At 58.9% G+C, this 45,502-nt stretch carries 40 protein-coding genes (1 of these 40 cut by a window edge); 21 read left to right on the top strand and 19 right to left on the bottom strand.

The window, feature by feature from the left end; translation table 11 throughout:
• Together AC13RM_RS15420 and AC13RM_RS15425 are read right to left on the bottom strand one after the other, a co-directional pair.
• On the bottom strand, positions 1–281 hold the start of the coding sequence (locus tag AC13RM_RS15420; protein WP_113231102.1) for an ABC transporter permease. 706 nt of this gene lie to the left of the window's left edge; only the first 281 of its 987 coding nucleotides appear in the window; it begins with the start codon at positions 279–281; its stop codon lies beyond the left edge, outside the window.
• 86 nt (positions 282–367) lie between these two features.
• Complete coding sequence (locus AC13RM_RS15425; protein ID WP_374818318.1) at positions 368–2,314, bottom strand: ABC transporter substrate-binding protein; 1,947 nt, start codon at positions 2,312–2,314, stop codon at positions 368–370.
• Between the two features lie 212 nt (positions 2,315–2,526).
• On the opposite strand from AC13RM_RS15425, the gene AC13RM_RS15430 reads away from it, so the two are divergent.
• Positions 2,527–3,240 (top strand): FadR/GntR family transcriptional regulator, encoded by a 714-nt coding sequence (locus tag AC13RM_RS15430; protein ID WP_374818393.1) that lies wholly within the window; start codon positions 2,527–2,529, stop codon positions 3,238–3,240.
• A gap of 88 nt (positions 3,241–3,328) precedes the next feature.
• Positions 3,329–4,249 carry a dihydrodipicolinate synthase family protein gene (locus AC13RM_RS15435; RefSeq protein ID WP_113231104.1) on the top strand — a complete coding sequence of 307 codons (921 nt, stop codon included), beginning with the start codon at positions 3,329–3,331 and terminating at the stop codon, positions 4,247–4,249.
• A 233-nt stretch (positions 4,250–4,482) separates the two neighbouring features.
• Here AC13RM_RS15435 and ampC read toward each other — a convergent pair whose 3' ends face one another.
• Both ampC and bla read right to left on the bottom strand, forming a co-directional pair.
• On the bottom strand, positions 4,483–5,640 hold the full coding sequence (ampC, locus tag AC13RM_RS15440; RefSeq protein WP_374818391.1) for a class C beta-lactamase: 1,158 nt from the start codon (positions 5,638–5,640) through the stop codon (positions 4,483–4,485).
• A gap of 130 nt (positions 5,641–5,770) precedes the next feature.
• Positions 5,771–6,664 carry a class A beta-lactamase gene (bla, locus tag AC13RM_RS15445; protein WP_374818316.1) on the bottom strand — a complete coding sequence of 298 codons (894 nt, stop codon included), beginning with the start codon at positions 6,662–6,664 and terminating at the stop codon, positions 5,771–5,773.
• 170 nt (positions 6,665–6,834) lie between these two features.
• Between bla and AC13RM_RS15450 the strand changes: the two genes are divergently transcribed.
• A complete protein-coding gene (locus AC13RM_RS15450) occupies positions 6,835–7,722 on the top strand; it encodes a LysR family transcriptional regulator (RefSeq protein ID WP_374818314.1) in 888 nt (295 codons plus the stop codon).
• A gap of 86 nt (positions 7,723–7,808) precedes the next feature.
• On the opposite strand, the gene AC13RM_RS15455 is transcribed toward AC13RM_RS15450, so the two are convergent.
• The gene (locus tag AC13RM_RS15455) at positions 7,809–9,311 is read right to left on the bottom strand and encodes a methyl-accepting chemotaxis protein (RefSeq protein WP_374818312.1); all 1,503 of its coding nucleotides are present in this window, start codon (positions 9,309–9,311) and stop codon (positions 7,809–7,811) included.
• Between the two features lie 331 nt (positions 9,312–9,642).
• Between AC13RM_RS15455 and cml the strand changes: the two genes are divergently transcribed.
• Positions 9,643–10,839: a CmlA/FloR family chloramphenicol efflux MFS transporter gene (gene cml, locus AC13RM_RS15460; protein ID WP_374818310.1), complete on the top strand. Its 1,197-nt coding sequence runs from the start codon at positions 9,643–9,645 to the stop codon at positions 10,837–10,839.
• Between the two features lie 103 nt (positions 10,840–10,942).
• On the opposite strand, the gene AC13RM_RS15465 is transcribed toward cml, so the two are convergent.
• Positions 10,943–11,965 (bottom strand): LLM class flavin-dependent oxidoreductase, encoded by a 1,023-nt coding sequence (locus AC13RM_RS15465; RefSeq protein WP_488555244.1) that lies wholly within the window; start codon positions 11,963–11,965, stop codon positions 10,943–10,945.
• Positions 11,966–12,325: 360 nt separating this feature from the next.
• On the opposite strand from AC13RM_RS15465, the gene AC13RM_RS15470 reads away from it, so the two are divergent.
• The 8 genes from AC13RM_RS15470 to AC13RM_RS15505 all read left to right on the top strand — a co-directional run bounded on the left by AC13RM_RS15470 (position 12,326) and on the right by AC13RM_RS15505 (position 21,558).
• Positions 12,326–12,826 (top strand): invasion associated locus B family protein, encoded by a 501-nt coding sequence (locus AC13RM_RS15470; protein ID WP_374818305.1) that lies wholly within the window; start codon positions 12,326–12,328, stop codon positions 12,824–12,826.
• Between the two features lie 181 nt (positions 12,827–13,007).
• Complete coding sequence (locus tag AC13RM_RS15475; RefSeq protein ID WP_095436627.1) at positions 13,008–13,937, top strand: ArsR/SmtB family transcription factor; 930 nt, start codon at positions 13,008–13,010, stop codon at positions 13,935–13,937.
• Between the two features lie 218 nt (positions 13,938–14,155).
• On the top strand, positions 14,156–15,664 hold the full coding sequence (arfA, locus tag AC13RM_RS15480; RefSeq protein WP_374818303.1) for an arabinosylfuranosidase ArfA: 1,509 nt from the start codon (positions 14,156–14,158) through the stop codon (positions 15,662–15,664).
• Between the two features lie 195 nt (positions 15,665–15,859).
• On the top strand, positions 15,860–17,761 hold the full coding sequence (locus AC13RM_RS15485; protein WP_374818301.1) for an ABC transporter substrate-binding protein: 1,902 nt from the start codon (positions 15,860–15,862) through the stop codon (positions 17,759–17,761).
• A gap of 117 nt (positions 17,762–17,878) precedes the next feature.
• Positions 17,879–18,883, top strand: coding sequence for an ABC transporter permease (locus AC13RM_RS15490; protein ID WP_113231115.1), 1,005 nt, complete (start codon positions 17,879–17,881; stop codon positions 18,881–18,883).
• A 3-nt stretch (positions 18,884–18,886) separates the two neighbouring features.
• Positions 18,887–19,744, top strand: coding sequence for an ABC transporter permease (locus AC13RM_RS15495; RefSeq protein ID WP_015342901.1), 858 nt, complete (start codon positions 18,887–18,889; stop codon positions 19,742–19,744).
• Between the two features lie 3 nt (positions 19,745–19,747).
• A complete protein-coding gene (locus AC13RM_RS15500; protein ID WP_285171984.1) occupies positions 19,748–20,737 on the top strand; it encodes an ABC transporter ATP-binding protein in 990 nt (329 codons plus the stop codon).
• Positions 20,734–21,558, top strand: a complete 825-nt coding sequence (locus tag AC13RM_RS15505) for an ABC transporter ATP-binding protein (RefSeq protein ID WP_374818298.1) — start codon at positions 20,734–20,736, stop codon at positions 21,556–21,558. Before AC13RM_RS15500 ends, AC13RM_RS15505 begins: the two co-directional genes overlap by 4 nt.
• A 10-nt stretch (positions 21,559–21,568) precedes the next feature.
• Here AC13RM_RS15505 and AC13RM_RS15510 read toward each other — a convergent pair whose 3' ends face one another.
• Entirely contained in the window at positions 21,569–22,000 is a 432-nt protein-coding gene (locus AC13RM_RS15510) for an Lrp/AsnC family transcriptional regulator (protein ID WP_374818296.1), read from the bottom strand.
• Positions 22,001–22,138: 138 nt separating this feature from the next.
• Here AC13RM_RS15510 and AC13RM_RS15515 point away from each other — a divergent pair, with 138 nt between their 5' ends.
• Positions 22,139–23,242 carry a saccharopine dehydrogenase family protein gene (locus tag AC13RM_RS15515; RefSeq protein ID WP_374818294.1) on the top strand — a complete coding sequence of 368 codons (1,104 nt, stop codon included), beginning with the start codon at positions 22,139–22,141 and terminating at the stop codon, positions 23,240–23,242.
• A gap of 81 nt (positions 23,243–23,323) precedes the next feature.
• Here the strand turns inward: AC13RM_RS15515 and ydiJ are convergent, their stop codons facing one another.
• Positions 23,324–26,362, bottom strand: coding sequence for a D-2-hydroxyglutarate dehydrogenase YdiJ (gene ydiJ / locus AC13RM_RS15520; protein WP_374818292.1), 3,039 nt, complete (start codon positions 26,360–26,362; stop codon positions 23,324–23,326).
• Between ydiJ and AC13RM_RS15525 the strand changes: the two genes are divergently transcribed.
• Entirely contained in the window at positions 26,361–26,501 is a 141-nt protein-coding gene (locus AC13RM_RS15525) for a hypothetical protein (protein WP_374818290.1), read from the top strand. The two genes, ydiJ and AC13RM_RS15525, sit on opposite strands and share 2 nt — an antisense overlap.
• Here the strand turns inward: AC13RM_RS15525 and AC13RM_RS15530 are convergent.
• Genes AC13RM_RS15530 through hglS form a run of 3 tightly spaced genes read right to left on the bottom strand, consistent with a single transcriptional unit; the run spans position 26,498 to position 30,725 of the window.
• A complete protein-coding gene (locus AC13RM_RS15530; RefSeq protein ID WP_374818288.1) occupies positions 26,498–27,733 on the bottom strand; it encodes a pyridoxal phosphate-dependent aminotransferase in 1,236 nt (411 codons plus the stop codon). The two genes, AC13RM_RS15525 and AC13RM_RS15530, sit on opposite strands and share 4 nt — an antisense overlap.
• Positions 27,734–27,738: 5 nt before the next feature.
• The gene (amaB, locus tag AC13RM_RS15535; protein ID WP_374818286.1) at positions 27,739–29,271 is read right to left on the bottom strand and encodes an L-piperidine-6-carboxylate dehydrogenase; all 1,533 of its coding nucleotides are present in this window, start codon (positions 29,269–29,271) and stop codon (positions 27,739–27,741) included.
• Positions 29,272–29,330: 59 nt separating this feature from the next.
• Positions 29,331–30,725 (bottom strand): 2-oxoadipate dioxygenase/decarboxylase HglS, encoded by a 1,395-nt coding sequence (gene hglS / locus AC13RM_RS15540; protein ID WP_374818284.1) that lies wholly within the window; start codon positions 30,723–30,725, stop codon positions 29,331–29,333.
• A 104-nt stretch (positions 30,726–30,829) separates the two neighbouring features.
• Here hglS and AC13RM_RS15545 point away from each other — a divergent pair, with 104 nt between their 5' ends.
• The 3 genes from AC13RM_RS15545 (at position 30,830) to AC13RM_RS15555 (ending at position 33,192) form a co-directional block, all read left to right on the top strand.
• Complete coding sequence (locus tag AC13RM_RS15545; protein WP_374818282.1) at positions 30,830–31,732, top strand: LysR family transcriptional regulator; 903 nt, start codon at positions 30,830–30,832, stop codon at positions 31,730–31,732.
• A gap of 199 nt (positions 31,733–31,931) precedes the next feature.
• Complete coding sequence (locus AC13RM_RS15550) at positions 31,932–32,555, top strand: P-loop NTPase family protein (RefSeq protein ID WP_374818389.1); 624 nt, start codon at positions 31,932–31,934, stop codon at positions 32,553–32,555.
• A 58-nt stretch (positions 32,556–32,613) separates the two neighbouring features.
• Positions 32,614–33,192 carry a nucleotidyltransferase family protein gene (locus tag AC13RM_RS15555; protein WP_374818280.1) on the top strand — a complete coding sequence of 193 codons (579 nt, stop codon included), beginning with the start codon at positions 32,614–32,616 and terminating at the stop codon, positions 33,190–33,192.
• Between the two features lie 39 nt (positions 33,193–33,231).
• Here the strand turns inward: AC13RM_RS15555 and AC13RM_RS15560 are convergent, their stop codons facing one another.
• Both AC13RM_RS15560 and AC13RM_RS15565 read right to left on the bottom strand, forming a co-directional pair.
• Complete coding sequence (locus AC13RM_RS15560) at positions 33,232–34,149, bottom strand: ornithine cyclodeaminase family protein (protein ID WP_374818278.1); 918 nt, start codon at positions 34,147–34,149, stop codon at positions 33,232–33,234.
• 128 nt (positions 34,150–34,277) lie between these two features.
• On the bottom strand, positions 34,278–35,528 hold the full coding sequence (locus AC13RM_RS15565; RefSeq protein ID WP_374818276.1) for an argininosuccinate synthase: 1,251 nt from the start codon (positions 35,526–35,528) through the stop codon (positions 34,278–34,280).
• A 127-nt stretch (positions 35,529–35,655) separates the two neighbouring features.
• Here AC13RM_RS15565 and AC13RM_RS15570 point away from each other — a divergent pair, with 127 nt between their 5' ends.
• The 4 genes from AC13RM_RS15570 to AC13RM_RS15585 all read left to right on the top strand — a co-directional run bounded on the left by AC13RM_RS15570 (position 35,656) and on the right by AC13RM_RS15585 (position 39,299).
• Positions 35,656–36,126, top strand: a complete 471-nt coding sequence (locus AC13RM_RS15570) for an Lrp/AsnC family transcriptional regulator (protein WP_374818274.1) — start codon at positions 35,656–35,658, stop codon at positions 36,124–36,126.
• A 150-nt stretch (positions 36,127–36,276) separates the two neighbouring features.
• Positions 36,277–36,999 (top strand): nucleotidyltransferase domain-containing protein, encoded by a 723-nt coding sequence (locus AC13RM_RS15575; protein WP_374818272.1) that lies wholly within the window; start codon positions 36,277–36,279, stop codon positions 36,997–36,999.
• A gap of 128 nt (positions 37,000–37,127) precedes the next feature.
• A complete protein-coding gene (locus AC13RM_RS15580) occupies positions 37,128–38,219 on the top strand; it encodes an LLM class flavin-dependent oxidoreductase (RefSeq protein ID WP_374818270.1) in 1,092 nt (363 codons plus the stop codon).
• A gap of 417 nt (positions 38,220–38,636) precedes the next feature.
• On the top strand, positions 38,637–39,299 hold the full coding sequence (locus tag AC13RM_RS15585) for a hypothetical protein (RefSeq protein WP_374818268.1): 663 nt from the start codon (positions 38,637–38,639) through the stop codon (positions 39,297–39,299).
• 173 nt (positions 39,300–39,472) lie between these two features.
• Here the strand turns inward: AC13RM_RS15585 and AC13RM_RS15590 are convergent, their stop codons facing one another.
• The 6 genes from AC13RM_RS15590 to AC13RM_RS15615 all read right to left on the bottom strand — a co-directional run.
• Entirely contained in the window at positions 39,473–40,312 is an 840-nt protein-coding gene (locus tag AC13RM_RS15590) for a mechanosensitive ion channel family protein (protein ID WP_374818265.1), read from the bottom strand.
• A gap of 120 nt (positions 40,313–40,432) precedes the next feature.
• Positions 40,433–41,902, bottom strand: coding sequence for a sensor domain-containing diguanylate cyclase (locus tag AC13RM_RS15595; protein WP_374818263.1), 1,470 nt, complete (start codon positions 41,900–41,902; stop codon positions 40,433–40,435).
• A 218-nt stretch (positions 41,903–42,120) separates the two neighbouring features.
• Positions 42,121–42,570, bottom strand: a complete 450-nt coding sequence (gene mntR, locus AC13RM_RS15600) for a manganese-binding transcriptional regulator MntR (RefSeq protein WP_374818261.1) — start codon at positions 42,568–42,570, stop codon at positions 42,121–42,123.
• A 152-nt stretch (positions 42,571–42,722) separates the two neighbouring features.
• Positions 42,723–43,793: an LLM class flavin-dependent oxidoreductase gene (locus AC13RM_RS15605; protein ID WP_374818259.1), complete on the bottom strand. Its 1,071-nt coding sequence runs from the start codon at positions 43,791–43,793 to the stop codon at positions 42,723–42,725.
• Positions 43,794–43,878: 85 nt separating this feature from the next.
• Positions 43,879–44,733 (bottom strand): ABC transporter permease subunit, encoded by an 855-nt coding sequence (locus AC13RM_RS15610; RefSeq protein ID WP_374818257.1) that lies wholly within the window; start codon positions 44,731–44,733, stop codon positions 43,879–43,881.
• On the bottom strand, positions 44,730–45,502 hold a 773-nt coding region (locus tag AC13RM_RS15615; RefSeq protein WP_488555245.1), incomplete at its 5' end, for a taurine ABC transporter ATP-binding protein. The genes AC13RM_RS15615 and AC13RM_RS15610, both read right to left, overlap by 4 nt.

Consider the following 45,502-nt stretch of genomic DNA (forward strand, 5'->3'; position numbering starts at 1 on the left):
ACAGGCTGCTGCCATTCGAAGGAGATGCCGAAATCGCCGCGCGAAAGGATGCCCCACATCCATTTCAAATATTGGATGAGCATCGGCTGATCGAGGCCGAAGCGTTCGCGCAGCTGTGCGGCCGTATTCTGGTCGACCACTTCATTCGAGGAGGCGAGCGTTGCGATATAGGTCGTCACGTAGTCGCCGGGAGGCAGCTGAATCAGCACAAAGGCAAGGAAGCTGATGGCGAAAAGGGATGGGATCATCCACAAAAGGCGTTTACCGATGAAGGCCAGCATGGCTGTTTCTCGCAGTAAGTGCTGCCACGGGGCAGCTCCGCATGAAGGATAGCGCCGCCCATGAAAGGCGGCGCTGATCGGTGTGATCAGCTAGTGAAGAAGAATTGCTGTGGCATGGCCGGTCCCGGATTGGGCCAGGACCAGCTGTCCGGCTGCTTTTCGGGAACATTGTGCAGATTATTGCGGATGATGCCGAAGCCGCCGACGGCAAGGCAAAGTCCAACGGTTTCAAACTCTTCGGCCGCGATGTCAAAAATCTCCTTCATGACGGCGCCGCGCTTATCGAGATCGGCTGTCGAGCGCGCTTCATCGAAGAGCTTCATGCGCTTCTTCTGGCTTTCCGGCGGCTCTTCGCCCTGTTTGCCGTTCGATGTGTACCAGACAGACCATGGAATGGCGTAGCGCGAGCCTTGCGGGTGGAAGGCGAAAAAGTCACGCGGATCAAGCATTGGGTCGAGACCGCCAGGTCCCGGCCAGACCTGGGCATCATGGGCGTTGTCGTCGCCACGGGTGTAGTAAAGCGCGCGCTCGATCGTGTTGACCTTCATGTCGACGCCGATCTGCGCCCAATGCGCCTTCACCAGTTCGAGAGCGTCGACCAGATCGGGATAGAGGGTCGGTATGACATCGATGGCGAAGAAGACTTTCTGACCGTCCGGTCTCAAACGGAAGCCGTTCGCATCCTTTTTGCCATAGCCGGCCTGGTCGAGCATGGCGCCGGCCTTGTCCGGATCGTAGTCGGTGAACTGGCGAGCATATTTCTCGTTGTACCAGGGATGCTCCGGCCGTGGTCCAGCCTGGTAGGGCTGGCTTTGGCCGAAATAGACGATGTCGATGATTTCCTGCCGGTTGATCCCGAGCGAGAGTGCCTGTCGGACCGATTTGTCGGCAAACATCTTGCGCATGGCCGGATCTTTATGAGTGATGTTGAAGTAGATCTGGCATTGCTGTGAGGTCGAAGGGACAAGGGTCAGAAGGCGGTAGTCGCCCTTCTTCATGTTCTGCGAGAGCGTCGGCTTGTTGGCGAGCACGCTAATGTGGCGCTCCTGAATATCGATCTTGCCGGAAATGACGTTCAGCATCAGTGATTCTACGTCCTGCGAGATGCCGAAATTGATCTCGTCGACATAGGGAAGCTGGTTGCCTGATGTATCGACCTGCCAGAAGTATGGGTTGCGGGTCATGACCACGCGGGTTGCGCCACCTGTATAGGGTTCCTTGACGACCCAGGGATCGAGCGTCGGCTTGTCCGGATTGCCCCAGCGCGAGGGAATTTCGATGTCGCCGCAGCGGGCGCGGAAGAGTTCGGGCCAATTGCTGACGCCGGCCTTCTTCGCATCTTCGGTGACGTTCGGATTGTATTTCGGCAGGAACTGGCTGCAATAGTGCTTCGGAAACAGCGTCGGATGCTGGCCAAGCGGAGTTGCCAGATTTTCCAGATAAAGCGCGTTCGGCGCGGCAAAGGTGAACTTCACCGTATAGTCGTCGATCTTCGTGACATCGACTGCCTTGCCGGCAACGGACAGCTGAGCCGGCGTCGCACTATAGAGATCGGTATTCTTGACGCAGTCCTCGATGGCGAAAACGATGTCATCTGCCGTGAACGGCTGGCCGTCGGACCAGCGGGCACCTTGAATAAGGTAGAAGGTGAATTGCGAGGCGTCGGCATTGACGTCCCAACGCTCGGCGAGGTTCGGCAGGACCTGAGTGAACTCAAGGTTCCAGCGCACCAGACTTTGATTGCCCACCATGCGCAGAATGCCGTTATGGTCAGACGAGCCTCGCAGACCACGTCGCAAGGTGCCGCCATAAGTGCCGACTTTTTCGTAAGGAGTGACCACCATCGGCTTTTTCGGCAGCCGGTCGGCCAGCGGCGGCAGCTTGCCATCCTTGACCAGCGCAGCCAGGGCGGGCGCCTCGCCACCTGCATCGGCGGCGTTGACCCGACCGGCCAGAGATAGGGCTGCCATTCCTGCCATGCCGCCGAGGACAGCACGTCTGCTCACGCCGCGGGACAATATTTCATCGCGCATCGAATCCCTCCCATTTTGACTTCGGCCGGGTTTTGCCTCGACCGATGCGACAGGCTCCCGCCCCGTCGCCATGCACCCCTCTGGCGCAGCGTCGAGACCATATTACGTTCTCAGATAATTACAAGAGTTGACAGATTTTTACAGATTTAGTAGCCCTGTCGCGCAGGAAATGCGCTATGGCTGTCGCTGGCCGGCATTCATGAAGGACGATGATGAAACTCTCTGTCGCCAACGATTCCGGTGTGGGCGCGACGCGCTTCGGCGATATCATCTACGAGAGGATTGTCGCCATGATCGCGGATGGAACCTTTCCGGTGAATGAGCGGCTGCCGGCGGAAGCCAAGCTCGCGGAAATGTTCGGCGCGTCGCGACCTGTTGTGCGCGACGCTCTGGAGCGGCTGCGCATGGATGGTTTGATCGTGTCGCGCAAGGGGTCGGGTTCCTATGTGAGGCAAAGGCCGGATTCCTCGGTCCTGAAAATGGTGCCTGTGGGATCGCTTGCCGATGTCCAACGCTTTTTCGAATTTCGCGCCGGGCTTGAGGCAGAGGCGGCCGAGCTTGCGGCGCGCAACTGGCAGACGGCCGATAAGGAACGGATCACACTGGTGCTTCAAAAGATCGAACAGTGTCTCGGCGAAGGCCGCCTTGGTGCTGAAGAGGATCAGGAACTGCACGACGCCATTGCGATCGCGACCGGCAATCAGTTCCATATCACCGTCCGCGAATTGTTCCGGCCGCACTTCGCCATCGGTCATTCCGTGACCCGCAGCCTCAGCCTCAAGCGGACGCCAGAGCAGATCCGCAGTGTTCAGGATGAGCATGCCGTCATCGTACAGGCGATTTTCGCGCGGCAGGAAACCGAGGCTCACGACGCCATGAAGCGACATATCTTGAATGCACGCGCCCGCATGTTCCAGGGCGTCTAGGGAATTGGATGAGGCGAAGGCGAGGTGATGTTTTCTTTACGTCTCCTCGTTTGCGTCTCGATGGATGATAAAGGGTAAGGGTAGGAAGATGAGCATTGAAACCATGCGGCAGGTGCTGACCGGCGTCTCCGGTGTTCCGGTCACGGCCTATGATGGAAGTGGCGAGGTGGAACTGCGCGTCACCGCTCAGGTCTATCAGCGGGTAGCGGCTGCCGGGATCCATAACATCGTTGCAGCGGGCAATACGGGCGAATTCTATGCGCTGACGCCGGGAGAAATCCGCCGCGTCCACGAAGCTGCGATCAAGGGTGTCGAAGGCAAGGCGCCGGTGACGGCGGCGATCGGCCGTTCATTGCGCGAGGCGATCCAGATGGCGAAGGATGCTGCCTCGATCGGCGCCTCCGCCGTCATGTCCCATCAACCGGTGGATCCGTTCGCCGCACCCGGCTCGCAGATCGACTATTTTCGCGATCTGGCGGAAGCTTCGCCGCTCCCGCTCGTTGCCTATGTCCGTGCCGAAGGGTTCAGCGTCGATGACATGGTTCGACTGGCCGGCCACGGCAATATAGCCGGCATCAAGTTTGCGACGACGGATCTGATGCTGCTTTCAAGGGCGATCGCAGCTTCCGATCCGAATGGCGCACTATTCGTCTGCGGCCTTGCTGAAAGCTGGGCCCCCACATTCGCCGCCGCCGGCGCAAGAGGCTTCACGTCGGGCCTCGTCAATGTTGCTCCGAAGCTGTCGCTTGCTGTGCATGCAGCTTTGGAGAAGGGTGATTTCGCCGCTGCCCGCGCCATCGTCAACAAGCTCGAGCCCTTCGAACGCATGCGCACCAAGTTCCGCAACGGAACAAACGTTACCGTCGTCAAGGAGGCCGTCACCTATTCCGGCCTGAAGGTCGGCCCCGTTCGCGTTCCAGGCGTGCCGCAGCTCGATGTAAAGGACCGCGAGGAGCTGTTTGCCTTGTTGCGCAATTGGCAGGAAGCGGGCGAACTTGCCACCGGCTGATGCCTCCAGCGGTGGCGATCTCTTCATGAACCGAACTCGACGTTCTAAATACGTCGCTACCAGACAGTCCGAACGCATTCGAAGCAGCCTGCTTCGTACATGTACGACATGGTATCTCGTCATATATGTCAGCGGTTTGGCGAATGGCGCTGTGTGAAATGATACTGGCCGACCGTCAGCTTTTGCTGGAGTCGGCCGTTCGTTGGAGCGGACCAAACCTTCGAGCCCGGTCTCTACTTTGCCTCGTTCGATCCAGGCAGGTTTTCGACGGCGGTCAGGATCTTGTAGACCGACGAAACGCGCGCAGGGATCGGAAAATTCCTGTTCGCCAGCAGGACGATGCCGACCTGCCGCGCGGGCATGAAGGCTGCATAGGCGCCGAAGCCGTTCGTCGAACCCGTCTTGTTCAGAAGGACATCCTTGCGCGGCTGCTGCGGTGGATCGAGGCGGGTGATCTTATGCGGCTCACGTGCCATGTCGGACGAATTGCCGGCAAGCAGCCGGGCAAGCGTCGTCGGATAGGCGTAGATCTCCCAACCGAGGGCTTGCGTCGTGTTGTCGACCCTATAATAGCCGACATGCGTCGCATCGATCGCCTGCTGAAGTCTGCCGTCGAGCTTTGCCTCGCCGATATTGGCTTCGAGAAAGGCAAGCATGTCGGAGCTCGTAGTCTTGATGCCGTAGGCCTGCGTGTCGAAAACGCCGCCATTGACGCGGATCGGCTTGCCCTGCTTCGAATAGCCGTAGGCATAGTTGCCCATCTCCGCCTGTGGAACGCGGACATAGGTGTGGTTGAGGTTGAGACCGGAAAGAATTTTGTCCTGCATCAGCGTGTCGAACGGCTCGCCCATCGCCTGCGCCGCTAGGTAACCGAACAGGCCGATGCTGGGATTGGAATATTGCCTATAGGTGCCGGGCGCGAAGGAAGGATGCCAGTTGCGATAATAAGCAACCATCTTGTCCTGATCCGTCACGCCGTTGGGAAACTGCAGAGGCAGACCGCCGGCCGAATATGTGGCGAGATCGAGGAGGCTGATCTTGTCGAAACTGGTACCCGCAAGTTCCGACATATATTTTGTCGCCTTGTCGGAGAAGGAGAGCTTTCCGCTGATCTGGGCGTAGGAGCCAAGGACGGCCGTAAAGGTCTTGCTGATGGAGCCGAGCTCGAAGATCGTGTCGTTCGTCACCTTCTGGCCGCTCTCCTTCGAGGCGACGCCATAGTTGAAGATGTAGCGCTTGCCCTTGACGGTAATCGCGATCGCCATGCCCGGCACGTCGTTATCCTTCATGAGCGGACGAATGATCTCGTTGACAGCTCGCTCGAGCTGCTCGCGATCATTGACTTCGGCGGCGTGGGCGCCGATCCCATAGAAAAGGCAGACGGCGACCATACCGAGCTTCTGCAGAGAATTAGTGCGTATATTCAAGATGATATCCTCATTGTGATGATCGACCGTGCAGGATCGCATGGTCGAAAAGGAGGTGATGACCGGTGGCGGCTGTTATCCGGTGCGTATGATCTCAGATCGCCGCAGCGATCCGGCCGATCTCGGCAATGATGGCATTGCGCTCGTCGGCTGCGATTTCCGGTATCTCGCAATAGGCTGTTACGATGATGGGCGCACGGTTTGCTGGCCACAGCACCGCGATATCATTGGCATTGCCGGCTTTGTCGCCGTTTGTCCCGGTCTTGTCGCCAACCAGCCAGTTTTTTGGAAGGCCGGCGCGCAGGCGGGTGTCACCCGTCTTGTTGGTGATCAGCCAGGCAGCGAGCTGCGATCGCGAGGCTGGCGTCAGCACATCGGTGAACAGAAGCTGCCGCAGGCTTTCCAGCATCGCCGAAGCTGTCGTCGTGTCGCGCTCATCGTTCGGAGTGTCATGGTAGTTCAGCGTAGGCTCGGTGCGGTCGAGGCGGGTGATCTCGTCGCCTATGCTGCGGCAGAAGGTCGTAATTGCTTCTGGGCCGCCGAAACTCGCGAGCAGCAGATTGGCCGCGGTATTGTCGCTGAGCGTCACTGCCGCCGCGCAAAGATCGCCAACGGTCATGCCATTTTCTCCGGCATTGGGTTCGGTCGCTGGAGAATAGTCGATGAGATCGCTCTTCCTGTAGTGAATGCGCCGATCGAGCTTTTCATCGCCCTTGTCGACGCGGGCAAGCACCAGAGCTGCGGCCAATGCCTTGAAGGTGCTGCACATCAGGATGCGCTCGCCGGCGCGATGCTCGATGCGCTTGCCGCTCGCCATGTCGAGAATGCTGACGCAGATGCGGCCCGGATGCTTGCTTTCGAGCGCAGCGAGCTGCGCCTCTCCCGTATTATCGTCTGCAGTGCGTCCGGCCGCGCTAAGCCCCACCAGAACAGGCAGCGCGAGCAAGCTGCCGGCAAGGCTTTGCCGGCGTGACAATAAGATCGTCATCACGTTTCCACTTCGATTTTGCGTTGGGCAATGGTGCGCCTATCGAGCCCGTGGACGTCATTGGGATCTGGCAAATCACCTTGCGAGGCAGACTATGGCTCTGCTGCGTGCCCTAGACAAACGATCAATTCTGGGCTTAGACATGAGAAAAACTTGGTCTTAGGACACAAATGGATATTTCCCAGCTGCCGCTGAACGCGCTGCGCGTTTTTGAGGCCTCGGCGCGGCATTGCAGTTTTACGCGGGCTGGCCTCGAGCTCCGGGTCACGCAGACGGCGATCAGCCATCAGGTCAAGGTGCTGGAAGACGTGCTCGGTGTAACTCTTTTCAAGCGCCTGCCGCGCGGTCTGGCGCTGACCGATGAAGGGCACGCGCTGCTGCCGGTGCTGACCGATGCCTTTCGCCGCATGAGCGCCACGCTCAGCCAGCTGGAGGAGGGGAATTTCGCCGAGATCCTGACGATCGGCGTCGTCGGGACTTTCGCGATCGGCTGGCTCCTGCCGCGTCTCGGCAGTTTCAAAGCGCAGCATCCGCATGTCGATCTGCGCCTGAAGACCAACAACAACCGAGCCGACATGGTGCTCGACGGACTGGATTTCTTCCTGCGCTTCGGCGACGGCGCCTGGCATGGAACGGAAGCGATCCATCTTATGGATGCGCCGCTCTCCCCGGTTTGCACGCCGGATATCGGCGCGCGATTGCGCACGCCTGCCGATCTCGTCGATGTCGAGCTGTTGCGATCCTATCGCGTCGATGAATGGTCGCTCTGGTTCAGGGCGGCGGGCCTGCCGCCACCACATCTTCGTGGCTGGATGTTCGATTCGTCGTTGACGCTGGTGGAGGCTGCAGCACGCGGCGTTGGCGTCGCGCTGGTGCCGGTCGCGATGTTTTCCCACGACATCGAGGCCGGCAGGATCATGCAGCCGTTCCAGATCACCGCGATGACCGGCAGCTATTGGCTGACGCGCTTGAAATCGCGAGCGGAGACGGCGTCGATGAAGGTGTTTCGCCAATGGCTGTTGGCGGAAATCGAAGAGATGCCGGGAGAGGCTGCATAGTTGGAGACAGCCCCGGATTCATATCCGGAGCCGTTTGGGATAAATGGTGGTTGGAATGCGAATGATTGCGGTGTCCGGCGACCGTCTCAGCCTGCGAGTTTCAGCCTGACGGCCCCGGTCCGCGTTCCCGAACGCACGGTCTTGAACCGTCCGACAAGACCAGCGAGCTCGTTGCTGATATCGGCGAGGTGCCGCGTCGAGGCATTCGTCTCTTCCATTAGCGCGACATTCTGCTGGGTCATCTGATCCATGTTGCGGACGGCGGAATTGATCTCGCTTATGCCGGCGGCCTGTTCCTGCGTCGAGCGAGCGATGGCGCCGACATTCCGGTCGATGGAAGCGACCTGATTGCCGATGAGCGCCAGCGCCTCGCCGGTTCTGTTGACCAGTTCGACGCCGCGACGCACATCGTTGGATGACCTGTCGATGAGATCCTTGATTTCCTTTGCGGCGGTCGCCGAACGCTGCGCCAATTCACGGACTTCCTGCGCGACGACGGCGAAGCCCTTGCCCTGTTCGCCCGCTCTTGCCGCCTCGACGCCGGCGTTCAAAGCCAGAAGGTTCGTCTGAAAGGCAATGTCGTCGATGACGGAGATGATATCGGTCATCCTGCGCGACGAGGTTTCGATATCGCCCATGGCGGACACGGCTTGCTGTACGACCTCGCGCGAGCGTTCCGCCTCCGAGGCGGATTCCTTGACGATCGCCTGCACTTCGCGCGTCCGTTCGGCGGTCTGTTCGGAAATGGTGGTGATCTGGTCGATCGCCGCGGCACTTTCCTCGAGCGCAGAGGCTTGCTGTTCCGTGCGCCTTGCCATGTTGTCAGCGGCAGACGAGATCGAACCGGCTTCGTCGCGAACGCGTGTCACCGAGTCTTCGATGCGCTGCATTGCAGTGCCGAGGGATGCGAGCGACTCGTTGTAGTTGCTCTTCAGGACCTCGAATTCGGCCGAAAGGGCTTCTGTAATATCAGCCGTCAGGTCGCCGTTCGCAAGTCCGTTCAGCGCTACGCCGAGGGCATTAAGCGCGCGTTCCTGCTCGCGCTGTGCAGAAGCCCGCTCGGATTCGGCGCGGTCGCGCTCATCGGCGAGCACCTGCAGGTAAACCGAAATGCCGTAATCCATGTCAACGAGGGCGGCCTTGACGATCGCCGACAACCGCCGTGACAGAGCTTGTTCATGCTTGCGCTGCATGAAACCATTGAGCTGCTGCGCAACGATCGAACGCACCATCCCTTCGAGGATCAAGGCGTAGCCGCCAATGTACCAGCGCGGCTCGAGGCCGAGACGGGCATGGGTCCTGCCGACCGCCGAGACCGCTTCGACATAATCGGGTCCGTATTTGCCTGACGCGATCGTCTTCCAATGGTCCTGCTGCTTGGATTTGGCGTGGTGCACATGCTGTTGCGACGAGAAGAATTTCGACATCGCCGGATGTTTGGTGATCTTCTCGTAAAATGTGTCGAGAGAGCCTTTGACGGCGGATTCGATAGTCGGCTGCAGCTCCAAAAGAGCCTGCCTGGCATCCTGTCCCAGTCCAACAAAGTCGAGCCTATCGTTCAACTCGTCCATTTTCGATGCGCGCACCATAACCTGCTCCAAGAAAGAAATTACAAGCAGTTAGGGCACAGTCATGGTTAAAAATTCATTAGATTTTCACCTCATTTTCGATGCGCGGCTGACCGCATTGCATGTGGTGGTTGCGACCGCGCCCGTCGCAACATCATTGCTCGGTCCAATGTCATCTGCTAAACGCTGTGGTCATCACGTATCTCGCCACGAGGCCATCGGCATGGGGAATTCCAAGTCAGCAGATAGATAAGCCGCAACAGCTTTTGTTGTTGCGGCGTGCTGTCGAACTCATTCCCATTGATGCCAGTGGCAGGCGCCGCCCGATCTCTCTTTCGAGCGGAATTTTCTCATGTCTGACATACGCCCGTCATGGGCCTATTCGCTGCCGGCGGCACTGCTGCTGATGGCGCCTTTTGATATCCTCGCCTCGCTGGCCATGGATATCTACCTTCCTGTCGTGCCGTCGATGCCCGGCATTCTCAACACCACGCCTGCGGTAGTCCAGCTGACATTGAGCCTCTATATGATCATGCTGGGTCTCGGACAGGTCGTGTTCGGCCCTCTTTCGGATCGCATCGGCCGTCGCCCGGTCCTGCTTTCCGGTGCCGTTCTGTTTGCCGTTGCCTCTCTCGGAGCGGCCTTGTCATGGGGTGCACCTGTCTTCGTGCTATGCCGCCTGCTGCAGGCCATCGGCGCATCGGCAGCCTTGGTCGCGACCTTCGCGACCGTGCGGGATGTCTACGGCAACCGTCCGGAGCAGGCCATTATCTACGCCACGTTTGGTTCGATACTCTCCTTCGTGCCGGCGCTCGGCCCGATAGCCGGAGCGATGATTGCCGACCAGTTCGGTTGGCGTGCCATCTTCATTTTGCTTTCGCTTCTGGCATCGGCTGCGACCTTTCACGCCATGGCGAAGTGGCATGAAACGAGACCTCAAGGCTCGATCGGGCCGTGCCGATCGATTGGGCCGATCTTCAGAAGCCGTTCGTTCTGGACCTATACGCTCGCCTTCAGTGCGGGAATGGGGACGTTCTTCGTGTTCTTCTCGACCGCTCCCCGCGTGCTGATCGGCCGGGCCGGCTATTCCGAGCTCGGCTTCAGCATCGCCTTTGCAACGGTTGCTGTCGTGATGATCGCTACGGCACGCTTTGCCGGATGGTTTGTCGAAAGATGGGGTGTTGCGGGCTGCGTTGCGCGGGGCATGGGATTGCTTCTCGTCGGTGCGGCAGCTCTTGTTCTCGGTCAGCTCTATGGGGTGCCGTCCTTCGTAAGCTTCGTGTTTCCGATGTGGATCATGGCGGTCGGTATCGTCTTTGCAGGATCTGTGACGGCGAATGGAGCCCTGGCCGAGTTCGGCGATATCGCCGGAGCTGCGGTGGCGTTTCATTTCTGCATTCAGAGCCTGATCGTGAGTGTCGTCGGGACGCTGGCGGTCACCGCGTTGGATGGCGATAGCGCATGGCCGCTTGTGGCTTTCTCTGCCATCATGGCGCTGCTGGTATTGTCGGCACTTCATGGCTTGCGGCGTCACAACGCCTTGACTTGATCCGTCAAGCATGTGCCCCGCAGCGGATAAAATCTGAAACGACTGCCGCGAAGGTCAGCTTGCGCGGGCAATCAGTCCCGTCTCTTCCTGTTTCAGGACCGTCCTAGCGCCAACCCAACGCCGGTACGACATGAGTCAGGATGCTCTCGATGACATGGGCGTTATAGTCGACCCCAAGCTGGTTCGGCACCGTCAGCAGCAGTGTGTCGGCCGCAGCGATAGCCTCGTCCTTTGCCAGCTCCTCGATCAGCACATCCGGCTCTGCGGCATAGCTGCGGCCGAAAATGGCGCGTGTCTTTTCATCGATGAAGCCGATCTTGTCAGCATCCTTGCCGCTCTGGCCGAAATAAGCGTGGTCGAGATCGTTCACCAGCGCGAAGATGCTGCGGCTGACCGAAACCCGCGGCTCGCGCTTGTGTCCGGCTTCTTTCCAGGCCTCGCGATAGAGCCTGATCTGATCGGCCTGCTGGACATGGAAGGGCTGGCCGGTCTCGTCGTCCTTGAGGGTCGAGCTTTGCAGGTTCATGCCGAGCTTTGCCGCCCATACGGCCGTGGCATTGGAGGACGCACCCCACCAGATTCGGTCACGCAAGCCTTCGGAATGCGGCTCTAGACGCAAGAGACCGGGAGGATTGGGGAACATCGGCCGCGGATTGGGTTGTGCAAATCCTTCGCCGCGCAAGAGATCGAGCAGCACTTCGGCGTGCCGGCGCCCCATGTCGGCGTCGCTTTCGCCCTCCATCGGCGTATAGCCGAAGTGGCGCCAGCCATCGATCACCTGTTCCGGCGAGCCGCGGCTGATGCCGAGCTGCAGCCGGCCGCCGGCGATGAGATCGGCAGCGCCCGCATCCTCGGCCATGTAGAACGGGTTTTCATAGCGCATATCGATGACGGCGGTGCCGGTTTCGATGCGGCTGGTCTTTGCGCCGACAGCTGCCAGCAGCGGGAAGGGCGATGCGAGCTGGCGTGCGAAATGATGCACGCGAAAATAGGCGCCATCCGCGCCCAATTGCTCGGCCGCGACCGCCAGATCGATCGATTGCAGCAGCGTGTCGGCAGCCGAGCGCGTTTGCGACTGGGGCGAGGGCGTCCAGTGGCCGAAGGAAAGGAAACCGATCTTCTTCATGATACCATCCTATTATAATCCGATTGGTACAGCCTATTGCGGATCACACATCTCCATGCAGACACACGGGGCGTCCAAGGCGCCACCTGTTTACGTCTTCATAGCATGGCTTACAAAAGCCGTAGGTTCAGGCGGCTATATGTGCATGGATGCAGCGGATGGAACAGCGCAAACTGTGAACTGATCGTCAATGCCGACGAGGTTGTGTTCTTCCCATATATGGTTTCCTGCGTGTTTCCTAACATGAACAAATTTTAACGAAGACATTAACAATCGGATAACGCACCGCACCGAAACTGCCGCGCGTGTGAGTGCATCTCTCGCTTTCAATGTCCTTGAAACAAGAAATGGCAGGAAACTATGTTTGCAAGAAATCTCGCCCCCGCTCTGGTCTTCGTCGCATTCAGTGCCGGTATCGCGCATGCGGAAGTGCCCGTCCGTATCGATCAATTCGATCACTGGGGTGCATATTCTTATAAATCCGGCGACAGCGTCAGTTGCTATGTTTTATCGAGGCCGGTTACGCAGCAGCCCGCCAGTGTCGACCACGGCGACAATTTCTTCATTGTCTCGCGCTTGTCTCCCGGTGACAAACTGGTTCCGGAAGCAGCAATGGGCTATGACCTGAAAGACGGCGCGCAGATGACGGCGACGGTTGGCGACAAGACATTCCCGATGTTTACAAAAGACAGGCACGGTTGGGTAAGGAACGAATCGCAGGAGCCGACCATGGTCAATGCCATGAAGGGCGGCGCGCAGCTGCAGCTGCAGGCAACCTCGAAGCGTGGCACCGAGACGAGCTATTCTTACTCTCTCTCCGGCATTACCGCTGCCCTGAAGCGAATAGAGACTTGCCGGTGAGGCCGGCGGCGTCCGAGGATCTACCGGCGATTTCGTTGCGGTGGGTTGTGTAACGGCCAAGCGGATTGGCGTCTTCCCATTCCGCGGAGAAGGCGCCACTCCGGGCTTTCGAACTGATATCTCTTGTGAAATCAAAAATCCTGATATAAATGAGACGTATTGATGGGGAATTCAGGATTTCATGCAGCGCGGCTTTCTGACAATTTATGCGGGTGAGAACGCTGCGGTCTTCAGGGCGCTTTCGGCCCCGGCGCGCGTCGATATGCTGAAGCTGCTCTGCGCAAGGGGCTCGTTGAATGTCAACGAGATCGCCCGGGAACTGGATTTGCCGCAATCGACCGTCGCGACTGGTATCATGATCCTCGAGGAGGCCGGCCTTGTCGAAACCAAGGCTGCGAAGGCGCGTAAAGGCTACCAGAAGATCTGCACTGCGCTTTATGACGAGATCCTGCTGAGCTTCGAGGATCAGGCCTTCAAGCATGATGAGGACGTGATCGAAGTCGCCATGCCGATCGGCCTCTATACGAGCTGCGAGACGCATGCGCCATGCGGCCTGTGCTCGACCGAGGGCGTCATCGGCCTGCTCGATGTTCCCGACTATTTTCTCGATCCGCAGCGCATGCAGGCTGGTCTTCTCTGGTTCGGGCGCGGCCATGTCGAATATAAATTCCCGAACAATGCCAAGATCTTGAACAGGAATGTCAATGCCATCGAATTCTCGATGGAGTTGTCCTCCGAAGTGCCTGGCACCAATCCGGACTGGCCGTCCGACATCACGGTCTGGATCAACGGCGTTGCTGTCGGCACATGGACGTCTCCCGGCGATTACGGTGACAAGCGCGGGGCCTTCACGCCAAGCTGGTGGAAGTTGGAAGGCTCTCAATACGGCAAGCTCAAGACCTGGCGAATCTCCAAGAAGGGCACCTTTATCGACGGAGTTGCCTCTTCCGATGTAACGATCGATGATCTCGCCATCAGCCAGCATTCCTCGATCCGCCTGCGGATCGGCATTGCCGACGATGCGCGCAACACCGGTGGCATCAATATTTTTGGCCGCGGTTTCGGCAATTATGGCCGCGATATCCTCATGCGCATCGATTTGGCCCAATAGTATCATAATTTTTGATATATAGTATATCGGCAGAGTTAAATTCCCATAAGTCGTATTTTTCGTAAATGGCTGATTGTGCGAAGCATTTCGCCCATTCGCGAGTGTTGCCTTCGTGGCTATTGCGATATTTTCCGCCTCGAGTGCGTTGACGGCCTCTCAAAAGTGTATCAAGATCAAGGTATAAGAACGAGATATTTGATATATATGGGAGGAAGGCCGTGAAGGCGCATGTGATCGTTCACCGTGATTTCCGAATCGCCGACATCGATGATCGGCTTTACAGCTCTTTTCTGGAGCATCTAGGTCGGGCGATTTATGGCGGCATCTACGAGCCGAGCCATCCGACTGCCGACGAGAACGGATTTCGCAAGGATGTGATTGAGCTGGTGCGCGAGCTCAACTCGCCCTATTGCCGCTATCCCGGTGGTAATTTCGTTTCGGCCTATAATTGGGAAGATGGCGTCGGGCCGCGGTCCGAGCGCCCCGTGCGTCTCGATCTTGCCTGGCGGACGCGCGAAAGCAACCAGATCGGCGTCAATGAGTTCGTTGATTGGTGCAAGAAGGCCAATACCAAACCGATGCTTGCCGTCAATCTCGGCTCGCGCGGGCTGGATGCGGCGAGAAACTTCCTTGAATATTGCAACCATCCAGGCGGCACATACTGGTCGGATCTGCGGCGCAAGCATGGCTGGGCCGATCCGCACGGGGTGAAGCTATGGTGCCTCGGCAATGAAATGGACGGTCCCTGGCAGGTCGGTCACAAGTCGGCTTACGAATATGGACGCCTGGCCGATGAGACTGCCAAGGCCATGCGCGGCTTTGATAAATCGCTCGAACTCGTCGTCTGCGGTTCGTCCAATTCCGACATGAAGACCTATCCCGATTGGGAAGCTGAGGTCCTGGATCAGTGCTACGACAGCGCCGACCATATCTCGCTACATATGTATTTCGCCAACCGCGAGAAAAACACGCTGAACTATCTCGCCAAGGCCGAGAAACTCGATCGCTACATCGTCACCATCGGCGGCGTCATCGACTATATCAAGGCGAAGAAGCGGTCGAAGAAGACGATCGGCATTTCCTTCGACGAGTGGAACGTCTGGTATCACTCCAACCAGCAGGATAAAGAGATCCTTGCCCGCGATGAATGGCCGGATGCGCCGCATCTGCTTGAAGATGTCTATAATTTCGAGGACGTGCTGCAGGTCGGCGGCATTCTCAATACCTTCATTCGCCGTTCTGATCGTGTTCGCATTGCCTGCATCGCCCAGCTTGTCAACGTGATCGCGCCGATCATGACGGAAGATGGCGGCCCCGCATGGCGGCAGACGATTTACTATCCGCTCTATTTCGCCTCGAAATACGGTCGCGGCTATGCGCTGCGTCTTGTCACGGATGGTCCGACCTATGACAGCGACGAGGCCGATGATGTGCCTTATCTTGATGTGTCGGCCGTTCACGATGAGCTCGGCAAAATGGTCACGCTCTTTGCCGTCAACCGGCATCCTGACAGCGCGCTCGATCTAGATACACGTCTCGAAGGCTTTGCCGGAGCCCGTGTCGTCGAGCAGCATGAAATGGTCCACAGCGATCTGCAGGCAACCAACACGGCAGCGCATCCGAACGCGGTCGTACCAACCAATACAGGCGATGCCAAGATCGAGGATGGCCGGCTTCGCGCTACGCTGAAGCCGCTATCCTACACCGTGATCCGGCTCGCGGTGTGATGCTTTGCCGCCGGGGTATGCACTCCGGCACCGAAAACGGTCTGATGGTCGCGAGGAGGCGACCGACGACCCGTTGCAGGCCCGGACCGCCGCACGCTGCTTTGAGCGGCTGGCCGGGGAAAAAGGGGTGAAAATCGCGGTCTACCCACCATTGCTTGGAGTGTGCCGCGCAGTCGATAAAAACGGGAGGAGATCATGAAGCAGTGGAAGAAGCTTGCCTTCGGCGTCGCGCTGGCCACGTTCGGCCTCATAGCGGCAGCCAAGGCTCAAGATTATACCGCCTTGCCCCGCAAGGAGACCTTGATCGTCGAAAACCCTGAGGGAACGATCAAGAATCCGGGCTGGTTCAACATCTGGGTCAATGGCGGCGGCGGCGTTTCGACCGGCCTCCAGCAGCTGACGATGGACACGCTCTGGTACATCGATCCGGAGAAAGGTCTGGGCGGTTCGGCCTGGGACAATTCCCTTGCTTCCGACAAGCCGCAATATAATGACGATTTCACCCAGATGACGGTGAAACTGCGCAAGGGCCTCTATTGGAGCGACGGCGTGGAATTCACCGCCGACGATGTGGTCTACACCGTCAAGACCCAGATGGACCATCCGGGCATGAACTGGAGCGCGGCCTTCTCGGTGCAGGTCGCCAGCGTCGAAGCAACGGATCCTTATACGGTCGTCTTCAAGCTGAAGAAGCCAAATTCACGTTTCCATGCGATCTTCACCGTTCGCTGGAACGGCGCCTGGATCATGCCCAAGCATGTCTTCGAAAAGGTGGCCGATCCGGTTCGCTACGATTTCGCCAATCCCGTTTCGCTTGGCGCCTATAAGCTGAAGGCGTTCGATCCGCAGGGTAAATGGTACACCTGGGAAAAGCGCGACGATTGGCAGCGCACATCGCTTGCCCGCTTCGGCGAGCCGGCCCCAAAATATGTCACCTATGTCGATCCAGGTCCGCCGGATAAGCGCACGATCGCTCAGCTTGAGCACAATCTCGATATCATTCATGACAACACGCCGGAAGGCATGTTCACGCTGAAGGAAAAGTCGAAGACCGTCGAAAGCTGGTTCCCCGGTTTCCCCTTCGCGCATCCGGATCCGACGCTGCCTGCCGTGATCTTCAACAATCAGGATCCGCTGTTCCAGAATGCCGACGTGCGCTGGGCGCTGGCACTGCTGATCGATATCAAGGCCGTCGACATGGCGAGCTATCGTGGCGCGGCCACGCTCTCCGCACTTGGCGTTCCGCCAACGGCGATCGCGATGACGGATTATCAGGCGCCGATGCAGGATTGGCTGAAGAATTTCGAGATCGATACGGGCAAGCGCAAGATCAAGCCCTATGATCCGACGATCGGTCAGCAGATTGCGGATATCCTGCGCAAGCAGCCGAAATACAAGGATCAGATCCCGACCGATCCGGCCGCCATCAGCGCTGCCTTCGGCTATGGCTGGTGGAAGCCAGATCCGCAGGCCGCCGCTGAGCTATTGGAAAAGGCCGGCTTTAAGAAGGTGGGCGGCAAATGGATGACGCCTGACGGACAGCCGTTCAAGATCCGTTTGACGGTCGAAGGCGACACTCGCTCCGTCTTTACGCGTGCGGGCACGCTGATCGCGCAGCAATGGGCAGCCTTCGGGATCGATTCCAAAGCTGCTCCATCCACCAGCGTCTGGCAGGCGGGATTGCAGCCCGGCAACTACCAGGTTGCGATCGCATGGAGCGTCGAGACGTGGGGCGGCGATCCCGATCTGTCCTTCTTCCTCGACAGCTGGCATTCGGAGTTCGTCGCCAAGAAGGGCGAGAACCAGGCGCCCCGTAACTGGCAGCGCTGGTCCAATCCGGATCTCGACAAGATCATCGAAAATATTCGCCGCGTCAGCGCCGATGATCCGAAGGGTATCGAACTTGGCAAGGACTATCTGAAGCTGGTCGCGCAGCAGATGCCGACCATTCCGCTGATGTCCTATAACGTCTTCACTTCGATGGATACGACTTACTGGAAAGGCTATCCGACCATTGCCGACCCCTATACGGACCCCGTTCCCAATTGGGCGAACTCCCGGTTGATGATGGTCAAGCTGAAGCCGGCCCAGCCCTGATTTCTCCCGACCCTGATGCGACAACCGCCGCATCAGGCACCTTTCGCCGGACACTAGGCAGGTCCGGCGAATCTTTTGAATTCATGATGAAGCGCAAGCAGTAAGGAAGACGGCGGCATGACGTCCTATCCAGTTTTCGTATTGAAACGATTTGGCCAATTCCTGCTCGTTGTCTTCCTCGGCATTTCCGCGACGTTCTTCATCACCCACATGACACCGATCGATCCTGTCGAGGAAAGCATCGGGACCATCCAGCAGATGGGCCAATCCGATCCCCGCGCCGTCGAGCTGATGCGTCAGTCGTTGCGTGAGCTTTATGGTCTCGAGGGTTCCATCTGGCAGCAATATCTGCATTTCTGGGGGCGTCTTGCGACCGGTGATCTCGGGCCTTCGCTTTCGGCCTTTCCCACGCCTGTTTCCGCCATCATTGCGAGGGCGCTGCCCTGGACGATCGGCCTGATGACTGTTTCCGTCATCCTGACCTTCATTCTCGGCAACGCGATCGGCGCGCTCGCCGGATATTATCGTAAGAGCTCGGTGCTGAAGGCCGTCAGCCTAGTGTTCATCGCCATGCAGCCGATCCCCTATTACATTCTCGCCTTCGTGCTGATCATTCTCTTCGGCTATGTCTGGCCGATCCTGCCGATCAATGGCGGCTACGAGATGAACACCAACCTCAATCTCTCCGTTACACTGGTGCTCGATATTCTCCGCCACTCCATCCTGCCGGCGCTGTCGCTGATCCTTGTCGGGACGGGCGGCTGGCTCATCGGCATGCGGGCGCTGGTCTCCAATATCATCACCGAGGATTACGTCGTTTTCGCCGAGCTCGGCGGCGTGCCGAAGCGCAAGATCCTGCGCTCCTACATCGCCCGCAATGCCATGGTGCCGCAGTTCACCGGCCTTGCCATGTCCCTTGGCGCGGTCTTCAACGGCACGGTCATCACAGAAATCGTCTTCGGCTATCCCGGTATCGGCAATCTCCTGATTTCGGCCGTGCACGCAGGCGACTACAGTCTCGTCCTTGGGCTTAGCGCGCTGTCGATCGTCGGTGTCGCCGCGGCTGTCTTCATCATCGACATATTGGGTCCGCTGATCGACCCGCGCATCAAGGTGGAGTAGGCCATGCTGACGATCGTTCGTGACCTCGCACGCCAGAATATGGAATTCCTCTTCGGTCTTCTGTTGCTCGCCATCATCGTCGGGCTGGTGATCCTGTCCTATTTCTCGCCCTATGGCCCGGCCGATCTTTATCTGCTGCCGCCCGACATGCCGCCGGATGGGCAGTACTGGCTGGGTACCACATCGCGTGGTCAGGATGTCTTCTGGCAGCTGACGACAGCGCTTCGCAACACACTCTATTTTGGCATCGGCGTCGCCATTCTCTCGCGCATCATCTCGCTTGTCGTGGGGCTGGTGGCCGGCTATGCCGGAGGTGCCGTCGATCGTGTGCTGATGGCGATCAATGACAGCATCATGGTCATTCCGCAGTTTCCGCTACTGATCCTGTTCTACTTCGTGCTCAAGGATGAAATGACCTGGACGGTGCTCATCATCGTCATGGCCTCGCTCGGCTGGTCCTACGATGCGCGCCTGATCCGCTCCGTGGCGATCAGCCTGAAGACGCGGCCTTTCACCACGCAGAGCGTCTATTCCGGCATGAGCATGCGCAAGATCCTCGTCGAGGAGCATCTGCCCTATGTGCTGCCGATCGTTTTTGCCACCACGATGAACAACATGATCTGGTCGATCGGCATGGAGATCACGCTTGCGGTGCTCGGCTTTACCGATATCGAGACGCCGACCATGGGCATGATGATCTACTGGGCCAATGCGCATTCGGCGCTGATCGCCGGAACATGGTGGTGGGTTGCAGCGCCGGTTGCCGCCATCGTGGTGCTGTTCATGGCGCTCTTCCTGCTGTCGATGTCAATGAATGAATATAACGACCCCCGCAGTCGTTTGAACCGGATGGGAGGCTGAGGGATGGAGGCTGTCGTCGAGGTCAACAACCTTAGGGCCTATTACCGGGCCTTCCTTTATGGTGTCGATCGCGAGGTGCGGGCGGTTGACGATGTCAGCCTGTCGATCGGCCGCGGCGAGATCTATGGCGTTGCCGGTGAATCGAGCAGCGGCAAGACGACGTTGATCAAGACGATTGCGGGCGCCATCCGGCCGCCGCTGCGCGTCGTCTCCGGTGCCGTCAAATTCCATTTCAACAATGGGACTCAGGACATTTACGCCATGACGGCGGAGCAGCGGGCATCGCTTCGCTGGCGGCATCTCTCCTATATCATGCAGGGATCGATGAACGTGCTCAATCCCGTGCGCCGCATCCGGCACTCCTTCACGGATTTCGCCTTCCGCCACATGAAGGCCGATCGCGGCACCTTCTTCGATAGGGTTGGTGCTCACCTTCAGCGGCTGAAGCTCGATGCGAATCTTCTCGACGCCTATCCGCATGAATTGTCGGGCGGCATGCGCCAGCGCATGACGATCGCGCTTGCGACCATCCTGACGCCGGAATTCATCATCGCCGACGAGCCGACGACGGCGCTCGATGTCATCGTCCAGCGCGACGTGCTCCAGATGATCCGCGAAATACAGCGCGAGATGGGGTCGTCCTTCCTGTTCGTCACCCATGATATGGGCGTTCATGCCGCTGTTTCCGATCGTATCGGCATCGTCTATGCCGGCCGGTTGGTGGAGGAGGCGCCGACGCGCAAGCTTTTCCAGCTGCCGCTCCATCCCTATACGCAGCATCTGGTCGCAAGCCTGCCGCGGATCGGTGATGCCTCGACCCGGCCGTCGCTGGAAGGACGGCCGCCCAATCTCGCCATGCCGCCGGAAGGATGTCGTTTTCATCCGCGTTGCCCGAAGCGCATAGATATCTGCAGCCGCGAAGTGCCGCCTATGGTGAGCGTCGAGCCGGACCGGCGTGTCGCCTGTTTCGCGGTGACGGGAGGAGCGCGATGAGCGACCTTCTTTCTCTCTCGCATGTCAGCAAGATCTATCGTCAGGGCGGTATGCTTAGTCGTCGTCATATCATGGCGGTTCGCGATGTCAGCCTGAGCCTGGGAGAAGAGCCGGAAATCCTTTCTATCGTCGGCGAGTCGGGCTCCGGCAAATCCACCATTGCGTCGATGATCCTCGGCCAGACGGCGCCGACATCGGGCAGCCTGAATTTTCGCGGCAGACCAGTGGCCATTCACGGCCGGTCCGAACGACGCGCCTTCATGCGGGAGGTGCAGCCGGTCCTTCAAAATCCGTTCGAAGCGTTCAACCCACTCAAGAGGGTTGATCGATATCTTTTTGAAACGGCAAGAAATTTTGCGCCGATGGGTCCAAGGCCAAGCCGAACCGATGTCGAGCGTATCGCAGACGAGGCGCTTGCCCATATCGGCTTGACGCTTGCCGAGGTGAAGGGGCGATTTCCGCATGAGCTTTCGGGCGGCCAGCTGCAGCGAACCGCCATCGCTCGCGCGCTCATACCGCAGCCCCGTCTGCTGGTGGCCGATGAGCCGGTTTCGATGGTCGATGCTTCGCTGAGAATGGCGATCGTCAATCTCTTCGGTCAGCTGAAGAAAGAGCTGGGGCTGTCGATCATCTACATCACCCATGATCTGGCGACCGCCTATTATATCAGCGATCGCATCATCATCATGAAGAAAGGGGAGATCGTCGAGCAGGGCGGTGCGCGCGCCGTCCTCGACAATCCGCAGCATCCTTATTCGCAGGCTTTGAAGGAAGCGGTGCTTTCCACTACACCCGAGATGGAGCCGGTCTCGATCGCGTAATCGGCCACTTTCAACGCGAGATCCTGGTCGAAAGAATGATTGATGACAGGGTGCGTTCGACGCCGTCGATCGTGCCGATGCCGTCGATCAGCTGATCCAGCTCGGAGATCGACGGTGCTGCGATAATGGCGATCAGATCGAACGTGCCGCTGACGGAATGAAGCGTCGTGACCTCGGGGATCGCATTCAGCGATGCGGTCACGACCGACAGCGCTTTCGGCGCGATCGTGATCAGCACATGCGCCCGGATGAGGCCGGACAGATAGGTCTCCGACAGCCGCACGCCGTAGCCCGCAATCACACCCTCCCGCTCCAGCCGTTCGAGCCTCGCCTGAACGGTGGTGCGCGACAGCGACAGCTTTTTGGCGAGAGTCGCGACGGGCATCCGGGCATTCTGGCCGAGCAAGGCGATCAGTTCGCGGTCCTTATCGGTAACCTGCATGGCGGCTCCTGCATTTTGCAAATTCCATTCGTCAGTTTGTATAGTTTTCTACAACGAAATGCATTTTTTGTCGCTATGAATCGTTCAACTCCTACCTACACTTATAAAAATCTTATCAATGAAATGCAGGGGAGTCATATGAAAGACATAGTGGTCATCGGCGCGGGCAAGATCGGTGGGGCAATTGCTCTGATGCTGGCCGAAACGGGCGATTACACGGTCGTTGTCGCCGACCGCAGCCAGGAACAGCTGGACAAGATCGACCACCATCCTGCGATTTCCACCGCCGCCGTCGATATTGCCGACCGCGCCGGGCTCGTTGGCGTTCTAAAGGGCAGGTTCGCCGTTCTGTCGGCCGCACCGTTCCATCTCACAGGCTTCGTCGCGGAAGCGGCACTTGAAGCCGCCGTCCATTATCTCGACCTCACCGAAGACGTCGCGACGACCAAGAAGGTCGAGGAACTGGCTCAGGGAGCAAATACTGCCTTCATCCCGCAATGCGGACTTGCGCCAGGCTTCATCTCGATCGTCGCCAATGATCTTGCCAAGCGCTTCGACAGCCTCGACAGCGTGCGTATGCGCGTCGGCGCGCTGCCGCAATATCCATCCAATGCCCTGAACTACAATTTGACCTGGAGCACCGACGGCCTCATCAACGAATATATCGAGCCCTGCGAAGCGATCGTCGAAGGCAAGCTTGTCACCGTGCCGGCCATGGAAGAGCGCGAGGAATTTTCGCTCGACGGCGTCACCTATGAAGCCTTCAACACGTCAGGCGGCCTCGGCACGCTCGCCAAGACGCTAGCTGGCCGCGTGCGCACGATGAACTACCGCACCATCCGCTATCCCGGCCACCAGGCCATTATCAAGGCGCTGCTCAACGACCTCAACCTCAAGAACCGGCGCGATGTGCTGAAGGATCTCTTCGAGAACGCACTGCCTGCCACCATGCAGGACGTGGTCGTCGTTTTCGTCACCGTCTGCGGTTGGCGCGACGGCCGCTACATGCAGGAGACTTATGCCAATAAGGTCTATGCAGGCATTGTTGCGGGCAAGAAGATGAGCGCCATCCAGATCACCACCGCAGCCGGCATCACCACCGTGCTCGATCTGCTGGCCCAGGGCAAACTGCCCTCCAAGGGCTTCGTCTGCCAGGAAGAAATCGATCTCGGCGACTTCCTCGCCAATCGCTTCGGGCAGGTTTACAGCCTGGAAAAAATCAGGATGAGAGAAGCCGTCTAAGCGGTTACTTTATTTGATGTTTTGTACGTGGCGCCTTCGGGCGCCACATGTATTTCGGCCGTTGAGGAAACTTTCTGAAGGCTAATCAATCAGCCGCTCGAGGATCTCGATCGGGTGCGGGATGGTCTGATGATCGATCTTGGCGACCTGTGAACGACAGGAAAAGCCGGTCGCCATAACCACCACCGTCTGATTGCCGTTTTCGGCGATCTTTTCCTGCCAGCTCATCGCGTAGAGCTTTTCCGAAATGGCGCGATTGCGCACCTCATGGCCGAAGGTGCCGGCCATGCCACAGCAGCCGGCATCGGCCATGTCGAGCTTGATCCCCAATTTCCTGAAGAGCACGGACCATTGCTTGAGAGCAGCCGGTGCATTCGTTCTCTCCGTGCAGTGGGCAAGCAGCGTGAAGCGTTCGTGCGGCACAGCCTCTGATGCTGATATTCGGTCAATATTGGCCGCAAGCCATTCCTGAAGCAGCAGCACCGGCGCGTGCAGCTTGGCGGATGGCAGAGCCGCATATTCGCTGCGATAGGTCAGCGTCATTGACGGATCGATGCCGACAAGTGGAATGCCCATTTGCGAGATGCGATCGAGATAATCTCGCGATTTCGCCGCCGCTTTCTCGAAGCGACCGAGATAGCCGTGCACATGCAAGGCCTTGCCGTTGTTCTGTGATCCGGCGAGCCACGGCTTGAAACCCATTTTCAGGGCGAGCTTGAGCGCTGCGATGACGACGGCCGGATCGAAATAGGTGGAGAAGACATCGGCAACGATGACGACCGCTTGGGCTCGCTCCTCTGCGGAGAGCTTTCCCAACAGTTCCGGAGTAGCAACCCGCACGCGGAGACGAGCGGCTTCCCGTTCGAGCGATACTGCAGGCATCGCGGGAGGGGCGGTGAGACCGGCAAACCGCATCAAGGCCTGGCCGGCGGTCGACCCGGTGAGCAGATTGTAGCCCGGCTTGAAGCGCGCCATCAGCGGCAAGGTCGTTTCGATGGCCGCAACGATCGGGTCCTTCAGCGGCCTAAGGTATCGACCGTAATAGAGCTCCAGAAATTTCGATCGGAAGGCCGGGACGCTGACCTTGACGGGACATTGGCCGGCGCAGGCCTTGCAGGCGAGGCAGGTATCCATTGCCGCCCTCACCTCATGGGAAAAATCGTCGCGATTGCCCGGATTGAGCGAGTTGACTACTCGCCGCAAGAAATTGCCGAAACGGTTGGTGCGGCGTTGAGCTTCGGCTTCGCGTCGTGGGTCGATCTGCCGTTCAGCTAGCAGGCGCAGCCATTCGCGCATCAGCGCCGCGCGGCCCTTCGGTGAATAGCGCCGATCACCCGTTGCCTTGAAGGAGGGGCACATCGGGCTTGTAGCCTCGAAATCGAAACAGGCGCCGTTCCCATTGCAATAGACTGCATTGTCGAAGGCGGCACGGATGTCGTTGCCGATGATACGATCAAAGTCACCGCGCAGTGACACTTCGTCGATCTTAAGCAACGGTCGCGACGCGCCGGATGCAATCTTGCCGGGATTGAGGCGATCTTCCGGATCAAACGCATGCTTGATTTCCTGCAGGCTCGGATAAAGCTCGCCGAAATATTCAGGAACATATTCGGAGCGAACGCCCTTGCCATGTTCGCCCCAGAGCACGCCGCCATATTTGCGGGTGAGGGCAACGACGCGGTCGCTGATCTTGCGAACGAGCGGCTGGTGGTCAGCGCGGGTAAGATCGAGCGCCGGGCGAACATGCAGCACGCCGGCATCGACATGGCCGAACATGCCGTAATCCAGCCCCTCGGTATCGAGAAGGGCTCGGAATTCCCTTATATAGGCAGCCAAATGTTCGGGTGGAACGGCGGTGTCCTCGACGAAGGGCACCGGGCGCACCGGTCCTTCGACATTGCCGAGCAGACCGACGGCGCGCTTGCGCATCGACCAGATTGCTTCGATCTCGGCCTCTTCGCGTGCGATTGTATAGCCTTTGTGGCGCGCTGAAGAGTGGTCATCAAGCGCGGCGATGACATCTGCGAGCTTGCGCTCCAACTCGTCGCTATCGTCGGCCAGCACCTCGACGATATTGATGCCGTTGGCGGCGCCAGATGCATCCTCGGGGAAGAAGCGGGCGATGCCGCTCCAGACGATATCGCCCTTGGCGAGACCCAGCACTTTCTCGTCGACCGTCTCGACCGAGGCCACCTTCAACGCCACCAGTTGCCGCGCATCCTCCAGCGCCGTGTTGAAATCGCCATAGCGGATGTTGATGAGGGCCGATTGCGCAGGGATCGGCAGCACGTTGAGTTCGGCCTCGGCGATCATGGCCAGCGTGCCTTCAGAGCCGCAAAGCACCGCGTTCAGATCGAAGCGGCCGTCCTCGCGCCTGATATGGGCAAGATCATAGCCGGTCATGTATCGGTTGAGCCTGGGGAAGGTCGCCGCGATCAGCTCGCTTTTGTCCCTGGCGATTGCATCCACCACCCGGTGAATTTCGCCGATCCGATCGTCACGCGCCTTGATCTCGTTCAGCTCGGTCTCGGCTAGCGGGCGCGACCACCAGTCGCTAGCGTCTGAGAACACCACATGCAGGCCCAGAACATGGTTGCTGGTTTTGCCGTAGAGACACGAGCCCTGGCCGCAGGCATCGGTGGATATCATGCCGCCGATCGTGGCGCGGTTGGAGGTGGAAAGCTCGGGCGCGAAGAATAGCCCATAGGGTTTCAGCGCCTTGTTGAGCTGATCCTTAACGACACCGGCCTCGACACGGGCGATCTTTCGAAAAGGATCGATCTCCAGGATCCGGTTCATATGCCGGGAGCAATCGACGACGATGCCCGAGGTCAGGGATTGTCCGTTCGTTCCGGTGCCACCGCCGCGGGGAGCGATGACAAGATCGAAAAAGGCAGGTTCGGATATGGCTTTGGCGATGATCTTCAGGTCATCGACGCCGCGCGGATAGAGAATTGCCGTCGGCTTGACCTGATAGATGGAATTGTCGGTCGAGGCGACCGTCCGCGCGCCATCATCCGTCTCAACATCTCCTTGAAAGCCGAGTGCTGATAGTCGACGGGCGAAGGCGCCTGTCTGATGTTGCAAACTGTCTTTCGCCGAAACGAGGCGTGGTATCATGATGCGAAGACTTCCGGCGTTTTACGCGATGATTGAAGCATTCCCGCTTTTAAACGGAATTATGGAAATGCTCTATCTCTTTGTTTTCACGCAGTTCCGGATGGGCAGCTGTTTTGCGCGTCTGCCGCCGCCGTTCTAGCGTCGGAGCGCCGCACAAGCCCCTTCGATACGATCGAGGGCTTCGACGAGATCGGCTTCCGACGTCGCGTAGGAAATACGGAAATAGGGCGACAATCCGAAGGCTGAGCCGGGCACGACGGCTACATGGGCTTCGTCCAGTAGGTAGGCGCAGAAATCCGCATCCGTCTCGATCATCTTTCCCGATGGCGTTGTCGTTCCAAACACGCCGGCGCAGCCGGAGAATGTGTAGAAGGCGCCTTCCGGCATAAGACAATCCAGGCCTTCGATGGCGTTAAGCCGACCAACCACCAGATCGCGCCGACGCTGAAAGCTTGCCTTCCGACCCTCAAGAAAGTCCTGCGGGCCATTCAGCGCAGCAACGGCCGCTGCCTGGCTAACGGAGGAGGGGCAGGAGGTCGCCTGGCTCTGGATAACCGCCATAGCCTTGATGAGAGCCTTTGGACCGCCAGCATAACCGATGCGCCAGCCGGTCATGGCATAGGCCTTGGAAACGCCGTTGACCGTCAGCGTCCGGCTCTTGAGACGCGGTTCGATCGCAACGGGTGTGGTGAACTCAAAGCCATCATAGACGATATGCTCATACATGTCGTCGACCATCAGCCAGACATGGGGATGACGCAGGAGCACCTCGATCAGCGGCAGATAATCGGCCTTGGAATAGGCGGCACCCGATGGGTTCGATGGCGAATTGAGCAACAGCCAGCGCGTCTTCGGCGTGATCGCCTGTTCGAGCTGATCAGCCTGCAGGCGAAAACCGGCCTTGGCATCGCAGGGGATCAGAACGGGCACACCGCCGCAGATTTCGACGATATCGGAATATGAGGTCCAATAGGGCGTCGGGATGATGACCTCGTCGCCTGGATTGATCGACGCCATGAAGGCGTTGAACAGGATCTGTTTCGCGCCTGTCGCCACGGTGATTTCATCAAGCGCGTAGTCGATGCCGTTCTCGCGCTTGAACTTTCCGGCGATCGCTTTCTTCAGCTCCGGCGTGCCGTCGAGCGCGGTATATTTCGTTTCGCCCCGATCGATGGCGGCCTTGGCCGCTTCCTTCACATTGTCGGGCGTATCGAAATCCGGTTCGCCCGCACCGAGAATGATGACAGGCAGGCCGTCACGCTTCATCGCGCCGGCGCGCGCGCCGATCTGAAGAATGGTGGAGACGCCGATGGAGGCGATCCGCGAAGCGGGCTTGAAGCCCGACTCTTCGATTTTCGTGGCGATCGTCATGGAGCTTACTCGATGTCGAAGGAGACACCCTGCGCCAGCGGCAGGGCCTTGGAGTAGTTCACGGTGTTGGTCGCCCGGCGCATATAGGCCTTCCAGGCATCCGAGCCGGATTCGCGGCCGCCGCCGGTTTCCTTCTCGCCGCCGAATGCACCGCCGATTTCAGCGCCCGAGGTGCCGATATTGACGTTGGCGATGCCGCAATCGGAGCCGTCGGCGGCAAGGAAGCGCTCGGATTCCTGCATGTCGCGCGTGAAGATCGAGGAGGACAGGCCGGCGGCAACGGCATTGTGCTCATCGATGACGGTGTCGAAATCGTCATAGGGCATGACATAGAGGATGGGCGCGAAAGTTTCTTCCATGACCGGACCGGCCTGCTTCGGCATTTCCACCAGCGCCGGCTTTGCGTAATAGCCGTCGGCATGGCCGACATCGACACGCTCGCCACCGGTGACGGAGCCGCCATGCGCCTTTGCTTCCGCAATTGCCTTCTGCATGTTGTCGAACGCCGCCTTGTCGATCAGCGGGCCCACGAGCGCGGAAGAGTGCAGGGGATCGCCGACCGATACGCTCTGATAGGCCTTCTTCAGACGCGGAACGAGCTGATCGTAGACGCTTTTGTGGACGAAGAGACGGCGCAGCGTCGTGCAGCGCTGGCCGGCCGTACCCATGGCGCCAAAAGCGATAGCGCGTAATGCCATGTCGAGATCGGCCGAGGGGCAGACGATGCCGGCATTGTTGCCGCCGAGTTCGAGGATGGCGCGGGCAAAGCGCTTGGCAAGCCGCGGTCCGACCTCACGGCCCATGCGCGTCGATCCGGTTGCCGAAACGAGCGGCATCTTCGGATGGTCGACCAGGATTTCGCCGATCGCACGATCGCCGATCAGTACCTGCGAAAGACCTTCCGGCGCGTCGCCGAAGCGGGCAAGTGCACGATCGAGGATTGCCTGCGAGGCAAGGGCGGTCAGCGGCGTCTTTTCCGAGGGCTTCCAGACGACGGCATCGCCGCAGATCAGCGCCAGCGCCGCATTCCACGACCAGACCGCGACCGGGAAATTGAAGGCGGAGATGATGCCGACGACACCGAGCGGATGCCAGGTTTCCATCATGCGATGGCCCGGGCGTTCGGTTGCGATTGTGAGGCCGTAAAGCTGGCGGGAAAGACCGACGGCGAAATCGCAGATGTCGATCATTTCCTGCACTTCACCGAGGCCTTCGGAGCGGATCTTGCCGGCTTCGATCGATACCAGCCGGCCAAGATCGTCCTTGGCGGCGCGCAGCTCTTCGCCAAGCAGACGCACCAGTTCGCCGCGCTTCGGGGCCGGCACGAGGCGCCAAGCGCGGAACGCTGCATGCGCCTTCTCGATTTTCTTCGCTGCTTCATCGGCAGAAACGGTCTTGAGGCTGCCGATCTTCTCGCCGGTGACCGGGGAATAGGAGGGCATGTCGCCTTGCGTGTAGAGCACCTTGTCGACGCCGAGCTTTTCGAGAATGGCGGCAGCTTCGGCTGCAACGGATGTGGTCTTGGCTGCAATGTTCATCGTTTGAAACTCCACTTGTCTTGATCCGGGTGGCGCGCGGCTGATATCGCCGCATCATCTCACTCGGCGGCATCTTGTTTGGATAATGCCCGTAGGCAGGCGTCGATCGATGCCTGTTCGATGCCGGCGTAATGGTCGAATTCGTTTAGCACCTTCATGCCGATATCGGCTTCGAAGCGCTGCTGGTTCGGGCTGGCGACGAAGTCCTGCTGCGCACCATCGCCGAGATTGGACTGGAAAATGCCGGCAGCACTGACGGGGAGGAAATCCTCGTAGACGATGGGGTCGAACTGGACGAGGCCCTGGTCGATCAGCGCGTCGATATCCCCATAGCTCGTTGCGGCAGTCTTGCCCTTGGCTGTCAGCGAATAGGTGAAATAGCCGAGGCCTTCGGCGCGGATTGCCGCCCAGTCATCCGGGAAATCGGCAAAGCTTTGAGCGAGAGCGGCCTCATAATCGCGCGCATTCGATCCGTCGGCAGCCGGGCATACGATCTTGCGCGACTGATCGAGCAGCCTGTCATAAAGCGCGCGACCCTTCGGCGTCAGCGCAATGCCGCGCTGCTCGATCTCGCCGAAGCGGGCGGTGTGCGAGCCCGCTTCCCAGACGCCATCGGCATTGCGGAAAGAGACCGGCTCTTCGAGCGCCTTGAACGAGGTCTGGCGCAGCAGGATCGGGCAGGCCCGCGTGGGCGGCCCCTCGACAACGGCCTTGGGGGCGATGTCGTAATCGGGCATCAGCGCCTGGACGCGATCGATATCCAGCGTGCGCGGCGTCAGATGGTTGATGTGCGGCCCCTTGAAGGACACGACATCGGCAATCAGGCGATGGGCATCATGGAGGCGATGGTACATGCCGGCATCGACATTGGCTTCGTCATGCCAGCGGAAGGTCTCCAGCACCTCGTCGACGAACTGGCTAGCGTCGGCCATGGTCAGGCCACCTTCACGCTCGGCCTTTTGGGTGAGTGCGACGGCGCCATCGGTGAAAATCTGGCGCTTCGCGAGAATGTCTGCGGCCGCCTTGCGAAGATCTTCATCGGCGATGAGATCGAGCCGCAGCAGCGAGGTGAAGACGCGGAAGGGATTGCGCTTCAGCTCCGCATCGCCGATCGGGCGGAATGCGGTCGAATGAACCGGCACGCCGGCGGTCGACAGATCGTAATAGCCGACGGGATACATGCCCATGACGGCGAAGACCCGTGCCATCATCGCAAGCTCCGCCGCAGTGCCGAGCCGGATGGCGCCGTGCCGTTCCTCCGAGATGCGATCGAGATAGTCCGTCGCCTCAAGGCGCTCCTTCAGCTTGGGCTGTGCCGCCAGCGTTTCGTCATTGACGCGGGCGACCAGCTTCATGAGCGTGCCGTAGGCGGGAACTTCTTCGCGATACATCGCCGACATGGCGGCTGAAAAAGCGCTGCGAATATCGCCGGTCGAGACGTGATCAGGCTTCATGTGCGATCTCTTCCTGAAAAGCTATATCATTCTTATCTCGCAGAATATCTCTTGTTGGACGGCTGGTGTTGTGAGAGAGAATTCTAACTTGATGCGAAAATGGAATGATCATGCGTCGGCGCCTTATCCCTGACATCGTCAATCTTCAGGCATTCGAATGTGCTGCGCGCCATCAGAATTTTTCGCGTGCCGCTGAAGAACTCAACCTGACCCAAAGCGCCGTCAGCCGTCAGATCAGCGATCTGGAGCAGCAGACGGGCCTGAAGTTGTTCGAACGTGTCCGTCAGCGGGTCGTCCTGTCTGAGGCCGGGCTTCGGCTGTTGCCGGAGGTCAAGGATCTGCTCCTGCGCTCCGAGCGGCTGATGATCGGCGCCGTCGCCGCCGGTCAGATGAAACTATCGCTGAAGGTCGCGACCTTGCCGACTTTCGGCACGCGCTGGCTGGTGCCGCGTCTCGGCCGGTTTCTCGACGAACATCGCGATGTCGCCATCACCGTGGAATCACGCTCCAAGCCCTTCAATTTTGACGAGGATAATTTCGATCTCGCCATTCACTACGGCCTGCCGGCATGGGCGGGAGCCGTCGCGACTTTTCTTTGTAACGAAACCGTTCTCCCCGTCGCCAGCCGGGAGCTTGCCGGACGGCTGGGTCTGATCTCGCCGGAAGAACTATCGAGAGCCCCGCTGCTGCATCTGACGACGCGTCCGAAGCTCTGGGCGCAATGGTTCGATCTGCAGGAGCTGCCGACGGAGAATGCCTATCCCGGCGCGCGCTTCGACCAGTTTTCCATGATCATCGCAGCAGCCATCGCCGGGCTCGGTGTGGCGCTTCTGCCGACCTATCTGATCGAGGATGAACTCAAGGCCGGCACGCTTCTGCCGCTGTTTAATCTGCCGATGCCGACCGAGAACAGCTATTACGTCGTCATGCCGGAAAAGAAGCAGACGAACGAGACTGCGACACTATTTCAGGATTGGCTGTTGAGTGAGGTCACACCGCAATCGTAGATGATGCCGCAGCGCTGATTTGCGTCTGCTGCTGCGAGGCGAAAAAATCGTCGCAGATGAGCCAATCTAAATGGATTTGAATCGTTGGGCGTTCAAGACGATTTTATTTGGAGTGCGTGGACATCCTAACGGGCCGGAGCGCCCCGCTGATAGAATAGTGTCGCGCGACTTAGACATCCGCATCGGACGGGAGGAACCTTTGCCAAACTATGTTTTGCTGCCCGAAGCTGCTGCATTACTTGCCGGCGCCAACAGGGTACTTGTCATTGGCTGCTCCGGAGGCGGCAAGACGACCTATTCCCAGAAGATCGCGAGTATATTCGGTTTGGAGTTTCAATCGCTAGATCGGGACGTTCGATGGTTGCCCGGTTGGAAAGAGCGCGAAAGGGAAGGGCAGCGGTCGATTATCGTCGAGCTGGCGCGACGCGAGAGGTGGGTCATGGATGGCAGCGGCGCATCCACTTTTGATCTGAGATTGCCGCGCACCGATCTTGTCCTTTGGGTTCGAGTGCCCAGGCATGTCGCATTATTTGGTCTGGCGAAGAGGGTTTCGCGGCACTATGGAACAGTTCGCCCTGCAATGGCCGAAGGTTGCCCTGAACCTCTGCCAGATAGGGCTTTCCTCTCCTATATCTGGAATTTCGAGAGGAAATATGCGCCTCTGTTTGTTCGAAGTATCGACCTGTATGGGCCGCAAGTGCCGGTCGTCCTTTTGAATTCGCACGGCGAAATGGATCGGCTGCTCCGGCTTGCACGCAAAGCCGATGAGAGCCAGTCGGATACAGCGACCAAGTCTACAATTAAAGCCGAGAATCGTGCTTAAATACAGGAGGCAAGGCCATACACCATGGCCGCAGGGCCATTTCCAGTCGGGTGGGGCAATGACGATAAGTGAACATGCCGAACTGGAGGATATCGTCTTCAAGAGCGCTTTGCTCATGTCGCTTCTCCGGCGCTGGGATGAGATTGCACTGCCAGATTGCTGGCTGGTGGCAGGAGCCGTTGCCCAGACCGTTTGGAATCATGCCTTCGGGCTGCCTCTGTCTCATGGGATCAATGACCTCGACATTGTTTATTTCGATGCCGATGATCTGTCTGAACAAGCGGAGGCCGATCATGCCGCTCGGATCCGCGGGCTCTTTCCCGATTTGCCGGTCTGGATCGATGTGAAGAACGAAGCCCGGGTTCACTGCTGGTACGAAGCGAAATTCGGATACCCGATCCCGCCTTACAAATCGACCCTGGATGCCATCACCACTTTTCCGACCACGGCAACCGCCGTGGGTTTGCGTTCCAATGGCGCGGGCCTGGAATATTGTGCTCCGTTCGGTCTTCCCGATCTGCTGAATGGCGTCGTGCGCCCCAACAAGAAGCAGATCACGCAGGCGATCTACGAGCAGAAAGTCAATCGCTGGATTGCAGTCTGGCCGAGGCTGACGATCGTTGGCTGGGACAGCTGAGGAGTTTCGAGGCTCAGCCGCGTGATTTCCGACCGGATGTCAGATCATGTCGAATATGGCCGATGCTACAACGACTTCCGTACCCGCGAGGCCGACCGAACAGAAGAGCGTGGTGTCGAGAGGAGATGTTCTGCCAGACGCCTGACCGGCGACTATAGCAGCAAGATCGAGCATTCGCTCTTCGTGCATGGTTCCGGAAAGGAAAAATGGGGACGCATAGGCGCACGTTTGCTCAGGAGAATCCGTAGCGATGAGGCTGGCCATGTTCGCGACGTCCAGGCCGAGTTCATGTCCCTTGAGCGTCTTCGGGCCGATCGTATTGATGTGGACGCCGGCTTTTAAATCCGAAGCATCGATCACCGGCCTGTCGCTGCTTGTTGCGCATAACACGATATCGGCATCGGCCACGGCTTTTGCCGCACTTGTAACCGGTTCAATGGAGATGCCGAGTTCCAATTGCATCTCTTCAGCAAAGGCGGCACAGTTTGTCGGGTTTCGGCTGAAGACATGGACAGAGCCTATGTCGCGAACGGCAACAGCGGCAATGAGCTGCGTTCGCGCCTGCGCGCCACTGCCAATGATGCCAACCGTGCTGGCGGTTGGAGCGCTGAGGTGATGAATGGCTATGCCTCCGATTGCCCCCGTCCTGATCTGGCCGAGCCGTTCGCCCAAGATGACGCCCTGCAGTTCGGCCGTGTCGGCACGCCATACGGCGACGACTTGTGCATGCTGCCCGCCGGCAAAGGTCTCGTAGGCGCGAAAGCCGGCAAGCGGCCGCTCGCCATCGATGCCTCCGACCGTAAACACGATGTCTCCACGATCGGGAAAGGAGACGTGATGCCGGGGTGGGGACACCAGCTTGCCGGCCGCCTTGGCTCGGAAGGCTGCTTCCAAGGCATCGATTGCCCCGCGCATGACTGTGGCAGGGCATAAATCCTCGTCTTTCAATATCTTCATCGAAGGTTGACCTCCGTGTGCCTGGCCACTCTGCAACCTCAGGCGCACTTGAGGTCAATGGCGGCCGGCCACAGCAGGTCGGAAAAAAGGAGGCGGGGTATCGATGGGCATGAATTATGCAGCTTAACCTATCTGCTTTTTAGGACCGCATCTCGTGATGCCGCCACCCTGGCGTTTCGCATTGCCCAACTCTTCAGGCGTAGGCCATTGAGTTTGATGAAGCCCTCGGCGTCGTGGTGATCATATGCTCCGGAGCTTTCCTCGAAGGTAACGAGGTCGGTAGAATAGAGCGAGGCGGGCGAGGTGCGGGCGATCACACTGGCTGAACCCTTGTAGAGCCTGAGCGTCACTTCGCCGCTGACATGGATTTGGCTCCGATCGATCAATGCCTGCAGCATTTCCCGCTCGGGCGAATACCAAAAGCCGTTATAGATCAGTGCAGCGTAGCGGGGCATGATCTCGTCCTTCAAATGTGCAGCGGCGCGATCGAGCGTGATCGATTCGATGCCGCGATGGGCGGCGAGCAGGATCGTGCCGCCGGGCGTTTCGTAAACGCCGCGCGATTTCATCCCGACGAAACGGTTCTCGACGAGATCAATCCTGCCGATCCCGTGCCTGCCACCCAATTGGTTGAGCTTCGTCAGGAGGCCTGCGGGCGTTATCGCTTCGCCATTCAGGGAAACGGCATCGCCCTTTTCAAAGCCGATGACGATGATCTCCGGCTCGTCGGGTGCGTCCCGAGGATCGACAGTGCGCTGGTAGATATAGGATGGCGCGATCTCGGCCGGGTTTTCCAGGATTTTGCCCTCGGTAGATGTGTGCAGGAGATTTGCGTCCGTCGAAAAAGGAGCCTCGCCGCGCTTATCCTTCGGCACGGGAATTTGGTGCGCTTCGGCGTATTCGATCAGCTGGGTGCGCGATTGGATGGCCCACTCGCGCCACGGCGCGATGATCTTGATCGATGGATCGAGCGCATTGGCCGCCAGTTCGAAACGAACCTGGTCATTGCCCTTGCCTGTGGAGCCGTGAGCAATGGCATCGGCACCCACCTCGCGTGCGATATTGATGAGATGCTTGGCGATGAGCGGGCGGGCGATGGAGGAGCCGAGGAGATATTGCCCCTCATAGAGCGCGTTTGCCCGGAACATCGGGAAAACAAAATCCCGAACGAATTCCTCGCGGACATCCTCGATCCTGATGTCTGTGACGCCCAATTGCTCGGCCTTTCGGCGGGCGGGCTCAAGCTCTTCGTCTTGGCCAAGATCGGCGGTAAAGGTCACGACTTCGCAGCCGTAGGTTTGCTGCAGCCATTTCAGGATTATGGATGTGTCCAGGCCTCCCGAATAGGCGAGTACGACTTTCTTGAGCTTTTTGGTCATCGGCTTTCGTCTCCATGTTAATGCATGAAACGATAGGCCAATCCCTGCGCAATGAGCTTGCAAAGAGTTCGAGAATACGAGAGAATTTGGCATATTATGCCACTTTCCTGTTCCTAGGAGCTATATAGTGTCATCGACTCTGGATAAGATAGACCGGCGTATTCTCAAGGTGCTGCAGCGTGACGGACGCATTTCCAATGTGGATCTCGCGAGGGAAGTGGGGTTGTCGCCGTCCCCCTGTCTTCGCCGGGTGCGATTGCTGGAAGATGCAGGCATTATCGATCGCTACGTTGCCGTTCTGGACCCGGCAAAGGTGGGTGCGGGCCTCACCGTGTTTGCACGCGTCTGGTTCAAGACGCAGGATGCACAGGTCACCCTGCAATTCGCGGAGGCTGTCAGACGGTTTCCCGAAGTCATGGAATGTTATCTGACCACGGGAGAATGTGATGCCATCCTGCGCATCGTGACGGCCGATCTTCATAGCTATTGGCGCTTTCAGGCCGATCACTTGACTCGCATCCCGAGCGTATTGAACGTCAAGACCGATGTGCCGATGGAAACGCTGAAGCGAAGCTTCGAATTGCCCTTGGCCTCTTAGTATTTCAGCCAGCCGTCGGCCAAGTATGGCGACGGCGAAGTGCCGTTCAGCTTACGGAGCCGATGCCCGCCTGCTCGGACCCTGGCGGACATATCGAACCCGCGAGACAATTGATGTTTGGAGAGCGAAATGAGCATATTCGAAACGGCAATGCAGGCGACACGCTCGGTTCTCGCCAGCCGTTTTCCTAGCTATTCCTTTGCCTTTGCCTCAGGGTCGATCATACGAGGTGAGGGAAGAAAGGGCTCCGACATTGATCTGGTCGTGGTCTTTGATCGGCTGGAAACCGCTTGGCGCGAAACCTTTATCGAAGGCGAGCTCCCATTCGAAGTGTTTGTTCACGACCCGGAGACGCTCAGCTGTTTCTTTGAGAGCGATATTGCGCGCGGCTACCCCGTCATTATTCATATGGTTGCGACGGGCCAGATTCTCGGGCCAAATCCGGGCAAGGGGCAGATCTGGAAAGACTATGCTTCCGATATCCTCCGTGCCAGCCCACCAGAGCTGGAAGGTGAGAAGCTGAATGCTCTGAAATATCAGATCACCGATCTTCTCGATGACCTGCATGGAGAGCCGGCAGCTCCAGAGGCACGCGCGATTGCAGCGCAACTCTACCAGCCCTTGGCGGACCTTATGCTGCTTGGGCGAGGCAAATGGTCGGGCAGGGGCAAATGGATTCCTCGCCTGCTGTGTGACGTGGCTCTGGACCTGGCCGATAGCTTCGACGATGCCTTCAGGCAGGCTTCAGCGGGAGAGGTGAAGGCATTGTGCGACCTCACACATCGCGAGCTGGATCGGCATGGTGGTCCATTTTTCGCTGGTGACAAGCGCATGGCATCGCAACAAGCGAGACGAAAGAGCCTCGTCTCGTGATTGATTGTTATGCGCTGATCAAAAATTTTAAGCTTGAAATTCTTCATTGCAATGCTCACACATTCCCTATCGGGTCGCTGCGGATTTGCAGGATAGGCGCGAGGTGAACTCGGGAGGAGAAAGCCGCCATGAAGATGCATCCGCTGAAGGGGCCGAACCGGCTGAAGCTCGGTGTTTTTTCGACCAACGCGGATGGCGGCCTTGCCATTACCGACGTGCCGGAGCGCTGGACGGCAGGGTGGCAGCACAATCTGACGGCGGCGCAGATTGCGGATCGGGCGGGGCTTGAGTTCTTTCTACCGATCGCCCGCTGGCGCGGTTTTGGGGGCAAGAACCGCGTGCGCGAATGGTCGTTCGAGACCTTCACCTGGGCGGCTGCGCTGTCGGCTGCGACCGAGCAGATCGGCCTCTTCATGACGGTGCACGTGCCGATCGTCCATCCCCTTTATGCTGCCAAGTCGCTTGCGACAGTCGACCATATCAGCCGGGGGCGGGCGGGACTGAACATTGTCTGTGGCTGGAACCCGAAGGAGTTCGGCATGTTCGGCGTGCCGCTCGTCGAAAAGGGCTACGACCAGGCAGCCGAATGGCTCGAAATCGTCGAGAGGCTCTATGCCTCGGATGAGCCCTTTGACTATGCCGGCACCTATTACAATTTGAAGGAAGCCGTCAGCCGTCCCGCAAGCCTGCAGGCGCCGCGGCCGGTGACGATGAATGCGGCTTTCGGCGGCCCCGGCCGAGACTTTGCCGCGGCGCATTGCGACTATCTCTTCACCACCTTCACCGAGATCGATGACGCCGGGAAGCATGTGGCTGATATCGCCGCACGGGCGGAAGGAAAAGGCAGGCAGGTCGGCGTTTATACCGTCTGTCACGTCGTCTGCCGCGAGACACAGACGGAGGCGGAAGACTATTATACCCGCTATGCCGTGACGATGGCCGATCACGCTGCCGTCGATCAGCACATGGCCGGCAAAAAAGAGTTCTCGCAGTCCCATGATCGCGAGGCCTATGACCGCTACCGGCAGCGGTTTGCCGGTGGAGCAGGCAGCTACCCGCTGATCGGCACGCCGCAGCGCATTGCCGAAGAGATGATCGCCATTGCCGGGCAAGGCTATGCCGGCATCGCCTTGTCCTTCGTCAACTACACGCAGGAACTGCCCTATTTTTGCGATCGGGTGCTTTCGATTCTGACGAAGGCTGGGCTCCGCGCGGGGTGAACCACCGGTTCGATGCTTCGCGCCGCGGCCGCTCGCGGGAATGTGATCATCCTTCAATGACGACTTGGCTATCCGGCAAGGGCTGGTTTTTCAGGCCGTTCGCGGTGATGTCGCTTTCATGCTGCGGCGTCGCAGGTGCGACATGTGTGCAACGCAGCAAAAAACATGAGATCAAGGGGTTTACAAGCGCGACCCCGGATGGGATTCTTTCAGGCGAAGGGTGCTTCTTGATTGGAAGCAGCGTCATTCCCTTCGACCGGACGCCGTAAATCTTGGCTCCGATGCGTCGCTATCTTGCTGGCGCTTAACCGAACAAAATCAATCCGAAGCCAGAATGCGGCGTTGTTCCGCGCTGGCTGTTGCCTTGTTGCGCCCTGAACATCATGAGGTCGGGGTATAGAGAATGCGGGCTTTAACATGGGCTTCAAGTCAAAACACGTTCTTCGCGGCGTTCTTGGTCTTCTTGCGAGTGTCAGCTTGCCGCAGGTCACCAAAGCCAGCGATCTGATGATCTGGTCGCCGGTCAAAGTGGCGCCGCGAATATATAAGACGACGCTTGGTTTCCGGCTGCCGATGGCCTGGGATGTCAGTGCCGGCATGGATCTTGGGCTTGGTAGCGCTGCCACCGGCGCGATCTTGCGAAGCAGCAGCCTGGCAACGCTCTGGGGCACGACGATCGACGATCACAAGCGCTTTTCGACCGTGTGGCGTCGCGAAGTCTCCGTGAGGGTGGACACTCTCAATAGCACGGGAACGCTTTGCCTCGAGCGCTCGCGAAGCTGGACAGTGTCGGAAAATCTGGACATGAGCACGTCGAGGTCGCTGAACGTCAATTACGCGGGCACGCGGAATGCGGCAAATTCCGTTACTGCGACACAAGCCGTTACCGTTGCCGTTCCCTGGACGGGAACGTCCTTATCTGCGATCGGCAATCTGAAGGACGTCGGCAGCGTCTTTTCCAGCATGGTCTCGTTTCAGCAGCCTTTGGCGCCGAACCTCAATTTCTCGGCCTCCTTCGCCGATCCGCAGACTTTGACACCGGCTGGCAATGTACGCCTGGACTACCGTATCAAATGGTAGCTACCCGAGGTTTCTAAGTTCGGCCCTTTGCATATCTCGGTGGGGAACAAATGTCCCTCGCGGAAGTTTAGAGCGGGCAGGACATCGATCTTGCTCGAGGTGTCATGACCTCGCGAAGCCTGCCGCTGGTTCAACTCCCTGCCGGCGGCAGGCTTAGCGTTGCACCGGAGAACTCAGTCAGCGGATCCTGTCGCTTCCGTCGGCGATTTGATCGTTATGTCGGGCTCGGCAAGCTTAGCCTTGAGCTTCGAGATGACATCGTGCCGGGCATCAGACCAGGACGAGGTGATCGCCCAATATTCGATGTTGAGCACGGCTTGATCGACGGCCAGCTCGTCGAGAAAAACCTTCGGTGCGGGTGTGGTCTTGATGCGCTGATCCGCTTTCAGGATGTCGAGGATTGTTTTGCGGGCAAGATCGATGTCGATTTTCTCACCCATGGCAACGGACAATTGCTGGCGGCGGTCCGGCTCGCGGCTGTGGTTGATGATGGGCGTGTTCCAGAGCGTCGAGTTCGGCGCCATCAGATAGAGGCCGTCGGCCGTTCTCATCTCCGTCGCGAAGAGCCCGATCTCCTTGATGTAACCTTTGACGTTCGCCGTCTCGATATATTCGCCGACCCGGAATGGCCGCAGGATCAGCAGCATGATGCCGGCGGCGATGTTTTGAAGCGTGCCTTGCAGTGCCAGGCCGATCGCCAGGCCGGCAGCGCCGAGAGCGGCGATGATGGAGGCGGTCTGAACGCCGAACTGGCCAAGGACGGTGATGAAGACAAGGATAAGCAAGCTGTAGTGCAAGACATTCTGGAAGAAGCTCGCGAGCGTTTCGTCTATGCCGCGAATGCGCGAGATGACACGGTAGGCCGACCGGCTGATAATGCCCGCAAGAAGCCAGCCACCGATCAGAAGAATGATCGCGCCGAGAAGCGAAAATCCATATTGAACCGCGAGTGCCGAGGCCTGGTCGAGTGCCGAGCGAGTGGCGACGACGATATTGGTCGTTTGATCGTCCATGTCAAAACTCCATCTTTTCCAGAAAGCCAAATGAGAAGTCGCGTTTTTTGCTCCGGGCGATCGGACGCATGAAACTCAACTGTTCAATGGCTTATGCGGGCTATTTTCTCTGCCGGAGCGTCAGGCGCCGTGCTTTGCCTGATGTGGGCCTATGGTGGCCGCTGCGGCGTAATGAGCCTTCTTTTGTTCGTACATGCCGAGATCCGCGCGCTTGATCATGGCCTCCATGGTTTCGCCGGGCAGGCTCGTGGCAATGCCGATGGAGACGCTGAGGGGCGCGCTGGAATAGAACTGATTGTTGATCTTCAGCAGTTCGTTGATCGTCTCGACCATCGCGGCAGCCGCGATTTCATCGGCGCCCGGCATGAGAACGGCAAATTCGTCGCCGCCGATGCGGGCGGCGTGGTTCGGCAGGGAGACGACGCTGTTCAGCACCTCGCCCATGCGGCGCAGCAGCGCGTCGCCAGCATCGTGGCCGCTCTCGTCATTGGACTCCTTCAGGCCGTTCAGATCGAGAATGATGGCCGATACCGGCCGAAGCGATTTGCGCTCCAGTCTGTTGAGCTCCTCCATATAGAAGGCGCGGTTGTAAAGTCTGGTGAGCACATCGTGCTTGCCGAGATATTCAAGATAGGCTTCCGCTTTCTTGCGCGCGGTAATGTCGGTCAGCGCCACCTGCACCAGGGACCAGTCTTCCTCGTAACCGGGAAAGACCGAAAACTGCAGGAGGACGTGACGCTCCGATCCGTCGAGCGCGTAGTTCAGCACCTCACGCTGATGGAAAAGGCGACTGTTCCACAATTCCACCAATTGCCCCCGAAAATGCTTCTCCATGTCATCGCGGAACACTTCACCGATCCGCTGATGCAGGGTCTGGCGGTCCGGTGCGCAGAAGAGATCGAGCGTTGCCTGATTGACGTCGAGCACGCTGATCTCGCTCATGCATTGCTGGACGAATTCCGGATGCACGTCGAGAAATACCTGAAAGTCGACGATGCCTCGGTGGCGGATCTCATCGAGCAGGATCTTGATGCGGCTGAAGTCCTCGACCCAAAGGGAAACCGGCGAATGCTCGAACATGCCCTCGGCATAGCGGCGCTGCCGCTCTTCCTGCCGTCTTGCCTCCTCGCGGGCCGTCACATCCTCCGTCGTCAGCAGCAATCTGCTCCAGGAGGTCTCGTGACCCGGCAGGATGACGCCGCGTAGCTGGATGTCGAGCCGTTTGCCGCCGAGGGAATAGTTGATTGCGGTACCGGAAAACTCGGTCTTGCCTTCCCAGAGCGCCACAAGCTCGTTCACATGGCTTTGCAGCATCTCGTCCCGGAAGACCCGCGAAAGACTTCCGACGAGCGTCTCGAAGGACGGCGCCTCGAAGAGCTCCAGCGTCCTGGCATTGACGGCAAGAAGCTTGATCTTTTGCGAGCAGGACCCGACGCGCTGCACGTCGGCGAGCAGATGGGAACGCAGGTCCGTCACGCCTTCCGCACGCCAGAGTTCGAACTGCTCCTTGACGCCGCTGAAATCCTCCAGCCACATGGCGACGGGGGCAAGGTCGAAAACGGTGCTGCTGAAGTCCTGGGCGTTCATCATGATTCCCTGCACCGGCAACAAAAGTCAGTATGCGAAATGGAAAGCCGGCAGTTCGCTAAATTCTGCTTAGCGAGCATTGGTAAACCTTGCGTTGATATCAAGTGGCCGGTCAAGCCGGACAGTCACTGTCCGCTTCTTTTCAACTCATTCTTGTCAAAACTGTGCCCTAAACGGCTCTCTAGCGCGATCGCTATCGGGTTGATCCGACGTATGGGCAGTCATGTCTTCAAAAAACGCTCGAAGGCTTCTAGGGTCTTTTCGCTGACATGGTGTTCGATGCCCTCGGCATCATTTCTTGCCGTGTCAGCATCGACGCCGAGGCGGCAAAGGACGGCCTCGACGATCTCATGACGCCGGCGGGTTGCCACCGCCAGGCGCTGCCCTTCTTCAGTCAGGAACACGCCACGATAGGGGCGCTGCGTGATCAGGTTTTCCTCGGCGAGCCGCTTGAGCATTTTTGCAACCGTCGGCTGCGTTACTCCCAGTCTTTGTGCAATATCGGTCTGGCGCGCTTCACCGGCATGTTCTATCAGATCGGCGATGAGCTCGACGTAATCCTCCATCAATTCCGTGCGTCGATCGTCGCGGCTTTTCTGAAAGGCCTCGGCATGCGTCTCGATCTCGGTCGAAGACAGACGGCTTTCCGGGGCGGCAGGCAATTTCGTCAAGGCGGCTCATCTCCCTCTTGATTAAGAGTCATGTAATGATGTTTAGCCTCGACTATAAATAATTCAACGACGTTATGAAACCCCGGCGGCCGATCCCGGCCAGCCGTGAAATCGAAATTCCTATGTCTCAATTGGTTCGTCGCGCCACGCCTTCAGACGCGCAACAGCGGCAGCAGTTGCTTACCCTGCCGCTTTATTTCCGAGAGGTAGGGTGTGTCCGAAAGAACGAAATGCGTGATGCCGAGATCGCGGTACTTGCGCAGGGAGCTGGCGACATCCTCTGGCGAGCCGACCAGCCAGGTTGTGCCGGCACCGCCGCCGCCGAACTTGCCCGGTGCGGTATAGAGATTGTCGTCAAGCACGTCGCCGCGCGCGGCGAGATCGAACAGTCGTTTCTGGCCCACTGCGATCGATTGCCGGTGATCGTTCCAGCCGACGCCCTTATTCTTAGCCATCTCGGCGACTTTCGCCTCGGCATCGGTCCAGGCCTGCTCCGTTGTGTCGCGCACCAGCGTCGTAATGCGCAGCCCGAATTCCAGCGGCGGCAGGTCGCGATCAAGATCTCTGCTTAGCGCCCTGAGCCGGCTGATCCGCTCAGCGATGTCGGCGAGTGGCTCGCCCCAGAAAAGCTGAACATCTGCCTCCGTGGCGGAAACGCGTTCTGCAGCATCCGAAGCGCCGCCGAAATAGAGCTTGGGATGCAGACGTCCACCCCGAGGCTCGATACGCGGAGCCGCCGTGGATTCTCTGACGCGAAAGTGTTCTCCCTCATAGGTGACATTCTCTTCGGTCCAGAGCTTGCGGGTAAGCCGCATGAATTCTTTGGTGCGGCCGTAGCGGTGGGCTTGATTACCCTCGCTGTCGCCATAAGCGGCAAGATTGTCCTTGCCGGAAACAATGTTGATGCGCACCCGGCCGCCGCTCAGCTGATCCAAAGTGGCAGCAGCGGAGGCGAAGTGCGCCGGGCGCCAGTAGCCGGGGCGGATTGCGATGAGCGGCTCGAAACTGGTGGTGCGTGCGGCAAGTGCGGCCGCGACGGTGAAGGTGTCGGGTCGGCCCCACCCGGTGCCGATCAATGCGCCCCTCCAGCCATGATCCTCCAGTGCCTTGGCATGGCTCGCGAGCGTTTCCAGGCTGTTATGGTTCTCGACGGCGGAGTCGCCGCGATGGCCCGGTTTGACGTCGTTCGGGATGTACCAGAGAAATTCGCTGCTATCGCTCATGCCTGCGCCTGTCGGTCCGTCTGAATTGATAGGGGATTTGTAGCGAAGCGAGCCGTGATCAATCCTCGGCTCACCTTCCTTGCGTCTAAAGCTTGCCCTTCCAAGGGACGAGCACTGCTTCAAGAATGCGGACGGCGGTCGAGAAGGCGAAGGCACAGACCGCAATGATGCCGATGCCGACGAAGACGACGTCGGTGGCAAGGAACTGCGATGCCGACATGATCATGAAGCCAATACCGCGGGTCGAAGCGATGAGTTCGGCTGCCACCAGCGTTCCCCAGCCGATGCCGAAGGCGATCCGGATACCGGTCAGGATTTCCGGCAGGGCAGAAGGCAGGACGACGTTGAAGAAAAGGTGCAGCCGGTTCGCGCCGAGAGACCGCGCGGCATTGACCCGCTCCAGGGGCAGCGAACGAACGCCCGCTTGGGCCGACAGGCAAATCGGCGCGAACATGGCGAGCACGAGGAGGGTAATCTTCGAGGTCTCGCCGATCCCGAGCCATATGATCATCAGCGGCAGGTAGGAAAGGGGCGGCAGCGGCCAATAAAATTCGATGGGCGTATCGAGAATTCCCTTTGCCCAGCGGTTGAGACCCATCAGCAGACCGACAGGAATGCCGACCCCGATCGCGATGGCCGCGGCGACGACGATGCGGAACAGGCTTGCCGATATATGCTCGGAAAGCGAGGCACCCGCATAGCCGTCGCGATAGACAACGCCGATCTGCGCCAGCACCTCATCGGGGCGAGGCAGAAAGAGATGAGATACCAGGCCGAGCTTGGCGACGAGCCACCACAATGCCAGGCAGACGATTGCAGTCGCGATGCTGATGGCGACGGTGGGTTTCTCGCCAACGCCGAAGCCGGGAACACGAACCAGCTTCGGTTGTGTTTCCCTTTGAGAAACGGTGGCGGAGTGCGTTTCGATGATGTCGCTCATGCCGCACTCCTGATGTTGTCAGCACTGTGCAGGATGGTGCGAATTTCTTCCCGCAGGCTACCGAACTCAGGCGACGAGACGATCGCCTTGGTATCGCCGTCGGCCGCAAAACGATGCACGAAATCAAGCTCGAAGCGGGCAACGACACGCCCCGGTCTCGGAGACATGACCAGAACCTCCGTTCCGAGAAAAAGCGCCTCCTCGATCGAGTGGGTAATGAAGAAAATGCGCTTGTCGGTTCTTGCCCAAATGGAAACCAGAAGCTCCTGCATCTGCTCGCGCGTCAGGCTGTCGAGCGCGCCGAATGGTTCGTCCATCAGCAGGATATCCGGATCCGGGGCGAGCGCCCGTGCAATGCCGACCCGCTGGCGCATGCCGCCCGACAATTCATAGGGCAGAGCATTGGCAAAGTCGGTGAGGCCCACCAGCCGCAAAAGCTCGGATGCTCGATCGCGGCGTTCCCGCTTGCCCAGTCCGGCAAATTGCAGGCCGAGAGCCACGTTGTCGATGACGGACTTCCATGGCAGCAGCGAATCTTTCTGGAACACGACGCCGCGATCAGCGCCTGGCCTGGAAACAGGCCTTCCGTCGAGCGTGATCTTCCCCTCGGACAACGGCAGGAAGCCGGCGATCGCATTGAGCAGAGTAGATTTGCCGCAGCCGGATGCGCCAAGCGCCACGACGATGCCGCGTTCGGGAATGTTGAAGGAAACGCGATCGAGCGCGTGAACGGTCCTGCCGTCACGCGCTGCAAAGAAGACGCTTGCAT

This window comes from Martinezella sp. CNPSo 3732, from assembly GCF_057784515.1.

Bases quoted from the DNA above. Each gene is read 5' to 3' on its own strand.
- AC13RM_RS15425 (WP_374818318.1), bottom strand. From the start codon at position 2,314: ATGCGCGATGAAATATTGTCCCGCGGCGTGAGCAGACGTGCTGTCCTC.
- AC13RM_RS15430 (WP_374818393.1), top strand. From the start codon at position 2,527: ATGAAACTCTCTGTCGCCAACGATTCCGGTGTGGGCGCGACGCGCTTC.
- AC13RM_RS15435 (WP_113231104.1), top strand. From the start codon at position 3,329: ATGAGCATTGAAACCATGCGGCAGGTGCTGACCGGCGTCTCCGGTGTT.
- ampC (WP_374818391.1), bottom strand. From the start codon at position 5,640: ATGGTCGCCGTCTGCCTTTTCTATGGGATCGGCGCCCACGCCGCCGAA.
- bla (WP_374818316.1), bottom strand. From the start codon at position 6,664: ATGACGATCTTATTGTCACGCCGGCAAAGCCTTGCCGGCAGCTTGCTC.
- AC13RM_RS15450 (WP_374818314.1), top strand. From the start codon at position 6,835: ATGGATATTTCCCAGCTGCCGCTGAACGCGCTGCGCGTTTTTGAGGCC.
- AC13RM_RS15455 (WP_374818312.1), bottom strand. From the start codon at position 9,311: ATGGTGCGCGCATCGAAAATGGACGAGTTGAACGATAGGCTCGACTTT.
- cml (WP_374818310.1), top strand. From the start codon at position 9,643: ATGTCTGACATACGCCCGTCATGGGCCTATTCGCTGCCGGCGGCACTG.
- AC13RM_RS15465 (WP_488555244.1), bottom strand. From the start codon at position 11,965: ATGAAGAAGATCGGTTTCCTTTCCTTCGGCCACTGGACGCCCTCGCCC.
- AC13RM_RS15470 (WP_374818305.1), top strand. From the start codon at position 12,326: ATGTTTGCAAGAAATCTCGCCCCCGCTCTGGTCTTCGTCGCATTCAGT.
- AC13RM_RS15475 (WP_095436627.1), top strand. From the start codon at position 13,008: ATGCAGCGCGGCTTTCTGACAATTTATGCGGGTGAGAACGCTGCGGTC.
- AC13RM_RS15485 (WP_374818301.1), top strand. From the start codon at position 15,860: ATGAAGCAGTGGAAGAAGCTTGCCTTCGGCGTCGCGCTGGCCACGTTC.
- AC13RM_RS15490 (WP_113231115.1), top strand. From the start codon at position 17,879: ATGACGTCCTATCCAGTTTTCGTATTGAAACGATTTGGCCAATTCCTG.
- AC13RM_RS15495 (WP_015342901.1), top strand. From the start codon at position 18,887: ATGCTGACGATCGTTCGTGACCTCGCACGCCAGAATATGGAATTCCTC.
- AC13RM_RS15500 (WP_285171984.1), top strand. From the start codon at position 19,748: ATGGAGGCTGTCGTCGAGGTCAACAACCTTAGGGCCTATTACCGGGCC.
- AC13RM_RS15505 (WP_374818298.1), top strand. From the start codon at position 20,734: ATGAGCGACCTTCTTTCTCTCTCGCATGTCAGCAAGATCTATCGTCAG.
- AC13RM_RS15510 (WP_374818296.1), bottom strand. From the start codon at position 22,000: ATGCAGGTTACCGATAAGGACCGCGAACTGATCGCCTTGCTCGGCCAG.
- AC13RM_RS15515 (WP_374818294.1), top strand. From the start codon at position 22,139: ATGAAAGACATAGTGGTCATCGGCGCGGGCAAGATCGGTGGGGCAATT.
- AC13RM_RS15525 (WP_374818290.1), top strand. From the start codon at position 26,361: ATGATGCGAAGACTTCCGGCGTTTTACGCGATGATTGAAGCATTCCCG.
- ydiJ (WP_374818292.1), bottom strand. From the start codon at position 26,362: ATGATACCACGCCTCGTTTCGGCGAAAGACAGTTTGCAACATCAGACA.
- AC13RM_RS15530 (WP_374818288.1), bottom strand. From the start codon at position 27,733: ATGACGATCGCCACGAAAATCGAAGAGTCGGGCTTCAAGCCCGCTTCG.
- amaB (WP_374818286.1), bottom strand. From the start codon at position 29,271: ATGAACATTGCAGCCAAGACCACATCCGTTGCAGCCGAAGCTGCCGCC.
- hglS (WP_374818284.1), bottom strand. From the start codon at position 30,725: ATGAAGCCTGATCACGTCTCGACCGGCGATATTCGCAGCGCTTTTTCA.
- AC13RM_RS15545 (WP_374818282.1), top strand. From the start codon at position 30,830: ATGATCATGCGTCGGCGCCTTATCCCTGACATCGTCAATCTTCAGGCA.
- AC13RM_RS15555 (WP_374818280.1), top strand. From the start codon at position 32,614: ATGACGATAAGTGAACATGCCGAACTGGAGGATATCGTCTTCAAGAGC.
- AC13RM_RS15560 (WP_374818278.1), bottom strand. From the start codon at position 34,149: ATGAAGATATTGAAAGACGAGGATTTATGCCCTGCCACAGTCATGCGC.
- AC13RM_RS15565 (WP_374818276.1), bottom strand. From the start codon at position 35,528: ATGACCAAAAAGCTCAAGAAAGTCGTACTCGCCTATTCGGGAGGCCTG.
- AC13RM_RS15575 (WP_374818272.1), top strand. From the start codon at position 36,277: ATGCAGGCGACACGCTCGGTTCTCGCCAGCCGTTTTCCTAGCTATTCC.
- AC13RM_RS15580 (WP_374818270.1), top strand. From the start codon at position 37,128: ATGAAGATGCATCCGCTGAAGGGGCCGAACCGGCTGAAGCTCGGTGTT.
- AC13RM_RS15585 (WP_374818268.1), top strand. From the start codon at position 38,637: ATGGGCTTCAAGTCAAAACACGTTCTTCGCGGCGTTCTTGGTCTTCTT.
- AC13RM_RS15590 (WP_374818265.1), bottom strand. From the start codon at position 40,312: ATGGACGATCAAACGACCAATATCGTCGTCGCCACTCGCTCGGCACTC.
- AC13RM_RS15595 (WP_374818263.1), bottom strand. From the start codon at position 41,902: ATGATGAACGCCCAGGACTTCAGCAGCACCGTTTTCGACCTTGCCCCC.
- AC13RM_RS15605 (WP_374818259.1), bottom strand. From the start codon at position 43,793: ATGAGCGATAGCAGCGAATTTCTCTGGTACATCCCGAACGACGTCAAA.
- AC13RM_RS15610 (WP_374818257.1), bottom strand. From the start codon at position 44,733: ATGAGCGACATCATCGAAACGCACTCCGCCACCGTTTCTCAAAGGGAA.